Annotated in this window: 38 protein-coding genes and 2 tRNA genes (1 of these 40 only partly in view); 24 read left to right on the forward strand and 16 right to left on the reverse strand. The window is 57.9% G+C overall.

Features of this window, described 5'->3' with window-relative positions:
• From HMPREF1257_RS06380 to HMPREF1257_RS06390, 3 genes are all read left to right on the forward strand, one after another.
• Window positions 1-244: the 3' portion of a Rieske 2Fe-2S domain-containing protein gene (locus HMPREF1257_RS06380; RefSeq protein WP_023024565.1), read on the forward strand. Its footprint begins 122 nt before the window's first position; 244 of the gene's 366 nt are visible here — the last part of the coding sequence; its start codon lies beyond the left edge, outside the window; it ends in the stop codon at window positions 242-244.
• 130 nt (window positions 245-374) lie between these two features.
• The gene (locus HMPREF1257_RS06385; protein WP_023024567.1) at window positions 375-1,349 is read left to right on the forward strand and encodes a bile acid:sodium symporter family protein; all 975 of its coding nucleotides are present in this window, start codon (window positions 375-377) and stop codon (window positions 1,347-1,349) included.
• A 6-nt stretch (window positions 1,350-1,355) separates the two neighbouring features.
• Window positions 1,356-1,664 (forward strand): hypothetical protein, encoded by a 309-nt coding sequence (locus HMPREF1257_RS06390; RefSeq protein WP_023024569.1) that lies wholly within the window; start codon window positions 1,356-1,358, stop codon window positions 1,662-1,664.
• Between the two features lie 11 nt (window positions 1,665-1,675).
• Here HMPREF1257_RS06390 and HMPREF1257_RS06395 read toward each other — a convergent pair whose 3' ends face one another.
• Genes HMPREF1257_RS06395 through HMPREF1257_RS06410 form a run of 4 tightly spaced genes read right to left on the reverse strand, consistent with a single transcriptional unit; the run spans window position 1,676 to window position 4,812 of the window.
• Window positions 1,676-2,008: a branched-chain amino acid transporter permease gene (locus tag HMPREF1257_RS06395; protein WP_023024572.1), complete on the reverse strand. Its 333-nt coding sequence runs from the start codon at window positions 2,006-2,008 to the stop codon at window positions 1,676-1,678.
• A complete protein-coding gene (locus HMPREF1257_RS06400) occupies window positions 2,009-2,740 on the reverse strand; it encodes an AzlC family ABC transporter permease (protein ID WP_023024574.1) in 732 nt (243 codons plus the stop codon). It abuts the gene before it with no gap.
• Between the two features lie 39 nt (window positions 2,741-2,779).
• Window positions 2,780-3,376, reverse strand: coding sequence for a YqgE/AlgH family protein (locus tag HMPREF1257_RS06405; RefSeq protein ID WP_023024576.1), 597 nt, complete (start codon window positions 3,374-3,376; stop codon window positions 2,780-2,782).
• The gene (locus tag HMPREF1257_RS06410) at window positions 3,376-4,812 is read right to left on the reverse strand and encodes a CCA tRNA nucleotidyltransferase (protein WP_023024578.1); all 1,437 of its coding nucleotides are present in this window, start codon (window positions 4,810-4,812) and stop codon (window positions 3,376-3,378) included. Before HMPREF1257_RS06410 ends, HMPREF1257_RS06405 begins: the two co-directional genes overlap by 1 nt.
• 28 nt (window positions 4,813-4,840) lie before the next feature.
• Here HMPREF1257_RS06410 and HMPREF1257_RS06415 point away from each other — a divergent pair, with 28 nt between their 5' ends.
• From HMPREF1257_RS06415 to HMPREF1257_RS06465, 12 genes are all read left to right on the forward strand, one after another.
• Window positions 4,841-5,506, forward strand: coding sequence for an NUDIX hydrolase (locus HMPREF1257_RS06415; RefSeq protein WP_023024579.1), 666 nt, complete (start codon window positions 4,841-4,843; stop codon window positions 5,504-5,506).
• Between the two features lie 89 nt (window positions 5,507-5,595).
• Window positions 5,596-7,737 carry a hypothetical protein gene (locus HMPREF1257_RS06420; RefSeq protein WP_232208531.1) on the forward strand — a complete coding sequence of 714 codons (2,142 nt, stop codon included), beginning with the start codon at window positions 5,596-5,598 and terminating at the stop codon, window positions 7,735-7,737.
• A 20-nt stretch (window positions 7,738-7,757) separates the two neighbouring features.
• Complete coding sequence (gene murJ / locus HMPREF1257_RS06425; RefSeq protein ID WP_023024582.1) at window positions 7,758-11,195, forward strand: murein biosynthesis integral membrane protein MurJ; 3,438 nt, start codon at window positions 7,758-7,760, stop codon at window positions 11,193-11,195.
• Between the two features lie 111 nt (window positions 11,196-11,306).
• Entirely contained in the window at window positions 11,307-11,840 is a 534-nt protein-coding gene (locus tag HMPREF1257_RS06430; protein ID WP_023024584.1) for a YceI family protein, read from the forward strand.
• Window positions 11,841-12,373: 533 nt separating this feature from the next.
• Window positions 12,374-12,976, forward strand: coding sequence for a helix-turn-helix domain-containing protein (locus HMPREF1257_RS11620; RefSeq protein WP_051138391.1), 603 nt, complete (start codon window positions 12,374-12,376; stop codon window positions 12,974-12,976).
• 128 nt (window positions 12,977-13,104) lie between these two features.
• A complete protein-coding gene (locus HMPREF1257_RS11820; protein WP_198010501.1) occupies window positions 13,105-14,088 on the forward strand; it encodes an ATP-binding protein in 984 nt (327 codons plus the stop codon).
• 69 nt (window positions 14,089-14,157) lie between these two features.
• The gene (pepN, locus tag HMPREF1257_RS06440) at window positions 14,158-16,677 is read left to right on the forward strand and encodes an aminopeptidase N (protein WP_023024588.1); all 2,520 of its coding nucleotides are present in this window, start codon (window positions 14,158-14,160) and stop codon (window positions 16,675-16,677) included.
• A gap of 93 nt (window positions 16,678-16,770) precedes the next feature.
• A complete protein-coding gene (locus HMPREF1257_RS06445; protein ID WP_023024591.1) occupies window positions 16,771-17,319 on the forward strand; it encodes an RNA polymerase sigma factor in 549 nt (182 codons plus the stop codon).
• A gap of 132 nt (window positions 17,320-17,451) precedes the next feature.
• Entirely contained in the window at window positions 17,452-18,378 is a 927-nt protein-coding gene (gene trxB / locus HMPREF1257_RS06450; protein WP_005275966.1) for a thioredoxin-disulfide reductase, read from the forward strand.
• Window positions 18,379-18,385: 7 nt separating this feature from the next.
• A complete protein-coding gene (trxA, locus tag HMPREF1257_RS06455) occupies window positions 18,386-18,709 on the forward strand; it encodes a thioredoxin (protein ID WP_005280453.1) in 324 nt (107 codons plus the stop codon).
• An 82-nt stretch (window positions 18,710-18,791) separates the two neighbouring features.
• Window positions 18,792-19,973, forward strand: coding sequence for an N-acetylmuramoyl-L-alanine amidase (locus HMPREF1257_RS06460; protein ID WP_034659476.1), 1,182 nt, complete (start codon window positions 18,792-18,794; stop codon window positions 19,971-19,973).
• 141 nt (window positions 19,974-20,114) lie between these two features.
• Window positions 20,115-21,476 (forward strand): MFS transporter, encoded by a 1,362-nt coding sequence (locus HMPREF1257_RS06465; protein ID WP_023024594.1) that lies wholly within the window; start codon window positions 20,115-20,117, stop codon window positions 21,474-21,476.
• 75 nt (window positions 21,477-21,551) lie between these two features.
• Here HMPREF1257_RS06465 and HMPREF1257_RS06470 read toward each other — a convergent pair whose 3' ends face one another.
• From HMPREF1257_RS06470 to rpmH, 7 genes are read right to left on the reverse strand one after another with little or no spacing between them, the layout of a single operon-like run.
• Window positions 21,552-22,592, reverse strand: a complete 1,041-nt coding sequence (locus tag HMPREF1257_RS06470) for a ParB/RepB/Spo0J family partition protein (protein WP_023024595.1) — start codon at window positions 22,590-22,592, stop codon at window positions 21,552-21,554.
• A gap of 6 nt (window positions 22,593-22,598) precedes the next feature.
• Window positions 22,599-23,447 carry a ParA family protein gene (locus HMPREF1257_RS06475; protein ID WP_023024597.1) on the reverse strand — a complete coding sequence of 283 codons (849 nt, stop codon included), beginning with the start codon at window positions 23,445-23,447 and terminating at the stop codon, window positions 22,599-22,601.
• A 10-nt stretch (window positions 23,448-23,457) separates the two neighbouring features.
• Window positions 23,458-24,057 carry a 16S rRNA (guanine(527)-N(7))-methyltransferase RsmG gene (rsmG, locus tag HMPREF1257_RS06480; RefSeq protein WP_034659477.1) on the reverse strand — a complete coding sequence of 200 codons (600 nt, stop codon included), beginning with the start codon at window positions 24,055-24,057 and terminating at the stop codon, window positions 23,458-23,460.
• A gap of 33 nt (window positions 24,058-24,090) precedes the next feature.
• Window positions 24,091-25,074 (reverse strand): membrane protein insertase YidC, encoded by a 984-nt coding sequence (yidC, locus tag HMPREF1257_RS06485; protein ID WP_023024601.1) that lies wholly within the window; start codon window positions 25,072-25,074, stop codon window positions 24,091-24,093.
• Window positions 25,075-25,087: 13 nt separating this feature from the next.
• A complete protein-coding gene (gene yidD, locus HMPREF1257_RS11825; protein ID WP_172596733.1) occupies window positions 25,088-25,369 on the reverse strand; it encodes a membrane protein insertion efficiency factor YidD in 282 nt (93 codons plus the stop codon).
• Entirely contained in the window at window positions 25,357-25,737 is a 381-nt protein-coding gene (gene rnpA / locus HMPREF1257_RS06490) for a ribonuclease P protein component (protein WP_023024604.1), read from the reverse strand. The genes yidD and rnpA overlap by 13 nt, the downstream gene beginning before the upstream one ends.
• 3 nt (window positions 25,738-25,740) lie before the next feature.
• Window positions 25,741-25,884: a 50S ribosomal protein L34 gene (rpmH, locus tag HMPREF1257_RS11830; RefSeq protein ID WP_005275994.1), complete on the reverse strand. Its 144-nt coding sequence runs from the start codon at window positions 25,882-25,884 to the stop codon at window positions 25,741-25,743.
• Between the two features lie 672 nt (window positions 25,885-26,556).
• Between rpmH and dnaA the strand changes: the two genes are divergently transcribed.
• The 5 genes from dnaA (at window position 26,557) to gyrB (ending at window position 34,052) form a co-directional block, all read left to right on the forward strand.
• Window positions 26,557-28,257, forward strand: a complete 1,701-nt coding sequence (gene dnaA, locus HMPREF1257_RS06495) for a chromosomal replication initiator protein DnaA (protein WP_023024606.1) — start codon at window positions 26,557-26,559, stop codon at window positions 28,255-28,257.
• A gap of 619 nt (window positions 28,258-28,876) precedes the next feature.
• Window positions 28,877-30,058 carry a DNA polymerase III subunit beta gene (dnaN, locus tag HMPREF1257_RS06500; protein ID WP_023016404.1) on the forward strand — a complete coding sequence of 394 codons (1,182 nt, stop codon included), beginning with the start codon at window positions 28,877-28,879 and terminating at the stop codon, window positions 30,056-30,058.
• Complete coding sequence (gene recF / locus HMPREF1257_RS06505; RefSeq protein ID WP_023024609.1) at window positions 30,058-31,248, forward strand: DNA replication/repair protein RecF; 1,191 nt, start codon at window positions 30,058-30,060, stop codon at window positions 31,246-31,248. The genes dnaN and recF overlap by 1 nt, the downstream gene beginning before the upstream one ends.
• Window positions 31,245-31,814, forward strand: a complete 570-nt coding sequence (locus HMPREF1257_RS06510) for a DciA family protein (protein WP_023024611.1) — start codon at window positions 31,245-31,247, stop codon at window positions 31,812-31,814. Before recF ends, HMPREF1257_RS06510 begins: the two co-directional genes overlap by 4 nt.
• A 168-nt stretch (window positions 31,815-31,982) precedes the next feature.
• The gene (gene gyrB / locus HMPREF1257_RS06515; protein WP_023024613.1) at window positions 31,983-34,052 is read left to right on the forward strand and encodes a DNA topoisomerase (ATP-hydrolyzing) subunit B; all 2,070 of its coding nucleotides are present in this window, start codon (window positions 31,983-31,985) and stop codon (window positions 34,050-34,052) included.
• Window positions 34,053-34,145: 93 nt separating this feature from the next.
• On the opposite strand, the gene HMPREF1257_RS06520 is transcribed toward gyrB, so the two are convergent.
• From HMPREF1257_RS06520 to HMPREF1257_RS06535, 4 genes are read right to left on the reverse strand one after another with little or no spacing between them, the layout of a single operon-like run.
• Window positions 34,146-35,645, reverse strand: coding sequence for an MFS transporter (locus HMPREF1257_RS06520; RefSeq protein ID WP_023024615.1), 1,500 nt, complete (start codon window positions 35,643-35,645; stop codon window positions 34,146-34,148).
• A 60-nt stretch (window positions 35,646-35,705) separates the two neighbouring features.
• The gene (locus HMPREF1257_RS06525) at window positions 35,706-36,143 is read right to left on the reverse strand and encodes a hypothetical protein (protein WP_023024618.1); all 438 of its coding nucleotides are present in this window, start codon (window positions 36,141-36,143) and stop codon (window positions 35,706-35,708) included.
• Window positions 36,144-36,154: 11 nt separating this feature from the next.
• Window positions 36,155-36,412 (reverse strand): hypothetical protein, encoded by a 258-nt coding sequence (locus HMPREF1257_RS06530; RefSeq protein ID WP_023024620.1) that lies wholly within the window; start codon window positions 36,410-36,412, stop codon window positions 36,155-36,157.
• A complete protein-coding gene (locus HMPREF1257_RS06535) occupies window positions 36,409-36,630 on the reverse strand; it encodes a hypothetical protein (RefSeq protein ID WP_005276020.1) in 222 nt (73 codons plus the stop codon). The genes HMPREF1257_RS06530 and HMPREF1257_RS06535 overlap by 4 nt, the downstream gene beginning before the upstream one ends.
• Before the next feature lie 78 nt (window positions 36,631-36,708).
• Here HMPREF1257_RS06535 and gyrA point away from each other — a divergent pair, with 78 nt between their 5' ends.
• The 4 genes from gyrA to HMPREF1257_RS06555 all read left to right on the forward strand — a co-directional run bounded on the left by gyrA (window position 36,709) and on the right by HMPREF1257_RS06555 (window position 39,938).
• Window positions 36,709-39,264 carry a DNA gyrase subunit A gene (gene gyrA / locus HMPREF1257_RS06540; RefSeq protein WP_023024624.1) on the forward strand — a complete coding sequence of 852 codons (2,556 nt, stop codon included), beginning with the start codon at window positions 36,709-36,711 and terminating at the stop codon, window positions 39,262-39,264.
• Window positions 39,265-39,267: 3 nt separating this feature from the next.
• Window positions 39,268-39,606, forward strand: coding sequence for a DUF3566 domain-containing protein (locus HMPREF1257_RS06545; protein WP_023024626.1), 339 nt, complete (start codon window positions 39,268-39,270; stop codon window positions 39,604-39,606).
• 173 nt (window positions 39,607-39,779) lie between these two features.
• A tRNA-Ile gene (locus HMPREF1257_RS06550) sits at window positions 39,780-39,856 on the forward strand.
• A 9-nt stretch (window positions 39,857-39,865) separates the two neighbouring features.
• Window positions 39,866-39,938 (forward strand) — tRNA-Ala (locus tag HMPREF1257_RS06555).
• Window positions 39,939-40,074: 136 nt separating this feature from the next.
• Here HMPREF1257_RS06555 and HMPREF1257_RS06560 read toward each other — a convergent pair.
• Window positions 40,075-41,214 (reverse strand): IS1249 family transposase, encoded by a 1,140-nt coding sequence (locus tag HMPREF1257_RS06560; protein WP_051141819.1) that lies wholly within the window; start codon window positions 41,212-41,214, stop codon window positions 40,075-40,077.
• Window positions 41,215-41,251 lie beyond the last annotated feature (37 nt).

The following is a 41,251-nucleotide window of genomic DNA, read 5'->3' on the forward strand; positions in this document are numbered from 1 at the left end:
CTCCGGCATCATCGTCGACGGAGTAATCTTCACACAGCCGCAAGAGGGAGAGTTTAAGGCCTACTCCCAAACCTGTCCGCACCAACAAAACCCCATCACGGAGATCGACGGTATGACTGCCACCTGCACGGCGCATCATACGTCCTATAACCTGCAAGATGGTTCGGTCATCGAAGGCCCGGGTCGGGACCCGCTCAAAGAATTTGAGATAAGCCAAGAGGGCGCAAAGGTCACTACCGCGTAACTCCCGCGGACGCCGCACCCTCTACGCTCATGGTTTCACGTGAAACCACGCGGCTTAAGAGGAGCACACGGAAGAAAATTATCCGCACTACCTTTCGTGGAACCAAGCGCGACGGTTTACACTTTGGGTCATGCTGCACAGACTTAAAAAGCCGGATCCGCTCATCGTCCTCATCCTTACGGCCGTGGCAATCGCGATCATTGCACCGGCCCGCGGCACCTTCGCTGACGTCTTTGGCAGTCTGACGAATGTAGCGATCGCGCTGTTATTCTTCCTTTACGGCGCGCGGTTATCCACCCAAGAAGCCTTAAATGGGCTCAAGCACTGGCGGCTCCACCTCACCATTCTCGCGTTCACCTTCGTTATTTATCCCCTCATTGGCTTGACCCTACGGCCCCTCACTGGGTTCATTTCGGACGATATCTACATGGGAATACTATTCCTCACGCTGGTCCCGTCCACCGTGCAGTCCTCAGTGGCGTTTACCTCCATTGCGAAGGGGAACGTATCTGGGGCCATTGTCTCCGCCTCGACCTCCAACTTGGCCGGCGTCTTCATCACGCCAGTCCTAGTTATGCTGCTCATGGGTAGCGGTTCCGGACTGCATATCGATACCTCCGTCTTTGGGGAAATCTCCCTTTTGCTTCTCGCGCCCTTTGTGTTGGGCCAACTAACTAGACGCTGGATAGCGAACTTCGCCCAGAGCAAGGCTACAAAGGTGGTGGACCGCGGGTCCATTGCTATGGTGGTCTATTCGGCCTTCTCCAAGGGCGTGGTGGATGGAATCTGGTCCGCCATTTCTGTCTGGGAGATTGTCTTCCTCGTCGCTTTCGCCGCGGGATTCGTTATCTTCATGTTGTGGCTGACGCGATTTGTCTCCGGAAAACTTGGATTTTCTCGCGCCGATACTATTGCGATCCAATTCTGTGGCTCTAAGAAATCCTTGGCCACTGGCCTCCCCATGGCCTCAGTCATGTTTGCCTCAGGTCCGACATCGCTAGGTCTATTGATACTCCCGCTGATGATTTACCACCAGGTGCAGCTGATGATCTGCTCACTGTTGGCATCCCAGTACTCGCAGGAGAAGGAGGAGCAACTACACTAGGTTCCCATGGCTAATTACCTTTATGTGCGCACCGAACTATCCGTCCCGGGAGTGGGCTCAGCGGTCCACCTCGCAGAATTAGAAGAACACGATGCCCAGCGCTGCCGCATGCATCGCATGATCGCTTTGGATCCCGCGGACTCCATCGTCGGTGTAGCGACCCCAAATAGTTCCACGGGAAACGTGGACAAGCCGCAAGAAGTAGTTCCGCACCCCGATACCTACGATGAGTTCCCGGATATTAGCGCCCGCTATATGAACCAAGAACAGTTTGAGGCGCTGTGGACGGAGGCTACCACCAAGTTTGGGCTTTAGCTAAGCGCGGGCTAGAGCACCAAGTTCACTAGGATCATATAGAACGCGGTCCCGCAGAAGATGGATAATCCGGAATCCCGCTTCCACCTGTGCAGCCCAGCGGTGACCAACACACCCAGCAAGACTGGCCATAGGCCGCCGGTGCCATCCGCCTGTCCGGCAACGGCATAGACCACCAGGATCGTCATTACGCCCACGGGCATCATCAAGCCCAGCAGCGAAAAGAACTCGCTATCTTTCATCCACTTCTTTGCGGAGAAGGGAAGCTCCCGCAATAAAACGGTCACGATGCCAACGGGGATAAGGACCGCGGCAATCGCGCCTAAGCTGACTCCCGCCGGCATTTAGTCATCCTCCTTCACGGTCGTGGAGGCAAGCGGCTGCAGCCGCCAGGTGAGCGCGTTATCTACGCGAGGCGATAGATAGCGAATGATGAGCAACAGGAAATAGGCGCTCAGGGAGAGCATCAGCAGCTGCCCCGGGGTAATGAAAGCGGCGAGAATACCCAAGGCTGCAGCGGATAGCGGGAGGAACAGATCCTGATTATTGCGGAAGGAGTCCATCGCCAAGACGACGAAGAGGGCAACAAGCGCGAATTCCATTCCCTCGACGGAGGAGGGGATTACCTGGCCGGCGAGTGCACCAACGAGTCCGCCGCCCACCCACAGCATTTGGCAAAAGATTTGGATGCTCAGGATGCGGGTGCCGCTCAGCCGCTCCTCGCGCGGCAGTGCCGAGACGATGGCATACGTTTCATCCGTGAGGGCATAGGTGGAATAGGCCTTGCCCACGGGGGACTTAATCCGCTTGCGGGGAAACGTTAGCCCATAAAAGATATGGCGGAAATTCACCATAAAACCGGTAAGCAGCGAGGAAAGCGCGGAAACTCCGCCGGTAACCATGGAAATGGCGAGAAACTCCATAGAACCGGCGTAGATGACGATGGAAAATATGGGCGTCCACCACCAGCTAAAGCCGGATTGGACCATCAGGAGGCCAAAAGCCAAGCCCAATGGAATTAGCCCGAGAGCCGCCGCCCACGTGTCTTTAATGCCCTTGTGGATTTCCTCGCGCATACGGGTTAGTGTAACCGATCACTTTCCGCCGCCTAGGAATTAATTATCATCCACATTCACGGGATAGGTGGAATACAACGGCAAGGGCATAGGCTGGCGTTTCATGACATCGGCCCATAGATCGGCCGGGCCTGGGGCCACCACGTCCTGCGCTAGGGCGGGTGCTACGAACCATTCGCCGGCTTCGATTTCTTCCTCCAGTTGCCCGGGACCCCACTCGGCGTAACCGGCAAACATGCGCGTCCCGGTGACCAGCGGCTCGATATCTTCCGGGTTGGAGCGCAGATCCACGTGCGCTAGGCGCGGTGCGAGGCGGCTGAGTTGTTCTTCTTTATCTGGATCCACACCTTGCTTGGTCTGCGCCAAGCCCACGACGGATTGCTGGTTGAGCGGACCGCCGATATACAGCGCCTGCGGTTTAGCAACGACGGGCATCCATTCTGGAAGCACGTTAAAAATGGCCACTTCTGAGCGCTTAGTGAGGTCCACGCCAAAGGTCATCATGTCATTGTGCTCAACCAGCAGGATGACAGAACGGGCGAATTCTGGGGACAGCATCCCCGGTGCGGACACGAGTAATTGCCCAGGGGCGGGTTCGTTGCGCTCGAGGGCATTAAATAATCTATCGGCAAACATCACTGTTTAGACTCCCACCACTGACGCAACTTCGCAATAGCCTCTTCCCGCTCGAGGGGGCCGTACTCCAAGCGCATTTCCTTCAAGTAGGACCAAGCCTGACCCACTTCGGGCCCAGGGGAGAGGCCCAGGATTTCCATGATCTCGTTACCATCGAGGTCCGGGCGCACCCGCGCGAGGTCTTCCTTGCGGCCAATCTCCGCGATTCGCTCCTCCAATTGGTCATAGGTGCGCTGCAAGCGGCGCGCCTTCTTGGCATTGCGGGTAGTGCAATCGGCGCGCACCAGCTTGTGCAGGCGGGGAAGGAGGTCACCCGCGTCGTTCACATAGCGCCGCACGGCAGAATCGGTCCATTGATTTTCCCCAAAGCCATGGAAACGCATGTGCAGGTACACCAACTGGCCAATATCTTCCGTCGTGGCCTTGGGGTATTTCAGCTTCCGCAGCCGCTTCCGCGTGAGCTTGGCGCCCACCACCTCGTGGTGGTGGAAAGAAACCTTACCGTCGGTGTTATCGAAGGTATCGGGCTTGCCGATGTCATGCAGCAATGCGGCCCACCGCAATACCAAGTCGGGACCGTCCTCTTCTTGATCCATCGCCTGGCGCAGCACCTTCAACGAATGCGCGTAGACGTCCTTATGCTGCGCGTGCTCGTCCGTGGTCATGCGCAGGGCAGGGATCTCCGGGAAGATATAGTCCGCAATCCCGGTATTGACCAGTAGGTCGATGCCATCCCACGGCGCCTTGCCGCAGATGAGCTTATCCAGCTCCACTTGAACGCGCTCTACCGTAATCCGCTGGATCTCTGCCGCCATATCGCGCATGGCAGCAACCACGCGGTCTGCCACGTGAAACTCTAATTGGGACGCAAAGCGCGCGGCGCGCAGCATCCGCAGTGGATCATCGTGGAAGGAGATTTCCGGTTTATCGGGGGTGTCGAGCACCTTGTTGGCCACATCGTGGAGGCCGCCGAGGGGATCGTGGAACTCAAAGGTGGCATCGGCAAGCAGCTCAATAGCCATGGCATTGACCTTGAAGTCGCGCCGCACCAAATCGCCTTCCAGGCTATCGCCGTAGATGACCTCGGGGTTGCGGGACTGCCCATCATAGGAATCAGAGCGGAAGGTGGTGATTTCTATCTGTTGGCCCTTGTACACGGCGGATACGGTGCCATAGGCAATGCCGGTATCCCATACCGTTTCGGCCCACTCATCCAGGATTTCCTTGACCACCTCTGGGCGCGCTGGGGTGGTGAAGTCCAGATCATTGCCCAAGCGGCCGAGGAGGGCATCGCGCACCGAGCCGCCCACGAGGTAGAGGGCATGTCCGCGCGCGCTGAATTTCTCCACCAGCCCGCTCAATAAGCCACTGAGCGAGTTCACGGTAGACTCCGCGCGCGCAAGAACGCCGATTAACTGAGTGTCCTGAAAATTCACGGGTGAGAGTCTACTACGATTGGCAGGGATGACTAACCAAGAACAAGGCTCCGCGCAAGGCCCCTCCAAAGGAGGCGGCCGTAGCCGTAACCGGCGCCGGCGCCGGCGGCGGCCGGATAACCGCACGCGCCGCAACACCCAGCAGCGCAGGCAGCAACGCGGCGGCAATAATCACGGCACCTCCACCGTCATGGAGACCCGCGATGAGACATCTGCGGGCGGGCTCGTAATCTCCGGGCTGGCCGAGTGCGTCGACGGCAACGGTAAGGCGGACCTGTCCCGCGTCTACGTAGCGCTGATTGGGCGCTTAGACCGCCGCGGGCGTTTATTGTGGTCCATGCCCAAGGGGCACGTGGAAAATGACGAGGCCAAGGAGGTCACCGCAGAGCGCGAGGTATGGGAAGAAACCGGTATTTCTGGCGAGGTTTTCGCTGACCTCGGCGTGATCGATTATTGGTTCGTTTCTGATGGCGTCCGCATTCACAAGACGGTGCACCACCATCTGCTGCGCTTTGTGGACGGCATCATGAACGATGAGGATCCAGAGGTTACCGAGGTGTCCTGGGTTCCCGTTTCTGAACTCATCGAGCACTTGGCGTACGCGGACGAACGTAAGCTCGCGCGCATCGCGCACGATCTCCTCCCGGATCTCGCACGAAAGGAAGCCGACGCAGGGAAAGCGACCCCACGCTAATGCACAAGCGCCTCAGATCACTCGCCGCGGCTGGCGGTTGCGCGGTACTTGCCGGTTGGGGATTGTTCTTACCAAGCGCGGCGGCCCAAATGGACTCTGTCCCGGACGAGCAGAAGGATATCCAAGCCTGGTTGGGCGCGCGCGGGCCGGAGCGCGCCGATCTGGATCTTATCGATGCCCAGCCCTTTACCGTAGGCACTGACCTGCAGCTTCGCTTCCGCGTGCATAACCCCACCGATCAGCCCTTGGAAGATCTGCAGGTAACTAGCCGCCGCGGCGATAGCGTGGCCGATGCGGCAGAAGCGCGTACGGAAATGGCCACCGGCGATTTTCCTTATTATGGCTCGGGTATGACGACAGCACCGCTGCAGCCAGGGGAAACCCGGGAGATAAGCTTCACCGTGCCCAGTGGCTTAGATGCCGAGCGTACCTTGGCAATCAATGAACCCGGCGCCTATCCGCTGTTATTTACCCTGACCGGCACTCTCGAGGGCGATGCGGTCAGCTTGGCAGAGGAACGCTTTGTGGCCCAGTTCTCTGGAGACGGGCCGACAGATGCCGGACATACCGCGGCAGCGGAAGAAGCGGCACCAGAAGAAGAACACGACGAAGCCGAAGAACCCCAATCGCACGATCTCACGGTGGTCTATCCCATCAGCGCGAACTTAAACATCGTCCCCGGCGGGCTCGGGGGAGAAGAGCTCATCTTGTCCTCCGATGAGTTAGGGCACGAGCTGCACGAAGGCGGCCGCCTCGATAAGTTGGTTTCTACCTACGAGGATCATGACCTGCAGGGGGCCGGCTGTGTGGCCATCGACCCCGCGCTGCTCGATACCGTCAACCGCATGTCGCAAGGCTATACGGTCAATTCCACCCGCCCCGCCCAAGGCGATCGCCCCAAGCGCCTGCGCGATTCCTGGTCGCGGGGCAGTGACGATGACAAGGGGGAGCCAGGCGATGCGAAAAATGATGCCGAGCGGTGGCTGGAGCGCCTGCGCGAGTTGGATTGCTTCATCGCCATGCCCTGGGCCAATGCGAATGCCTCTGCGGTAGCAAGGGCTAATAATCCCGCCCTTGTCTTTGAGGGTTTGCAGCGCGGCAACCAAACCATCGAACGCGTCCTGGGCAAGGCCCCGGCCAGCAATATCTTGGCGGTAGGTTCCGGCTATATTGACCAAAAATTGCCGGTTCCATCCCTGGTTGCGGATAACTCGAACTGGTCCGGCGAGGCCGCGACTTTCGATTCCTCCCTTGGCGCCCTGCTATCCCAAACCGGCTCCAAGCCGCAGACGGTGGGCTATTCCAACCCGGAGCTGCGCTATGACTACGCCAAAGATTCTGCTCTGTCTCGCGCCATCACGGGCGAGGCGGCCCTCAGCCTCGCGGGCGGGGAAGATACCGTGGCCAAGCTTCCCAACTACTTAGACCCAAGCGCGGCCGAACATGCACTCGCCGCCGCGGAAGACTTGCTCGACTCCGGCCACTCCCGTCCCCGCGGGATCAGCGCGGTGGAATTGCAGCAGGGCGATCCGAACGCTCCCACCGGCAGCCCCTTTATCGATCCGGCGGTCTTTTCGGAACCCGAATTGGCCCGCGTTGAGCAACAGGCGCGCTATACCGATGAGCTGATGAATATCGTGGTCGATGACCCTGATATCACCATGACGCGCTCTGAATTCGTGCTGCCGCTGCGCCGCGATCTCCTCAATTCCTTATCGCTTAATAATCGCGATAGCTTGGCCACCCACGCGGCAGCGCGCCAGTCCTTTTCCCGCACTATGGAGATGCACTCTAATACGCTGCGGGATTTGCGCGATTCCGTTTCCCTCATCCCGCCGGGCAATGTTTATACCCGCGTATCTGAGTCATCGCCGCTGCTCATCGTGGCCGAAAATGGCCTGCCATTGCCGGTGGAGGCAAAGCTGCAATACGATGCCCCCGATGGCGCGCGGCTCAACACGCCCAAAAGCGTCCGTATTCCCGCTAAGGGCTCTATTACTGTATCCATGACCGCTGATATGCCGAAGGACGCGGATCGCACAGATATTGGGCTGTGGCTGGCCACACCTAAAGATCAGACCATTTCGCAGCCCATCACTATCTCCGTGCAGACACGTGCCGGTATCGTAACCTTATACGCTGCCGGCATAGCCGGCGCTCTCGCGCTGGTTTTGGCTACGCTCTTTCGGCTTGGCCGTCACCGACGCAAAAATCACAAGGCTGAAAAGTAAAAGTTGAAGTTGTATCCTCTATGACCGAAAAAGATGGCCGTCAGGCCCACCACGCGGAGAAGGCACCTGCGGGCGCGGTAGACCCCACGGATACCGCCCCAAATGCGGAAGAGAACCGTGTCCCGGTTACCGCCGGCGCGCGCAGCCGCATCGTGCGCGCCTCTCCACCCGCACCGGTACCGGAAAAGCGGCTCAAGCCCTCAGTGCAGAACACTACTGTTCCCCCTGAGGAAGATAAATCCGCGCTGACTGGCCGCAATGCGGAGATCGAGGCCTCTAATCAGGACGTGATCCGCGCGACGGGGACGATGGCCATTGCCACGCTGCTCTCACGCATCACCGGCTTCCTGCGGCAGATGCTGATCGGCGCCACCCTGGGTGCCACGGTGGGTACGGCCTTCAGTAGCGCCAACCAGATTCCCAACCTGGTCACCGAAATCGTGCTGGGCGCGGTGCTGACCTCACTGGTGGTTCCGGTCTTGGTGCGCGCGGAGAAGGAAGACTCGGACCGCGGCGAAACCTTCGTCCGAAGACTTTTTACCCTGGCGTTTTCGATCCTGGGCATCGTCACCATCCTCTCCGTTATCTTCGCGCCATTATTAACGAGGATGATGCTGCCTGAAGATTCCAAGGCCAATGCCGTGCAGGCAACATCATTGGCCTTCTTGCTCTTGCCGCAGATCCTGTTCTACGGCCTTTTTGCCCTCTTCCAGGCGGTCTTAAATACCAAGAATATCTTCGGCCCTGGCGCCTGGGCGCCGGTGGTCAATAACATCATTTCCATCAGCGTCCTCCTGGCGTATCGATTTTTGCCAGGTCGCCTCGACCCACACGAGCCTACGCCGGTGGCGGATCCACACATCATGCTGCTGGGTCTGGGCACCACCACTGCAGTGATCGTGCAGTGCTTGATCCTTGTGCCGTACCTGAAGAAGGCCGGCATCAACCTGCGCCCGAAGTGGGGCCTCGATGCCCGCATCAAGCAATTCGGCGGCATGGCGCTGGCCATTATTACCTATGTGGCCATCTCCCAGCTGGGTTACGTGGTCACCTCCCGCGTGGCCGCGTATGCCGATGCCGGTGCGCCGCTGGTGTACCAGAACGCGTGGCTGATGCTGCAGGTGCCCTATGGCGTTATCGGCGTGACCTTGTTGACCGCCATCATGCCGCGGCTTTCGCGCAATGCCGCCGATGGCGATGTCGATGCCGTCGTGCGTGACCTTACCTTGGGTACCAAGCTGACCTTCATCGCGCTAATCCCCATCGTCATTTTCATGACAGGCTTCGGCGTGCCCATCGCCCGCGCGCTGTTCCAATACGGCGCCTATGGCGCAGATAGCGCAGAGCAGCTCGGCCTCACCATCAGTTTTTCCGCCTTTACTTTGATCCCCTATGCGCTGGTGCTGCTGCACCTGCGCGTTTTCTACGCCAGGGAAGAGGCGTGGACGCCCACCTTCATCATTGCCGGCATCACGCTGACCAAGGTTGTGCTGACCTTGCTGGCGCCGCTGATGACGAGCAACCCGGACCGAGTGGTCATCCTCCTCGGTACCGCCAACGGCTTCGGTTTTGTCTCCGGTGCGGTCATCGGCGGCTTCCTGCTCAAGCGCAAGCTGGGCAGCCTGGGCGGCAAGGCCGTAACCCAGACGGTCCTCTGGTCCGCCGGCGCCGGCGCGGTGGGTCTGGTTGCCTCGTGGGCGCTGTACTGGATCGCGCAGTTGGTCTTGCCGGAGCAACTGCCTTCGATCGTCTCGCTGGTCAAGGTCGTCGTGCTGGGCATCGTCTTTGTGATTATCACCGGGATCGTCCTGTCCAAGTCCTCCCTGCCCGAGGTGCAGAACCTGGCACGCGCCCTCCAGCGCATCCCGGGAATGTCCCGGTTCATCACGGTGGACAGTTCCAAGGCCATCGAGGTCGAGGAACCAGACCTGCAGGAAATCCAGCCGGTCTATACGCAGGATTCCTTCAATGCCACCTTGGTGCCGCCACCAATGTCCGCCGGTATCGTCCGCGGCCCGCGCTTGGTCCCCGGCGCCCCTGTCTCGGACGGTCGCTTCCGCCTCCTGCAGGATCACGGCGCTGTATCCGGCGCTCGGTTCTGGCAGGCCCGCGAGCAATCCACCGGCCGCCTCGTGGCGCTGACGTTCGTCGATACCAATACCCAGGCGCCCATCGCGCCATCGACGCCTACGGTCTCTGCCCGCCGCTCCGCCGAAATCTCCCGCAATACGCGGCGTTTGGCCGAGCTCAACCTGGAGACCATGGCGGATAATATCGAGATTTTGTCCTACCGCACCGGCTGCCTGGTGGTGGCGGATTGGTTTGAGGGTACCTCCCTCAAGCAGGTGGCAGAGGCAGATAACCTCGACCCCAATTCCGTCGCCCGCGCTACAGCGCCGCTGTTTGCCGATGCCGCCACGGCCCACGACGCCGGCCTGATCCTCGGCGTCGAGCACCGCGACCGCTTCCGCGTATCCACCTCCGGCATCGTCAAGGTTGCCTTCCCCGCTGTGCTGGATGGGACGTCTGCGGAAAGCGACCGCGAGGCCCTCAGCTCCGCGCTGAGCATGCTGGTTGAATCCACCGAACCATCGCCAAAGAAGCTGCGCGATATTTCCGATGACGCCAACCTCACCGCCGATGAGGCCGCAGAACGCCTCGAAGCAGCACGACTGGCCTTTGATGCCGCGGATGCAGAGACCCGCGAAGAAAAGCTGGAAGAGCTGCAGGAAGCAGAGGGGTTGACCTCGGCGGGCATCGCCAAGCGCCTGCGCGAATTCGCCCCAGAAGAGCAGGAAGAAAAGACGGAGGCCCTCCCCGTGGTCGTTGAAGATGAACCCTCGCAGGAAGAGGATCCGAAGCAAGAACCCGGCTTTGGCGGCCGCGGTTACTCGGGCTCCGGCGTCGTGGTCATCGGCATTTTCGCCACCATCTTTGTCGTGGGCATGGCAGCGCTCACGACGTGGATCATGTCCCTGCTCAGCGATGTGGAAAAGACCGGTTCCGTTACCGAAACCGTGCAGGGCTCCACGGTGATCCCGGATACCCCGCCGGTGCACCTCAAGGAATCGTCCGCTATCACGGTGCCAGACGGCGAGGATAATGAGCAGCTTACCGATGGCAAGACGATCACCACCTGGTCCACGAAGGAAACCGGTTCAGGCGCCTTACTCACCCTGGATAACCCGGCCCATCTTTCCGTCATGACCGTGACCCACACCAGGTCCAATGGCGCGCACTATGAAATCTATGGCGTCAACAAAGACGATTTCGATCCGGAGCACCCACAGCTGAGCTCTCTTCCCAAATTGGCGGAGGGCAAGTTCAAGCACGCAAACGAAGACTTGGAGCTGAAAGAAACGCCGCAGCAATTCGATGCCGCGCTCATAGTCATCACAGAACTGCCTAAGTCAAAAGAGGTTACACTGGGGGAGGTCCAGCTTGTAGGCCATCCTTAAGACCGAGGTCAACGAGTTGGAAAAAGAAATTTTACTTCAAGGCTTGACTAAATTGCCCAGTCAGGTATCGTGGTTGGTGTTACATCAACAACAACGTTAGGAGAATCAATTATGTCCCTCGCAGCAGGTACCTACACCATCGACAAAGAGCACACCGTCATCGGCTTCGTTACCAAGCACGCCATGGTCACCAAGGTGCGCGGCAACTTCGGTGAATTCGAAGGCACCATCAACGTCGCCGAGAACATCGCCGACTCCACCGCAGAGGCCACCATCAAGGCTGACTCCATCTCCACCGGTAACGAGGACCGCGATGGCCACGTAAAGAACGAAGACTTCTTCAACGTGGAGGAGTACCCAGAGCTTTCCTTTACCACCACCAACGTCAACGTAGACGAGGACGGCAACGGCACCGTCACCGGTGACCTCACCATCAAGGGCACCACCAAGTCCGTCGACCTCAAGGTTGAAGAGGTCGCTACCGCTGAGGACCCGTTCGGCAACTTCCGCCTGGGCTTCGAGGCACAGACCAAGATCAACCGCAAAGACTTCGGCATCGACTTCAACGCTCCGCTCAAGACCGGCGGCGTCCTCGTTTCTGAAGACATCAAGATCGAGCTCGAGGTTTCTGCCATCAAGCAGTAATCGCACTTCTTTGAAAACCTTGGGCTCTCACTGCCCCTGGTTACCAACAACTAAAGCCCGCGCCGCGTACCCACTCGGCCGCGGGCTTTAGTCGTATTCCCCAGGCAAATCTTTCAGGTTTGGTGCCTTGTCTGGGCAATTACTCGGCCAGCACAAAACAACTCCACAACAACTTCAAACAACTTGAATTTATACCTTGAGCTGCAGGTATGAAGAAGCGACCGAATTATATTAGTTGAGAGTTGTGTATAGTTATTTCAAACAACTTCTGGGTTCCGCGAAGCCCCCAAGTATTCGCGAGTTAGCACCCCCGCCGGAAGTAGCAGTTTGCCCAAAATATCGAAGTTAGGCTGGGTTTTTAAAGAAATTCCTAGGTCCCTCGTTTACGACCCTGGAATCGCCGCGCGATTTTAAGGTAAACAACTTCAAACAACTTGCTACTCTTCTGACCAGCACATCTGTTGTAATCGAATAATTAAGCTTCGAGGAGTTGTGCACAAGTTGTTTGAAACAACTTGTGCTAGCATTCATTTATGTCTGAGGCAGAATTGCAGGCCGTTTACGCAGCTCTCAAAGCTATCGAGGAAGGTGCTACCGCCGATAGCCAAGAGAGTCAGGTTTTGGACTTCAAAGAAGATCCCGCAACACATCCACAGAATCGAAACCCAGATGCTTCACTTACTGAATTCCTCATTGATGAAACCATATGCTTTTCCAACGCGAACGACGGGGTTTGCCATATCGTCTTGGGCGTTTCAGATAAAAGGGCAGGTGCCGCAGCTTTTACCGGAACCTCACGCAGCATCGAATGGATTGAGCAGAAAATATTTAATGGTACTCAACCTGGAATCAGAGTAGAAGGAACTGAACTTAACTATTGCGGTCAGCGGCTTATTTGTCTGCGAATTCCCAAGGGGTTGACACTTTACCAACGCCCGAAAGGGCAGGCCAGCATTGCAGAGGCACCTCGTGCGTGCCACTTTCTGAAGAAGAGCGGCGCTCCATCGCCTTTCAGCGCGCAAATCCGGACTTTTCTGCAGCTGAGTCCCGATATTCTTTCGAAGATTTGGATGCTACAGCCATCGATCAAGCGCGCCGGCTCCTCAAAAAAGCACGATCGGCTTCAGGTTCCTTAGATCGAGTACCCCACACGACCAATGAACTACTTTCCGAGCTCGGTCTTCTCACCCGCGATGGTCAGTTAACCTACGCCGCAAAAATCCTGTTCATTACTCCAGCCAACAGTCGAACTACCATCAGACACTTGGCCCGTGAGGTACCTGGAGGAGATCCCCAGGCCACGGAAATATCTGCACCTTTGATCACCGCCTACCTGAGGCTAAAAGAGCTCGTAGCAACCGCAGCACGAACAGAAGTTGCACGCGTGACCTTCCCAAATGGGCAAGAGATTTCTATCCCAGCCTTTCCTGAGACCGCAGTGGACGAGGTCATTTCTAACGCTCTCGCACACAGGGATTGGGATGCTAGTAGTGCAGTAGTCATTGACCAATCACCGACAGCGCTTACTGTGTGGTCACCAGGACCGTTGCCAGTGGGAGTCACAGAAAAGCGAATCTTAACTACTCAATCGATTCCCCGCAATCCGCGACTCATGGCTGCCTTAAGAATGCTGGACCTTGCAGAGGAATCTTCACGGGGTTTCGACCGCATGTGGGCAGCGATGTTAGCTAGTGGACGCCATACCCCGGCTTTGCATACAGCGGAGAATTTTGTCGAAGTAAGCCTATCTTCTGGTGAGGTAGACAAGGACTTTGTCTATGCGTTAGCTAAATTAAACGACCATTACCCGGACAAGGCGTTCGAAAGTATCAATGGGTTACTTATCGCACGCCAACTCATGGATCACAAGATTTTGCTCAACCGATCCACAGCCGCTCTAATGCAGGTCACCGAGCAAGAAGCCCAAGATATTCTCCAGTGGTATTCGTCTATTGGATACCTGGAAAGGCTTCGGAACGCCGGGGAATGGATCCTGTCTGGTGACGCGAGGAAACTCATGGGATTGAATAAACAAGGAGCAATTTCATCGGCCTCAGTGCAAGATTGGATTTTGGCACAGCTTGAAGCAGGCGAAGTACTCTCCGCACGGGAGACGGCCGAGGAACTAGGTGTCGACAGAAAGATGATAACTGATATCCTGCGCCATTTGAAAAAAATGGGACAAGCCACGATCGATCCATCGGGCCCACAAAGAGGCAGTAATACTCGGTGGATTGTCGCCGGTTGAAATGCTCCTCGCAGATTCAGGAGCACATCTTCCTGAGCCCAGCTTCTGCGGTAACTATAGTTTCTAACTATGACGACACAACGCGATAAAACCCAACACGAGCTGCTCCAGGAGCGCGCTGCAGCAGTAGACCTGCGGGCATACCACCTGCACCTGGATTTATCTCAGGTGAAGGAAAGCCCGACGTTCGGCGCGACGAGCCGCATAGAGCTCACCACCACCGAGTCCGAGCTTTTCCTGGACTACCTGGGAGAATCGGTAGAACAGGTTACGGTTAACGGTCAGGCGCGGGACGTCGACTTTGATGGCACCCTTATCAGCCTCCACGAGCTACCGGTGGGGGAGGAGCTAACCATTGAGGTCACTGGCGCCTCGCGCTACTCGCGTACGGGCCAGGGTTTGCACCGCATGCACGACCAGGCCGATGACGCGACCTATCTGTACTCGCACCTCGAGCCTTCCGATGCCCGCCGCATCTTCCCTTGCTTTGAGCAGCCCGACCTCAAGGCGCCGTTCCACGTCGCCATGACCGCGCCGAAGGACTGGCAGATCCTCTCCAATCAGCCGGAGATCGAGCGCGAGGAGCACGGGGACAATGCTACGGTTCGCTTCGCACCCACCCCGCCGCTTTCTACATACCTCACCTCTTTTGCCGCTGGGCCATATAAGTATCAGGAACGCATCTGGACCTCGCCGGATGGCGATCACTCCGCGCAGCTGCGCGCCTTTGCCCGCGCCTCCATGTTTGAATACTTGGACGAGGAGATTCTGGAACTTACCGCGCAGGGCATGGACTATTTCCACGAGAACTTCGGCTTTGCCTACCCTTGGGGCAAGTACGATTCCATCTTCGTGCCGGAATATAACCTCGGCGCCATGGAGAACCCGGGCCTGGTGACCTTTACGGAAAGCTATATCTTCCGCTCTAAAGCCACCCGCAGCCAGAAGGCCGCTCGCGCAAATACCATTCTGCACGAGATGTCCCACATGTGGTTCGGCGATCTTGTCACCCCGCAGTGGTGGGACGATCTCTGGCTCAAGGAGTCCTTTGCCGAGTTCATGGGCGCCGATACCTCCGTGCACGCCACCGCCTACGAAGAGGCCTGGGTCAACTTCGCCGGCCAGCGCAAAAACTGGGCTTACCTGCAGGATCAGCTTCCCACCACACACCCCATCAAGGCCGAAATCCCAGACGTCGATGCCGCGCGCCAGAACTTCGATGGCATTACCTATGCCAAGGGCGCGGCGGTGCTCAAGCAGCTCGTGCACTACGTGGGCCGCGATAACTTTTATGCGGGGGCGCGGGATTATTTCCAGGAGCATGCGTTTGCCGCGGCCACCTTCGATGACCTGCTCACGGCCCTGAAAAAGCACACTGACCGCGACCTCGATTCCTGGTCAAAGGCATGGCTGCGCACCTGGGGTCCGGATACCCTCACCCCGGAACTGCACACGGAGGGTGAGAAGATCACCGAGCTCGCGGTGAGCGCCGAAGCCGAGGATACGACCCGCCCGCACCGCCTGAGCGTGGCGCTTTTTGATGCCCACCTGAACAAGTACCGCGAGTTCGACATCGACCTTCCCGCCGGCGGCCACCGCACCATCGTGGATGAGGCGGCAGGGGAGAAGGCCCCGACATTGCTGCTGCTTAACGATGCCGACCACACCTACACCAAGGTCCGCTTCGACGATGCTTCGCTTGCCACCATCAGCGATCACCTGTCCGAGGTCCAGGATGGACTCAGCCGCGCGGTCATCTGGACCTCGCTGTGGAACCTCACCAGGGATGGGGAGTGGAATGCGGAGGAGTACGTGGGCGTCGTCGCCAAGCACGCACCCGCAGAGACCAATGCCACGCTGCTGACCACCGTCTACGGCAATGCGCACTTTGCCATCCAGCACTATGTGGCCGAAGACCGCCGCGAACAGGTGCGCGCCGAATTCGCCGATGCGCTGTGGGAACAGCTCAGCGCCGCGGATCCAGGCTCCGATGCGCAGCTCATACTAGCCCGCACCGCCATTGCCGCGCTGGCCGCAACGCCGGAGGCCTCCGGCACCGATCGCCTGCGTGACCTGCTTGCTGGCACGGTCGAGGGCCTGCGCCTCGATCCGCAGATCCGCTGGTCCATCCTGCGCGCCCTGGCCGCCCGCGACGCCGTCAAACTGGATGAGCTGGAGGCAGAAAAGCAGCGCGATAATACGCTGACCGGCGCCGCCGAGTTCTTAGGCGCTAGCCACGCCTTCCCCACGCCGGAGACCAAGCGGGCCGCCTTCGATAGCGCGCTAACGCCAGGGGAGTACTCCAATGCGGAAGTCGATGCCCTGCTGGCCGGCTTCAACGCCCCGCGCTCGGCGGAGTTGCAAGAAGAATTCGCCGAGGAGTTCTTCCGCCGCGTCGAAGACATCTGGGATAACCACCCCATCGAGATCGCCAACCGGCTGATCCGCGGCCTCTACCCGGAATCTTCCATGGCGGAGTCCGCTACCACGGATCTCCTGCACAAGGATTTGCCGGGTGCGCTGCGCCGCGTGCTTCTGGAGTGCCGCGACCACCTGCGCCGCACCCTGCGCGTGCGCGCCCAACAGTAGGCGGTCAATAGACTGTACCGCTGCCGGCTCGCGCCGGAGTTCTCCCCGGGTCACAATTGCTTTAACACTTGTTGATCCGGGGGGAATCTACAGATGCCATTAAGTCCTGACCACAGCGACGAAGAATTAGTTGATGCTTTTATCGAGGGGGATAATAAGGCCTTTTCCGCCATCGTGGAACGCCACCGCAAGCGGCTGACCACTGTGGCGCGGCGTTATACAAGGAATGAATACGATGCGCAGGATGTCGTGCAAGAAGCCTTCCTGCGCGCTAGCTGCAATCTCCATAGCTACCGGCGGGAATCGGCCCTAAGCACGTGGCTGCACCGCCTGGTGAAAAACACCGGCTACGACTATTTAAACCACCGGGCTAATAGGGAAAACGCCTCGCTCGATAGCGATGATTTTGCCGATGATCGCAATCCGCTGCTGGCACACAACCCATCCGAAAATCTGGCGGAACAACTCGTCGTCCGCGAGGCCATGGAGCTTTTAAGGCAAGATCAGCGCGAAGCACTCATGCTTACCGATGTCGCCGGGTTCCGCGTCAACGAAGTCGCCACCGCCCAGGGCGTAAAGCCTGGCACCGTTAAATCTCGCCGGGCACGCGCGCGGGAGGTACTGCGTGAAGCCATCGGTTAACTACATCTCGATATCGCATCATTCTTGCATCAATTTCGCAGCCGCTAGCCTTTGCAATATGAACGTTTCGCAATCTGGCGGGTAGACTCTTGACGTTACGCAAAATGACACTGTGATTTTAGGGAGTTAGCAATGACCGTCCACGATGTTGCCATCGTAGGTTCCGGACCTGCCGGTTATACCGCCGCGCTTTATGCCGCTCGTGCTGAACTCAGCCCCATTGTATTCGAGGGATTTGAATACGGTGGCGAATTAATGAACACCACCGAGGTAGAGAACTACCCGGGCTTCCAAAAGGGCATCATGGGCCCAGAGCTCATGGAAGAAATGCGCGCACAGTCAATCCGCTTTGGTGCGGATCTGCGCATGGAAGTCGTCGACTCCGTTGAATTGGAGGGCGATATTAAAAAGCTCCACGTGGGCGATGAGGTTTTTGAAGCCCGCACGGTAATCCTCGCCACTGGCGCCGCACCGCGTCACCTTGGCATTCCCGGTGAGGAAGAGCTCTCCGGCCGCGGTGTTTCTACCTGCGCTACGTGCGATGGCTTCTTCTTTAAGGGCCACAATATCGCCGTCATCGGCGGCGGCGATTCCGCTATGGAGGAAGCTACCTTCCTGACCAAGTTCGCGGAGTCTGTCACCATTGTCAACCGCTCCGAAAACTTCCGCGCCTCCAAGATCATGCTGGACCGCGCCCAGGAAAACGAGCAGATTAAATGGGAGACCAATAAGGTTGTCGAGCGCGTGCTTGAGGATGACGGCAAGGTCGGCGGCCTAGAGCTCAAGGACGTTGAGACTGGGGAAACCTCCACCTTGGACGTGACCGCCATGTTCGTTGCCATTGGCCACGATCCGCGTTCGTCCTTCCTAAACGGCCAGGTGAAGCTCAATGATAATGGTTACGTTGAGGTTGACCAGCCCTCTACTAAGACCTCTCTGCCTGGCGTTTTCGCTTGCGGTGACTTGGTAGATGACCATTATCAGCAGGCCATCACCGCTGCAGGTTCTGGCTGCCGCGCTGCCATGGATGCGGAACAATTCTTGGCTGCAAACCGTTAGATTCAGTATGAGTAACGTCAAAAAGGTAACCACTGAAACATTCCGTTCTGATGTCATCGAGGCGGATAAACCCGTCGTCGTGGACTTCTGGGCGGAATGGTGCGGGCCATGCAAGAAGCTGTCTCCGATCTTGGAAGAGGTCGCAGATGAGCTCGACGGTGAAGTCACCATTGCCCAGGTCAACGTCGATGAAGAACGAAACCTAGGCGCCATGTTCCAAATCATGTCCATTCCAAATGTATTGATTTTCAACAATGGCGAAAAGGTCGACGAGTTTGTGGGCCTGCGTTCTAAAGATGACATCGTGGCGCAAGTGAAAAAGCAGCTATAGCTGTTACTCTTGTTACTAAAGTTACCGAGTAGGAAATCTGCCATGCGGTCTAAAGTCCTAGGCCGTGGAAGGGGTGAAAGGCGTGAATCGCGTTCTTCGGGTTGGTGATTCAAGTGTGCGCGTAGCTGAAGCTCGCGCCACCTTGGCTCGCCTTGGCCTCTTATCAGATTTCACGGGCGAACTCTCTGCCTGGAAAAAGCAGAAGTACTCCGAGACTGATAAGACCTTTGATGCCGATCTCGCTGAAGTGCTCAAGGCATTCCAGCAATCGCGCGGCATCCTCCCAACGGGAGAGATCGACGATCTGACCCTGCGCGAATTGCGCCAAGCCTCTTATACCCTGGGCAGCCGCGTTTTGAGCTATGAACCCACCAATCCATTGGTGGGCGATGACATTTCGCAATTGCAGCAACAACTGCAAGAGCTCGGTTTCTATCAAGATCGCGTCGATGGTCATTTTGGCCGCAATACCCACGCTGCCTTAACCGAATACCAGCACAATTGCGGGCTGCAGGAAGACGGCGTGTGTGGACCGGCTACCATTCGCGCGCTCAGCTTGCTCGGCCGCCGCATCACCGGCGGTTCGGCGCACAATATTTTAGAGCGCGAGCGTGTGCGCAATGCCGGGCCAAAGTTGGCGGGCAAGCGCGTGGTCATTGACCCTGCACTAAGTGGCCGGGACTCCGGCTTCACGGTCAAGGGCCGTTTTGGTGATATTTCTGAGCAAGAAATCCTTTGGGATCTCACCCAACGCATCGAAGGCCGCATGATCGCCGCCGGCATGGAAACAATTATTTCGCGCCCCCGCACCGACGATGCGGACGTGCAATCCCGTGCCGAGCTGGCCAATGCCTTCGATGCCGATATGGTCATCTCTTTGGCGTGCGATTCTTATCCCAATGAGAAGGCCCACGGCGTTGCCACGTTCTACTTTGGTTCCGAATCCGGAAACTCCTCACTCATTGGTGAAACCCTTTCCGGCTTCATCCAACGTGAAATCGTGGCCCGCACCGATCTGCAGGACTGTTCTAACCACGGCCGCACCTGGGATCTTTTGCGCCTGACGCAGATGCCGGTTGTTCAGATCTTTTTGGGTTACCTCACCAATCCTGAGGACGTCAAAATCCTGACCAACCCGAAGCGCCGTGACGATATTGCAGAAGCAATCGTCATCGCCGTCAAGCGCATGTACCTCATGGAGCAAGACACCGCCATTACCGGTACCTACAAATTCTCCGAGCTTCTCCAAGCGGAGCAGGCTTAACCTGCACAGGCTGGAGCGCACCGAGCGGGCTTAATCACTGGCCGCCGCGCACGATTAACTGCGTTATCTTGTACCAATAGAATTCATTCGATTAGTATCAGTCCAAGCTATTGATATCTACCAATTGAATGGATTCCTATAATGGGCAGCTCAACCTCCGCCCCTATTTCTAGAAAAGAAACGCGCCGCGTAGTAGCTGCCACCACAATCGGAACTGCGATTGAATGGTACGATTACTTTCTCTATGCTGCCGTCGCCGGCTTGGTATTTAACCAAGTGATGTTCGGCCCCTTAGAAGGTGGGGTAGCCAGCATCGTTTCCTTCGCCTCCGTGGGCCTATCCTTCCTTTTTCGCCCCCTTGGCGCTTTCCTGGCCGGACATTTTGGTGACCGCCTTGGTCGCCGCCTTGTCCTCATGGTCACCCTTTTTGCCATGGGTGGGGCCACCACGCTAATCGGCCTCCTGCCTACCTACGATACGGCGGGAGTATGGGCTCCGATCCTGTTGATTTTCCTCCGCATCGTTCAGGGCATCTCTGCCGGGGGAGAGTGGGGTTCCGCGGTGCTGCTTGCAGTTGAACACGCGCCCAACCATAAGCGTGGCCTCTTCGGCGCTGGGCCACAAATCGGAGTCCCCATCGGCCTGCTGATGTCCTCTGGCGTGCTATCCATCATGAATGTCATCGCGCCAGGGGATGCCTTCCTTGAATGGGGTTGGCGCGTCCCATTCTTGCTTTCCTTCGTCCTAGTGATCATCGGCTACGCCATCCGCATCGGCGTCGATGAGTCACCGGTCTTTCAAGAGATCTCAGATAATAAGAAGCGCGAGGCGGCAAACCCCATTGGTATCTTGTTCAAGCGGTATTTCCCGCTTGTCCTCGTCGCGGCCCTAGTTTTTGCAGGTAACGGCACCGTGGGATATATGACCACCGGTGGTTATATTCAGAATTACGCCACAAACCCCGAGGGCCCGGTCTCGCTCGCGCGTGGCGATGTCCTCAATGCCGTCACGCTGTCCGCCTTCACGTGGCTCATCTTTACGCTTTTCGCTGGCTGGTTATCGGATTATATCGGACGCCGCACGACGTATCTCGTCGGATTTGTCATTCAAGCAATCGGCGCAGCGGCCCTTTTCCCGCTGGTTAATACGGCGTCCCTGGGATTACTTTATGTCGCCCTCATCTTCCTGACGATCGGGCTCGGCTTAACCTACGGTGCGCAATCTGCCATGTATACCGAGCTTTTCCCAGCATCCATTCGCGCTTCGGGCGTATCGATTACCTATGCCATCGGTTCCGTTCTCGGCGGTGCCTTCGCCCCGATGATCGCGGCTGCGTTGGTAGAAGCAACGGGCACGACCTTTGCGGTATCCGTATATCTTGTCTCCGCAAGCATCGTCGGATTTATTGCGGCCCTGCTCCTGCGCGAGCGCAAGGGCATTCCGCTTGGCGCCGAACACGAGGAAGAACAAGCCAAGGGCCACTTCATCTTTTCTAAAAAATAGTGCCCTCGCTCTAAAGAGGAGGGCACTAACTTTGGGAATTCGGCAGGCACCTGGGGAACCTGCCACAGGAGCAGGTTATTTATCCCGCTCCATCAGCGCCATGATGCGCTCGAAATCCTCCTGGTCGCCGAATTCTACGACCATCTTGCCCTTGCGCTTACCCATGGTCACGGTGACCTTAGTATCGAAACGATCTGAGAGGCGCTCGGCCGAGTCGGTGAAAAATTGCGGCTGTGGTACCTGGGACTTCTTCTTATTCTCCGCGGGTTTCCCGTCGCGCTTATAAAGCGTCACGGCTTCCTCGGTAGCGCGCACGGACAGGCCCTCTGAAATAACCCGGTCCGCGATGTAGTCCATCGCTTCCTTATCGTCAAGGCCCAAGATAGCGCGGGCGTGACCGGCCGAGAGGGTGCCTGCGGCGACTCGCTTCTGCACGTCCACCGGCAACCGCAGCAGGCGGAGCATATTGGTCACCTGCGGGCGCGAGCGGCCAATGCGGTCCGCTAATTCGTTCTGGGTTACTCCGAACTCTTCCAAGAGCTGCTGATAAGCGTGTGCCTCTTCCAAAGGGTTGAGTTGGACGCGGTGGATGTTTTCCAGCAGGGCATCGCGCAGCAGGTTGTCATCTTTGGTGTCGCGCACGATGGCAGGGATGGTGGCCAAGCCAGCCTTGGAGGAGGCGCGCCAACGACGCTCACCCATGATGAGCTCGAATCCGCCCTCCTCGGAGGGGCGGACCACGACCGGCTGCAGGAGGCCGAACTCGCGGATGGAGTGAACCAGCTCGCTGAGCTCATCTTCGTCAAAAACGGTGCGCGGCTGCTTGGGGTTGGGGACGATTTCCCCCACGGAAATCTCGCGGTAGGTCGCGCCGATTGCTGCCGGTGTAGCTTGCCGCTTCTTGGAGGCCTTGGAGCTGGAACCCTGTTGAATGGTGGGAGCGCCCTTTACGCGCTTCTCGCCGCGCGCCTTGCGCTCACTATTTCCCGTAGAATTTCCCAGGATAATATCTGCGGCGGAATCACCCAGCCGTGGTTTGCGGGTAGGTGCATCGGGGCCGGACGGGATGAGAGCGGCTAGGCCTTTGCCTAGGCCACCTTGCTTTTGTTCTGCCATGAAATCCTATCCTTCCAATTCCGCATAAATTTCGGGGCTCACGCCAATCGCTCCCGTGGTGGGATGCGGGCGATAATCACCGCGCCTATTGAGCTCGCGAGCCGCGGCGAGGTACGCCCGTGCGCCGGTGGACGAAGGGGCGTAATCAATCACCGTGGTCCCGTAACCAGGCGCCTCTGAGACGCGCACTGAACGCGGGATGACGTTGCCCATGACAACGGCGCCAAATTGCTCGCGGACGTTATCGGCCACATCTTCGGCCAAACGTGTACGTGCATCATACATGGTAAGGAGCACCGCAGAGATATGCAGATCTTCATTGAGGTGCTCGCGAATCATGGTGATATTGCCCAGTAACTGGCCCACGCCCTCCAGTGCGTAGTACTCACACTGGATAGGGATGATGACTTCTTCCGCACACGTCATGGCATTGATCGTCAGCAAACCCAGAGATGGCGGGCAATCAATAAAGACGTATTCAAAGCCGTGTTCTTCTAGGAACCCGTTATGGAGGGCATCGTAAAGCCGAAACTCGCGGCGCACGAGAGACACCATCTCAATTTCCGCACCGGCAAGATCGATGGTCGCGGGGATGCAATAAAGGTTGGAGTTATGCGGGGAAGCCTGCATGGCCTTTTCCGCAGTGCAATCGCCCAAGAGCAATTCATAGCTGGAATCGGTTCCTGAGCTATGTTCCGCGCCCATGGCGGTCGATGCGTTTCCCTGGGGGTCAAGGTCAATGACCAATACCTTCTTGCCTTCAGTAGCAAGGGCTGCGGCCAAGTTGGCGGCGGAGGTGGTTTTACCTACGCCGCCCTTCTGGTTAGCAATAGTGATAAGGCGCGGATTAGTCATGCCGTCTACTTTAGTTCACGCGCGGGACACGGATAATCGTGGTTCCGTGAACGGTCGTGACCTCGGCTTTTCCGCCGCCGGCCTTCTTAATATCCGCGGCATCGCGCTCCAGCTCTTCGTGTACAGAAGAGCCCTTCAGCGCGATCATTTCCCCGCCTTTGCGCACTAGGGGAAGAGACCACTTTGCCAGCTTTCCCAGGGGAGCAACTGCACGGGAGGTCACGACGTCCGCGCCGGCCACTGCCTTTTTAATAGGTCCTTCTTCGGCGCGCCCGCGCAACACGGTGACGTTATCTAATCCCAGCTTTTCGGTTACCTCGTTGAGGTAGTTATAGCGCTTCAAAAGCGGCTCAATGAGCGTGATGTGCAGATCGGGACGAGCGATGGCCAGCGGGATGCCGGGCAATCCGGCACCAGAGCCGACATCGATAACCGTGGCGCCTTCCGGAATGACTTGTTCAATAACTGCGCAGTTTAAGATGTGGCGCTCCCACAGCCGCGGTACCTCGCGCGGGCCGATAAAACCACGAGTGGACCCGTCTGTAGCGAGCGAATCGTGGTATTCCTGCGCGAGCGGCAGGCGGGAGCCAAATACTGCAGACGGGTCCATCTCGGACACTATGAGAATCTCCTCAGTAGCTGTTTAGTTGTCGTTCTTCCGCTGTTTCTTGGTGCGGTTGTCTTTCTTGCGAGCGCCAGGCTTTGGAGCGGTAGTGCGCTTAGCCTCAATCTTAGCGGCCTCTTCCTCTTCTTCTTCGCGGTCCATCTTGCCGTAGATGATGCGGGTCTGGAAGAAGGTCCACACGGTGTTGGACAGCATGTAGAACAACAAACCGATGGGCCAGATGAAGCCGGAGAAGATCAGCATTGCGGGCATGACCCACAGCATCATCTTGGACATCATGGCCATCTGCTGCTGCATCATTTCCGCATTCTGGCCCTGCGGGGCGGAAGTTTTGCCCTGGGCGCGGCGCTTTTCTTGGCGGTTCAGGCTCATGCGCGCGTTAAAGTGCATCAGCACCACAATGACGGCAATCATCGGCACAATGATGAACGCCGCCTGGGTGGTAGTGGTAACGCCTTCCACCAGGGGCGAGTTCAGGCGGAGGTTAGTAACCAGCGGAACGCCAAAGATCTTGGCATCCAAGAACTGCTGGACGAGCTCCGGTTTAAAGATGTAGTTCGCGGTATTGGCGTTGGCCTCAATGGACATCGGTTCGCCGCTGGGGTGTCCAATGCCGCCGGCTACAGCAACCGTGCGGTCGAACGAGCGCAGCACGTGGAAAAGACCAATGAACATTGGAATCTGCACCAAGACCGGAAGGCAGCCGGCCATCGGGCGAACGCCAGATTCCTTATAAACCTTCTGCATTTCCTGCGCGGCTCGAGCCTGATCGTTGCCGTACTTCGCGCGGATTTCCTGCACCTTGGGCTGGATTTCCTGCATCTTGCGTGAAGATCGAATCTGGCTCACGGTGGGCTTGACCATGAGCGCCTTCAGCGTCCAGGTCAGCAGCACGATGGCCAAAATCCACGTAATGCCCCATGCGGGATCCATTACGAGGGATAGCAGCCAGTGCCAGAACCATAAAACGGCCGAAATTGGCCAGTAAATGAAATTAAGCACGAGTGTTTAATCCTCAGTTGTTGTTGGTGACCGGTACCGGGACTGGATCGAATCCGCCCGGATGCCAGGGCCCACATTTGCACACCCTAGCCATTGCCATCGCCGTACCTTTAAGCGCGCCATGTCTGGACAACGCCTCTAAAGCATAAGCACTGCATGTCGGTTCGAACCGACAGGTTGATACCATCTTAAGGCCCGAGACATGTTTTTGGTAGAAACGAACCGCTTTAACCAACGGTGCGGCCAGTCCGGAGGCTGCAGGAATTTCTTCCCCACGGGTATTTAAATATCCCATTGCTTGCGCAGCGCCTTAGTAATATCTTTTTCTAATTGCTCACTGGTGGCGGTCGCGCTTGCAGGTAGCGCACGAATCACAACATCCACGCCCGCTGGGAGCTTGGGGATGAGCGTCATGCACACATGGCGAAGCCGCCGGGAGGTGCGGTGGCGTACCACTGCATTCCCGACGGCTTTAGAAACAATGAGGCCGAATCGCGGCCCGGTGGCCGCGATCTCGGCCGGATTGCCCATGGTGCCAGTGGAATTCGCACCCATAGTATCGCGCGCATACACGACGACGGTGCGAGTACCCTGCCGGCGACTGCCCTTCATCGTCCGCCGAAATTGCGGCGGTGATGTGAGCTTGTGGTGGGCTGGCAGCATGACTTATGCGGACAGCTTTGCGCGGCCCTTCTTGCGGCGAGCGGCCACAATTGCACGACCGGAGCGGGTGCTCATGCGAGTACGGAAACCGTGCTTACGTGCACGGCGACGGTTGTTCGGCTGGAACGTGCGCTTACCCTTTGCCACGTCAATTCTCCTTGAAGTTGTACGTGGACATACTGCCGCCGCAAAACGGCAGCACATCCACTGATGAATGGATTCCATGAACCTGACGCGTCACTGTTATCCGAACGTTCGGCGAGCTCTGGTAGCCCAGCCAATGCGAAGTGACGCTGTCCTGTTCACGCGCAACTCTCTGTTGCAATAGACCATGCCAGATTACGTGATTTAAACCGCTGGAAACAAATCGACACTCGGGTACACCCGAAATTACATAAGTGTTTTTTCCTGCAGCTAGAAGGCCAGTTTTGGCGCTCATCCTGCGGCTAATCCAGCGCGTCGCGATGGTCCATAGCCGCTTGCATTTTAAGTATAAATCTTCCGTTAGACACACCCGCCTTCGCGGCGGTAGAACTAAGTAATCGAATTCCACAGCTAGCAAACCGTTGTGGATAACTCTAAATAACCACTTGAGAGTTTTAGTATTTCCGCAGTACAACGCTATAAAGTGGTCTATCACAAGTTATCCACAGCCATGCACTAAGCTGTGAATAACTATTTCTTCCACACCTGTGGATAACTCTGTGGAGATCGAGGTGACTCGATAAAAACCACTGTGAAAACCGCGGTGGAATCCACCGTGGAATTTGTTATTTACTGTCCACCCGTCCCCGAGAGAATTATTGAAGGTAGCCCGTTGTGACTGAACCACAAGCGAACCTAGAAGCTGTCTGGCGCGCGATCGTCGATGATCTGCTCGCGCAATCCGAGCAGCCCAACTCTGAGGTCCCGAGCTTTTCGCATACGCAACGCCTCTACCTGCAGTTGGTTCGCCCGATCATGATGGTGGAAGGCTACACGCTGGTCGCAGCGGAAAATGTCAACGCCAAAGAAGTTGTAGAAAATGAGCTCGGCGGATACATCTCCAAGGCCCTTACCCGCCACCTTGGCCGCCCGTGTTCCTTCGCCGTCACCTTGGCTACCCCGCAGGAGCCGCAACCCCCGGCTAACCCGTCGAATTCGCAACCGGCACCGGGAGGGGCATCGCCAAGCGGGCAGGCTCCTTCTTCCCAGCCCGACCCGCAGGCACAGCACATGCCGCCGGCACAGACTGATACTTCTTCCGCGCAAAATTACGTCTCCCGCCCCCAACAAACGGATGCGGCGGCAGCCCGCGGAAACAACAACCCCACCGCAGGTCAGGCCCCGCCTAATTGGCGCTCCAGCCATGCCCCGGCAAGCCTGGATGAATTGGCGGAGCACTACACCAGCCAGCAGGACTATAACCGCCAGCAACCAGAGTTCGGCGGATCTGCGAATGCCGCGCGCATTCCGCGAGAGGCCCCAGCGCACGATCCCAACCGGGAGACCTCGCTAAACCCGAAGCACACTTTTGAAAGCTTCGTCATCGGCTCTTCGAATCGTTTTGCCAATGGCGCGGCGGTGGCGGTGGCGGAAAATCCCGCCCGCGCCTACAACCCGCTCTTTATCTGGGGTGGTTCTGGTCTAGGAAAAACGCACCTTTTGCATGCCGCGGGCAACTACGCACAGGTGCTGCACCCAGGGCTGCGCGTGAAATACGTGTCCTCGGAAGAATTTACGAATGACTATATTAATTCCTTGCGCGATGACCGCCAGGAATCCTTCAAGCGGCGCTACCGCAACCTCGATATTTTGATGGTGGATGACATCCAGTTCTTAGAGGGCAAGGAATCCACGCAGGAGGAGTTCTTCCACACCTTCAATGCGCTACACCAGGCCAATAAACAAATCATTTTGTCCTCGGACCGCCCGCCAAAACAGCTCACCACGCTGGAGGATCGCCTGCGCACCCGCTTTGAGGGCGGGTTGATTACGGATATTCAACCGCCCGATCTGGAAACCCGCATTGCCATTTTGATGAAGAAGGCCGCCGCCGATGGCACTGAGGTGGATCGCTCCGTCCTGGAGCTCATCGCTTCGCGCTTCGAGTCTTCCATTCGCGAGCTTGAGGGCGCGCTCATTCGCGTATCCGCCTACTCGTCCCTGGTCAATGAGCCGATCAACGTGGAAATGGCAGAAATTGCGTTGCGCGATCTCGCGCCGGATTCTGCTGACCGGCAAATTACGGCAGCCTCCATCATGGAGGTCACCGCGGAATACTTCGATATTGATGTGGAAACCCTGCGCGGTGCCGGCAAGAAGCGCGCGGTGGCCCATGCCCGCCAGTTGGCGATGTACCTCTGCCGCGAATTGACTGAGCTATCGCTGCCCAAGATTGGCGAGCAATTCGGCGGCAAGGACCACACCACGGTGATCTATGCCGATCGCAAGATCCGCAAAGAGATGACGGAAAAGCGCAATACCTACGACGAGATCCAGTCCCTGACCCAGCGCATCAAGAATCGCGGTCGCGCCTAGATCAAACGAACCACCCAGTGGCGCCTTCCTTAAATAACAGGAAGGCGCCATTTTTGTAAGCAGGCGGTGCGCTTGCCGATGCCCTCCACCTTCCACCGCCGCCTACCAGCGCCTATGTCCCTGCAAAGACCGCATAAACAGCTATCCACAGAGTTATCCACACCTGTGTAATTTCATGGATGTAATTTGTAGATTTTGCTCACAGTTTTAAATTCCACAGGCCCTATCCAGCACAGACGCCCCTGTGATCAGTGCTGTGTGCAGATCCGTGGAAAACTAGTACAGGCTGTGGATAAAACGATGACCCGCCAATTTATCCACACTACGGGCCAGTTGATCACAGCAAGATCACAAGAATTGGCACACCCCGGATCGCTGCGCTGAACTTGTCATTTACCCCGTTGATCACAGATCCCACAGCGCTTATTACTACTACTAAATTATTTCTCTGATCTTGTAAGTAGAAAGGGGATGTGTGGAATTGTGCCCGGGGCCGAGCACGCGGCGCTGGCTCGGACGGGCGGAGGGAAAATTACAAGGTTCACCGGATGCGGTAAGTTGGAAGCCAGCTTTTGAAAGTTACACATTCCTACCCCGCCAAAGAGGAGCTCTTCGCACCATGGATGAAGCCGTGTCATTTCGCGTTGCCAAAGATGACCTTGCCAACGCCGTAGCGTGGGTTGCCCGCAGCCTGCCTTCCAAGGTCACCCAGCCAGTGCTGCGCGCGATGCTTATCACCGCTGATGACAACGGCTTAGAGTTCACCGGCTTTGATTACGAGGTTTCTACCAAGGTGCGCATCGCCGGCATGGTGGATGAGCCCGGCCAGATCGCCGTTGCCGGTAAGTTGCTTTCCGATATCGTGGCTACCTTGCCCAATAAGGAAGTTGAGATCTCTCAGGTAGATTCCAAGGCTTTGGTTACTTGTGGGTCCTCCCGCTTCGAGCTACCGCTCATCCCGCTCGATGATTACCCGCAATTGCCAGTCCTGCCTGAGGTCACCGGCACGATCCAACCGCAGCTCTTCGCAGAGGCCATCCAGCAGGTGGCATCCGCAGCCGGCAAGGATGACACCTTGCCCATGCTTACTGGCGTGCACATGGATATCCACGGCAAAGATATTGAGATGACGGCTACGGACCGCTTCCGCTTGGCCATGCGCACCCTGGAGTGGGAGCCGGCCGCTGAGGATGTAGAAGCAAAGCTCCTGGTCCCGGCAAAGACCTTGCAAGATACCGGCCGCAGCCTGGATCCGCATTTGAATATTCCCATCGAGATCGCGGTGGGTTCCGGCGATAATATCGGCGCCGATGGCCTATTTGGCCTGCACGCGGATAACCGAGAAACCACTACGCGCATGCTGGATGCGGATTTCCCAAACGTCCAGCCCTTGCTACCGAAGTCGCACACGAATATTGCCTCGGTTGAGGTGGCGCCGCTGCAAGAGGCCATTCGCCGCGTTTCCCTGCTGACGGACCGCAATGCGCAGATCCGCATGGAATTTGCCGATGGCCAGGTCACCCTGTCCGCCGGCGCCGATGCTGGTAATGCCACCGAGACGCTGCCGTGCGCGTTCCATGGCCGCGATGAATTCCTCATCGCCTTCAACCCGGGCTATTTGAAGGACGGCCTAGCGGTCATCAACACCGATCGCGTGGTCTTCGGGTTTACGGAGCCTTCCCGCCCCGCCATCATGATCCCGGAGCCAGAGGAACTGCCGGAAGCGGATGAGGATGGCAATTTCCCCACGCCGCAGACCAACTTCACCTACCTCTTAATGCCGGTTCGCCTGCCAGGTTAATGTTTATACGGGATCTCGATGTTCGGGATTTTCGCTCATGGCCCGAACTAAAGCTTGAGCTGGGCCCAGGGATTACTCTGTTTGTGGGCCGCAATGGCTTTGGCAAGACCAATATCGTGGAAGCCGTGGGCTATACCGCCCACCTGTCTTCCCACCGCGTCTCCCATGATTCGCCGCTGGTGCGCCAGGGCGCGCAGAGCGCGCGGGTGTCCCTTACTGCCGTGAACCAGGGGCGCGAATTAACCACCCACCTGCTGATAAAACCCCACGCCGCCAACCAGGCGCAGATTAACCGCACGAGGCTGCGCAGCCCGCGCGAGTTGCTCGGCGTGGTGAAAACGGTGCTGTTTTCCCCTGAGGATTTGGCCTTGGTGCGCGGTGAGCCCGCGGGGCGCCGCGCGTATCTCGATAGCATCATCGCCTCGCGCACCCCGCGCCTAGCTGGGGTTAAGGCGGATTATGACAAGGTATTAAAGCAGCGCAATGCGTTGTTGAAGTCGGCATCGGTAAGCTTGCGGCGCGGCTATGGCGATAGCGATGGCGCCTCGGCGCTATCGACGCTGGATACGTGGGATGCCCAGCTCGCGCGCTTAGGCGCACAGGTCATTGCGGCGCGCTTGGCGCTTGTCGATGCCCTCTTGGACCACATTCCCGCCGCCTATGCCGGCCTCGCACCGGAGTCGCGGCCTGCGCACGTGGAGTATAAATCCACCATTGATACCTCTGACCGCGAGGTGCTGGAGGCGGTCATGCTGACCGAGCTGGCTAATGCGCGGCAGCGCGAGATCGAGCGCGGAATCTCTTTGGTGGGCCCGCACCGCGATGACCTCGTGCTCCACCTGGGGGATCAGCCAGCCAAGGGTTTTGCCAGCCACGGCGAAACCTGGTCTTATGCCATCGCCCTGCGCTTGGCTGAGTTTGAGCTACTGCGCGAGGAGGGGGGATCCGATCCGGTCCTCATCTTGGATGATGTCTTTGCCGAGCTCGATGCCAAGCGCCGCACTCAGCTGGTTCACCTGGCCGCCACGGCAGAACAGGTGCTAATTACCGCCGCGGTGGATGAGGACTTACCGGATAACCTGGAGCCCATCGTGCGTTACCGGGTAGGAGTGGAAGATACGGACCAGGGGCGCATTTCCACCCTGCACACGGAAGAAACCGCGGGAGAGGATAGCGAGGAAGAGGCATGAGTGAGGAAGAAGGGGAAACCGGCACGCAGCGCACGGATCCCGTCACCCAATACTTCCGCTTGGTGCGCTCTACCTCGAAGAACCCGCCGAAGCTTACGCGCCCGGTGCCGAAGATGCCGGTGCCCTCCTTGGAGGATGCCCAACAGCAGAACTATCGCGGCTACCAGGTAGGCAGGCCTACCGGCGCCGATGGCAGGAGGCCGCGGCGAAAGATCGACGTGCCGAGCCTGGGCGCACAGATTAAAAAGGAGATTTCCCACCGCGGCTGGGAGCATGAATTAGCGCACGGCTGGGTGATGGGAAATTGGGAAAACCTGGTGGGCGAGCGCATCGCCGCCCATACGCAGCCGCAAAAAATCAAGGACAAGATCGTCTACATTTCCTGCGATAACTCCACCTGGGCCACGGAATTGCGCTACCTGCAGCGGGAAATCCTGCGCAAAATTGCGGACCGGCTCGGCCCCGATGTCATCGCTGAACTGCGGATCCATGGCCCGCGGCAGCAGCGCAATTACGAGGGGCGGCAGTGGGTGAAACCGCAGGGATCGCAAGATACCTACGGCTGATAAGTGGCTGATAGGCGCAGGTTAGCTCTGCCCTTTAAAAGATAAATAACCACAGAGCGCGCCACATAGCTACCTCTGGCCGGTGTGGGGTGTCATTCAGTAGGGGGTATGCGTGTAGAATAGTGAAAGTCTTAGAATTAGCTATAGCCAAAAGGAGAGCACGAATCCGTGGCTGAAGAACACGCATATGATGCTGGATCAATTACGATCCTGGAAGGTCTAGAGGCCGTCCGCAAGCGCCCCGGTATGTACATCGGTTCTACCGGATCGCGCGGTTTGCACCACCTTATCTGGGAGATCGTCGATAACTCCGTCGATGAGGCCATGGCAGGCTTCGCGGACAAGGTCACCGTCAAGCTTTTGGAAGACGGCGGCGTCGAGGTCATCGATAATGGCCGCGGTATCCCGGTGGAGATGCACGCCTCCGGTGCGCCGACCGTCCAGGTGGTCATGACGCAGCTGCACGCCGGCGGTAAATTCGACTCCGATTCCTATGCCGTTTCCGGCGGTTTGCACGGCGTCGGCATTTCCGTGGTCAACGCCTTGTCCACCCGCGTGGAGGCGGAGATCAAGCGTGAGGGCAAGCACTGGTACCAAAACTTCCAGAACGCCATCCCGGATGACCTTGTAGAAGGCGGCAACGCCCGCGGTACCGGTACCAAGATTCGCTTCTGGGCGGATCCGGAGATCTTTGAAACCACCGAGTTCGACTACGACACCATTGCGCGCCGCCTGCAGGAGATGGCCTTCCTGAACAAGGGCCTGACCATCGAGCTTATTGATGAACGCGTGACCGAAGAGCAGATCGAGCTCGAGGAAATCGCGGATGCGGAATCCGGTGAGGCGAGCGCGGATGAGACCTCCTTTGATGATGTCCCCGATGCCGGCGATACCTTCAACGAGGAATCCGACTCCAAGAACGTCACCAAGGCCGATAAGAAGCGCCGCAAGAAGATCACCTTCCACTACCCGGAGGGCCTGACGGACTACGTAAAATTCCTCAATAAGTCCAAAAACGCTATTCACCCCACCATCGTGTCCTTCGAGGCAAAGGCCGAGGACCACGAGGTCGAGGTGGCCTTGCAGTGGAATCAGGGCTATAAGCAGTCCGTGCACACCTTTGCCAATACCATCAATACCCACGAGGGCGGCACGCACGAAGAGGGCTTCCGCGCAGCTTTGACCTCCTTGATGAACCGCTATGCCAAGGAGCACAAGCTCATTAAGGACAAGGACGGCAACCTTTCCGGCGATGACTGCCGCGAAGGCTTGGCCGCCGTCATTTCGGTCAAGGTGGGCGACCCGCAGTTCGAGGGCCAGACAAAGACCAAGCTGGGCAACTCCGAGATCAAGGGCTTTGTGCAGCGCTCGGTCAACGAGTACGTCAACGACTGGTTTGATGCCAACCCGGCAGAGGCAAAGGCCATTATCAATAAGGCCGTCTCCTCGGCGCATGCCCGCATGGCAGCGCGCAAGGCGCGCGAGATGGTGCGCCGCAAGTCCGCTACCGATCTGGGCGGATTGCCCGGCAAGCTCGCGGATTGCCGCTCTAAGGATCCGCGGAGTTCGGAGCTTTATATCGTGGAGGGTGACTCTGCGGGCGGTTCCGCGAAGGCCGGCCGTGACTCCATGTTCCAGGCCATCTTGCCCCTGCGCGGCAAGATCCTGAACGTGGAAAAGGCCCGCATGGATAAGGTCCTAAAGAACGCCGAGGTCCAGGCCATCATCACCGCGTTGGGTACCGGTATCCACGAGGAATTCGATATCAAGAAGCTGCGGTACGACAAGATCGTGCTGATGGCGGATGCCGATGTGGACGGCCAGCACATCGCCACGCTGCTGTTGACTCTGCTCTTCCGCTTTATGCCGCAGCTGGTTGAGGATGGCCACGTGTACCTAGCTAACCCGCCGCTCTACAAGCTGAAGTGGTCCAAGGGTACGCCTGGTTACGCCTTCTCTGATGACGAGCGCGATAAGCTGCTGGCGGAAGGCCTGGAGCAAAACCGCAAGATCAACAAGGATGACGGCATCCAGCGCTACAAGGGCTTGGGCGAGATGAACGCCTCCGAGCTCTGGGAGACCACCCTGGATCCCTCCACGCGCCTGTTGCGCCGCGTGGACCTGGAAGACGCACAGCGCGCCGATGAGTTGTTCTCCATCCTCATGGGTGATGACGTGGCCGCCCGCCGCTCCTTCATTACCCGCCGCGCGAAGGATGTCCGCTTCCTGGATATCTAAATCGCTGGCCTAGCCCTGTGTGTGCAGTGGCTAGAGCAATAGAGCCCACCGTGAATAATTCCACGGTGGGCTCTAGCTATGGGGTGAGGAAATTTAGCTGCGGGAAGAGTGCTGATCAGCAAACCCAAAGCTCAAGGACACCAGACAGACGGCGATGATGACGCCGAAGCCGGTCATGATGGATACGGGCCAATCTCCGGAGGTGCTTTGGAGCATGGCAAAGACGATGGCGGTAATGACGGCCAGGCCAATGGCGGTGCCGATGCGCTGGCCGGTTTGCAGGACCGCGCCGGAGGAACCGGCGTAGTTGTCTGGTACCTGCGCCAAGGTCAGGGTTTGGTTAGGCGAGACCACGGCACCCTGGCCAAGCCCGATAAATGCCAAGGAGAGGATGAGCCACCATTCGCTTATTCCCCAGTGCGTGGTGCCCCAGACGAGTGCCACCGTGGCGATGAGGCCAAAGATCGTGGTCAGCATGCCGATGATGACCACCATGCGCCCGTAGCGCGAAATCTTGCGGCCCGCGATGGTAGCGGTAATGGAGTTGAGAAGCGCGGATGGAATGCCCACCGAGCCGGCCGCCAGGGCGGAGTAGCCCAGGCCATTTTGGAAGTACAACGCAACGAGCACCCAGATGCTGGTAATGCCCATAAACCACAACGTGGCGATGATGGTGCCATTGCGGAAGCTCGAGGTGGCAAAGATATTGAGATCCACCATCGGCGGGTGGCCGGTGGCCTTGTGGTGGCGCTCCCACAGCACCCACACGCCAATAAGCACGGCACCCGCCAGAAGCAGCCACCACACGGCAGGGGAACCAGTGGAGTCCATGAAGGGAAAGAGGATGCACCAGACCGCGGCACCAAGGATGAGCGCGCCGATGGGATCCAGGGTGGCCAGCGCCTTGAAGATGCCCAGCTTATTGCCCGCGGCATCGCGGACGCGTGAAAACAGCGGGCGTGGGAACCACATGAGGCCCAAGATGATGGCCAGCAGGCCGATCGGGGCATTGACCAGCATGGTCAGCCGCCATCCGTGGTCAGGGCCGCCGATCTTGATGAGGAAGCCGCCTAAGACCGGGCCGATGGCCACGGCGATTCCCACGGTGGCACCAAAGTATCCAAAGGCGCGGCCGCGCTCTTCCCCGCGGAAGTATTGCTGAATCATTCCCACGCCTTGGGGGTTCAGCAACCCTGCGCCAACGCCCTGGACAAAGCGCGCGATATTCAGAGAATGCGCATTCGGCGCGAAACCCGCCACGGCGGCGCTAATGGTGTAGACGGCGATGCCGAGCAGGAAGATGCCCCCGCGCCCCACGAGATCGCCGGCGCGCCCTGCGGCGACGAGGATCACGCCGAAGGTAAGCGCATAACCAGACAGCACCCATTGCACATCCGAATCCGTGGCACCAAGCCCAGACTGAATCGACGGCAGCGCCACGTTCACGATGGACACGCTAATTAGTGACATGAACACCGTGACCAGCACAATAATAAGAACCCGCCAGCGGGCGGGGTCTTGGCCGGCGGGGTAGTCGGTGCGGTTTGCTTCTGATGTCGACGATTTATGATGCGGGGAATAAGTCACTTCCACACTTATACTCCGCAGGCCAGATAACCTTCAACCGCAGGAAAACCGGTGGAAATTATTTATTTACATGTGCTTTTGTACTACGCGGCCGAATGCAGGAACTTCTGGGTTTAAGATTTTGGTGGCCTTGCCGTGCAGGGAATTATAGGGCTTGCGCAGTGCGGCGGAGTTTACCTTTTCCACGTGCTTATCTGCGATATTCATAATCTCATCGCTGACCTCTTCCTGGTGCGGTTCAAGGAAGGCGCCGAAATCCTCCTTCCCGCTTTCCACAAAGTCCTGCCACCGTTGATCCAGGGCATCGAGGACATCCGGCAGGATCCGCTCCAGCGCCTTGGGGACGACATTGGCATCGGCCTTTTTGGCGGCGGCCAATCCGCCTTTAATGGCCATGCCGGAAATGCCGGATTGGGAGGCGGCGACTTTTTCAACGAGATCCCCGCACTCGGCGATGAACTCGGTGCGGGTGGATCCATGCATCAAGGTCGAAAGGTGAGACATGGTGCCATACTTTACGCGAATTTAGTGGCCATATAGACGCGGGCGCAGTACTGCGCGAAGGTCTGGTTTCCAGCATTTAACGCTGGCACCTTTTCTAAAACCTCCGCCATGGCTTGAGCTGCCTGCTGCTCATCGCCGTGAATGGCTATGCCCTCCAAGCGCGCGGTGCTGGCAGCCGCGGCGGCCACCAAGGCGGAGTAATTGATGATGCGGAGCTTAAAGCGGGCACAAAACTCTTGGGCCACTAGGTACAGCTGTTCGGGGCTCATGACTGGGTCTTCCGCGCCCTGCGGATTTCTGCTTCTAGGTCCGCGCGGCCGGGGAGGAGATCGCGGGCGGTGGCTTGCACGTGGGCATCGGCAAGCGTGCGCGAGGCCGCCGCCACGATGGCACGCACCACCGCCTCGTGCTTGGAGGTCCCTTGCGCGGAGGCCAAGAGGGTAAGGGCGTGATCTTGTTCTGCGGTGAGCCGCAATGTCATTGCCATGCCTCAGTGATACCACAGTGATACCACCGGTGCGGCAAATAAGGCCGATAAAGCCCGGAGAAGGTAGAATTTGGCCTTATGAGTGACAATAACGACGATCTTTTTGATCGGATTTTTCCCATTGACATTAATGAGGAGATGGAGTCGAGCTATATCGACTACGCCATGTCCGTCATTGTGGGCCGCGCGCTGCCTGAGGTGCGCGATGGCCTAAAGCCGGTGCACCGCCGCATTCTCTACGCTATGTTCGATTCGGGTTACCGCCCCGAGCGCGGCTACGTGAAGTCCGCCCGCCCGGTCTCTGACACCATGGGTCAATTCCACCCGCACGGTGACTCGGCCATCTATGACACCTTGGTGCGCTTGGCGCAGTCCTGGAATATGCGCTACCCGCTTGTCGATGGCCAGGGTAACTTCGGTTCCCGCGGTAACGACGGCCCCGCCGCAATGCGTTATACCGAGTGCAAGCTCACCCCGTTGGCCATGGAAATGGTCCGCGATATCCGCGAAAATACCGTGGACTTCTCGCCCAACTACGATGGCAAGACCAGCGAGCCGGACGTCCTGCCGTCCCGCGTGCCTAACCTTTTGATGAATGGTTCCGGCGGAATTGCCGTGGGCATGGCCACCAATATCCCGCCGCATAACCTCAATGAGTTGGCCTCGGCCATCTACTGGCTGCTGGAGAACCCAGACGCAGACGAGGATGCGGCGCTCGCGGCCTGCATGGAACGCGTGAAGGGCCCGGATTTCCCCACCGCCGGCCTCATCGTGGGCGATCAGGGCATCAAGGATGCATATACCACCGGCCGCGGTTCCATCCGCATGCGCGGTGTGACCTCCATCGAGGAATCCGGTTCCCGGCAGACCATCGTCATCACGGAGCTGCCGTTCCAGGTCAACCCCGATAACCTCATCTCCAATATCGCGGAGTCCGTAGCCAACGGCAAGATCGCCGGTATTTCCAAGATCGAAGATGAGTCCTCTGACCGCGTGGGCATGCGCATTGTTGTGACGCTGAAGCGCGATGCTGTCGCCCGCGTGGTGCTCAATAACCTGTACAAGCACTCCCAGCTGCAGACCTCCTTCGGCGCTAATATGCTTTCCATCGTCGATGGCGTGCCGCGCACCCTGCGCCTGGATCAGATGCTGAGCAATTATGTTGCGCACCAGATTGAGGTCATCGTTCGCCGCACCCAGTACCGCCTGGATGAAGCCGAAAAGCGCGCGCACATCTTGCGCGGCTTGGTCAAGGCGCTGGATATGTTGGATGAGGTCATCGCCCTGATCCGCCGTTCGCCCACCGTTGATGAGGCGCGCGAGGGCTTGAAGGAGCTTCTCGATGTCGACGATATCCAGGCCGATGCCATCCTGGCGATGCAGCTGCGCCGCCTGGCTGCCCTGGAGCGCCAAAAGATCGTCGATGAATTGGCAGAAATCGAAGAAGAGATCGCAGACCTCAAGCACATCCTCGCCCACGAGGAGCGCCAGCGCCAGATCGTCCACGATGAGCTGGAGGCGATCGTCGAAAAGTACGGCGACGAGCGCCGCACCGAGATCCTGCCTGCCTCCGGCGAGGTCACCGATGAAGACCTCATTGCCCGCGAAAACGTCGTGGTTACCATTACCGCCACCGGTTATGCCAAGCGCACCAAGGTCGATACCTATAAGTCACAAAAGCGCGGCGGCAAGGGCGTGCGCGGTGCGGAGCTCAAGCAAGATGACATTGTGAAGAACTTCTTCGTCTGCTCCACGCACGACTGGATCCTGTTCTTTACCAACTTTGGCCGCGTCTACCGCCTGAAGGCCTACGAGCTACCAGAGAGCGGCCGCGCCGCCCGCGGTCAGCACGTGGCCAACCTGCTGGAATTCCAGCCGGAGGAAAAGATCGCCCAGGTCATTCAGATCCAGTCCTACGAGGATGCGCCATACCTGGTTCTGGCCACCCAGCAGGGCCGCGTGAAGAAGTCGCGCCTGACCGATTACGAGTCCGCTCGTTCCGCAGGGCTTATCGCCATCAACCTCAATGAGGGCGATGCGCTCATCGGTGCCCAGCTCGTTTCTGAGGGCGATGACATCCTGCTGACCTCTGAGCAGGGCCAAGCAATCCGCTTTACTGCCGATGACGACCAGCTACGCCCCATGGGACGTGCTACTGCCGGTGTGAAGGGCATGCGCTTCCGCGGCGATGACCAGCTGCTGGCGATGTCCGTCGTTCACGATGGCGAGTTCCTGCTCGTTGCTACCTCCGGTGGCTACGGTAAGCGCACCGCCATTGAGGAATACACCCCGCAGGGCCGCGGTGGCTTGGGCGTGATGACCTTCAAGTACACCCCGAAGCGCGGCAAGCTCATTGGCGCCATTTCCATTGACAAAGACGATGAAATCTTCGCCATTACCTCCGCCGGTGGGGTCATTCGCACCGAAGTAAACCAGATTCGTCCTTCCTCGCGCGCCACGATGGGCGTGCGCTTGGTTGACCTTGCCGATGATGTCGAATTGCTTGCCATCGACCGCAATGTTGAAGAAGATGGTGAGGAAGACGCGCAGGCTGTGGCCAAGGGCGAAAAGACCGTCGATGAGGTGCAGCAAGAGCACCACAAGACTAGCGATGCCTCCAAGGACGAGGAGTAGGACATGGAACGACGAGATGTAACCATCCACCACATTTCGCCCATCTCGGCGTTTCGCGTTGGTCTGGCCCTGTCACTCGTCGGACTCATCGCGTGGTTATTGGCCGTGTGCCTGCTGTACATAGGCCTGCACCAGGTGGGTATATGGGAGTCAGTCAATAGCCTCGTTGGTGGCGTAGGCGGCGGCTTTGAGGTCACCTTTGGCGTGGTGATCGCAGCCAGTGCGCTGATTGGCGTTATTTTCGCCGTCTTGTTCACCTTGCTCGCACCGCTGATGGCCGTAATCTATAACGCCATCGTGGATGTCCTCGGGGGGCTAAAGGTTAGCTTGGATGATATTTAGCCCACTGTGAGTAGGAGACAATGCCGGCAGCAAACGTTGCCGGCATTTTCTGGTTTTAAGCGCGAAGTAGGGTACTCATTAGGCCAACGAAGAGTGCCTTTGAAAACCTCTTTGAGCTGCCGATTTGTGTTCTTTCCGGGGTAGTATGTAAAGTTACATCTCGTTCCGCTAAAGGGCCTATAGCTCAGTCGGTTAGAGCGCATCGCTGATAACGATGAGGTCGCTGGTTCGATTCCAGCTAGGCCCACCACGGAACAATGGGGCATTAGCTCAATTGGTAGAGCATCTGCTTTGCAAGCAGAAGGTCAGGAGTTCGATTCTCCTATGCTCCACAGTATTAGTCCGGCTTCGTTAAGGGAGCCGGACTTTTTCGTGTGTCCAGGTCGGTGCCATTAGGTAGGGAGCCTTTCTGGGGTTAAGTAGCAAAATGTGTGTCTGGTGGGCGTGTCGTCGGTTGGGCGCCTTTTGTCATTTCATGGGTCCTTTTCTGATTCCTATGGAGTGTGAGTATTCGGTTGGGATAGCGTTGTCGTAGAAGGCTGGTCGGCCTGTTTCCGGGTCGGCTGTGTTGTGGTCTTCTGGGGTAAGGCCTTGGACTTTGGCGAGTTGGTCTTGCCCGAAATTGCACTGCCTGGCGATCTCTAATGGGTCGTCAGGCAGTTGTGTTTGTGAATACAGGTACCATTCCAGCATTTTGCGTTGTCGTTCTCCTGTTCTTCCACGGTGAGCATCAGCGATGCGTTTGAGCGGGGCGTTAACTCCGCCTTCGAGGCTGTTTGTCGTTGCTACCCAACGCTGTGGCATAAGAGCATGTGGTGGTGGCTTAAGGTAGGTAAATAGATGTTGTTTCTGCGAAAGGTTTCGCAGTGATTTATAGGCTTGGCGAACGCGTAAATGGGTCCATTCCCACTTACGGTTGGACCTGCGGCGGTGTGTAGGGGTCAGGGTTTTCTCGGAAAGGAAGTGTTTATAGACCTGGCCGAAGTCATGCAGGTTCTTCGTCCATTCCCGTGCTTGGTCTAGGGTGCTGATTTTGGTTAATTGCAGTGCTAGGCCATAGATGGCTTTGCCGGCATCGGTGCGTGGCCGGCTGGTGGTGTATCGGCGGATTACGCGTTGGGCATGGACTAGGCAGCGCTGGATTGGTGTGTGTGGCCAGCATGTTGCGATGGCTGATTGGGCGCCGAGTCCGCCATCAAGTACGACGCATAACGGTGGCGCTATGTTTTTAAGTAATTGAATATAGGCGTCGGTGGATTCCTTTTTAGCCCAGTGCCAGGCAATGACGTGGTCATGGCTTGCTGCGACAAGCAGGCAGCCTGCCGCGGTGTAGGTGCCGTCGATGAAGATTTGGTCGTAGATTCGGTGAGGGTCCGGGGTATTAGGGATATCGATAAGCCAAAAGGGTTCAAACCGGCGGTTGAGAGTCCACCGGCTTATTCCTTGTTGCTGAGCGAGCTGGTTCAATGACGTTGTAGATACCGCGTAGCGGTAGAAGGCGCGGAAGTCCCGGGACTGGGTATGGTCAGTTCGTTGGCGCGTTAGGGAGCTTCCGCAGTGAGAGTGTCTAATGGTTTGTGTGTGGGAACCTAACCCGCATAAGGAGATGAACCAGAATGACTACTATGGCGAGACGAGATCCGGC

It is taken from the genome of Corynebacterium sp. KPL1814 (genome assembly GCF_000478175.1).
In the GTDB taxonomy this organism is placed as follows: domain Bacteria; phylum Actinomycetota; class Actinomycetes; order Mycobacteriales; family Mycobacteriaceae; genus Corynebacterium.

Excerpts from the sequence above, each read along its gene's own strand:
- gyrA (WP_023024624.1), top strand. The coding sequence starts at position 36,709 with ATGAGTGACAATAACGACGATCTTTTTGATCGGATTTTTCCCATTGAC.
- HMPREF1257_RS06430 (WP_023024584.1), top strand. The coding sequence starts at position 11,307 with ATGTCCCTCGCAGCAGGTACCTACACCATCGACAAAGAGCACACCGTC.
- rnpA (WP_023024604.1), bottom strand. The coding sequence starts at position 25,737 with ATGCTGCCAGCCCACCACAAGCTCACATCACCGCCGCAATTTCGGCGG.
- trxB (WP_005275966.1), top strand. The coding sequence starts at position 17,452 with ATGACCGTCCACGATGTTGCCATCGTAGGTTCCGGACCTGCCGGTTAT.
- dnaN (WP_023016404.1), top strand. The coding sequence starts at position 28,877 with ATGGATGAAGCCGTGTCATTTCGCGTTGCCAAAGATGACCTTGCCAAC.
- HMPREF1257_RS06400 (WP_023024574.1), bottom strand. The coding sequence starts at position 2,740 with ATGCGCGAGGAAATCCACAAGGGCATTAAAGACACGTGGGCGGCGGCT.
- HMPREF1257_RS06465 (WP_023024594.1), top strand. The coding sequence starts at position 20,115 with ATGGGCAGCTCAACCTCCGCCCCTATTTCTAGAAAAGAAACGCGCCGC.
- HMPREF1257_RS06545 (WP_023024626.1), top strand. The coding sequence starts at position 39,268 with ATGGAACGACGAGATGTAACCATCCACCACATTTCGCCCATCTCGGCG.
- pepN (WP_023024588.1), top strand. The coding sequence starts at position 14,158 with ATGACGACACAACGCGATAAAACCCAACACGAGCTGCTCCAGGAGCGC.
- HMPREF1257_RS06510 (WP_023024611.1), top strand. The coding sequence starts at position 31,245 with ATGAGTGAGGAAGAAGGGGAAACCGGCACGCAGCGCACGGATCCCGTC.
- HMPREF1257_RS06420 (WP_232208531.1), top strand. The coding sequence starts at position 5,596 with ATGGACTCTGTCCCGGACGAGCAGAAGGATATCCAAGCCTGGTTGGGC.
- HMPREF1257_RS06535 (WP_005276020.1), bottom strand. The coding sequence starts at position 36,630 with ATGGCAATGACATTGCGGCTCACCGCAGAACAAGATCACGCCCTTACC.
- HMPREF1257_RS06445 (WP_023024591.1), top strand. The coding sequence starts at position 16,771 with ATGCCATTAAGTCCTGACCACAGCGACGAAGAATTAGTTGATGCTTTT.
- trxA (WP_005280453.1), top strand. The coding sequence starts at position 18,386 with ATGAGTAACGTCAAAAAGGTAACCACTGAAACATTCCGTTCTGATGTC.
- HMPREF1257_RS06385 (WP_023024567.1), top strand. The coding sequence starts at position 375 with ATGCTGCACAGACTTAAAAAGCCGGATCCGCTCATCGTCCTCATCCTT.
- HMPREF1257_RS06470 (WP_023024595.1), bottom strand. The coding sequence starts at position 22,592 with ATGGCAGAACAAAAGCAAGGTGGCCTAGGCAAAGGCCTAGCCGCTCTC.
- HMPREF1257_RS06405 (WP_023024576.1), bottom strand. The coding sequence starts at position 3,376 with ATGTTTGCCGATAGATTATTTAATGCCCTCGAGCGCAACGAACCCGCC.
- HMPREF1257_RS06475 (WP_023024597.1), bottom strand. The coding sequence starts at position 23,447 with ATGACTAATCCGCGCCTTATCACTATTGCTAACCAGAAGGGCGGCGTA.
- HMPREF1257_RS06390 (WP_023024569.1), top strand. The coding sequence starts at position 1,356 with ATGGCTAATTACCTTTATGTGCGCACCGAACTATCCGTCCCGGGAGTG.
- HMPREF1257_RS06415 (WP_023024579.1), top strand. The coding sequence starts at position 4,841 with ATGACTAACCAAGAACAAGGCTCCGCGCAAGGCCCCTCCAAAGGAGGC.
- yidD (WP_172596733.1), bottom strand. The coding sequence starts at position 25,369 with ATGGGATATTTAAATACCCGTGGGGAAGAAATTCCTGCAGCCTCCGGA.
- recF (WP_023024609.1), top strand. The coding sequence starts at position 30,058 with ATGTTTATACGGGATCTCGATGTTCGGGATTTTCGCTCATGGCCCGAA.
- murJ (WP_023024582.1), top strand. The coding sequence starts at position 7,758 with ATGACCGAAAAAGATGGCCGTCAGGCCCACCACGCGGAGAAGGCACCT.
- HMPREF1257_RS06525 (WP_023024618.1), bottom strand. The coding sequence starts at position 36,143 with ATGTCTCACCTTTCGACCTTGATGCATGGATCCACCCGCACCGAGTTC.
- HMPREF1257_RS06530 (WP_023024620.1), bottom strand. The coding sequence starts at position 36,412 with ATGAGCCCCGAACAGCTGTACCTAGTGGCCCAAGAGTTTTGTGCCCGC.
- HMPREF1257_RS06395 (WP_023024572.1), bottom strand. The coding sequence starts at position 2,008 with ATGCCGGCGGGAGTCAGCTTAGGCGCGATTGCCGCGGTCCTTATCCCC.
- HMPREF1257_RS11620 (WP_051138391.1), top strand. The coding sequence starts at position 12,374 with ATGTCTGAGGCAGAATTGCAGGCCGTTTACGCAGCTCTCAAAGCTATC.
- rsmG (WP_034659477.1), bottom strand. The coding sequence starts at position 24,057 with ATGGACCCGTCTGCAGTATTTGGCTCCCGCCTGCCGCTCGCGCAGGAA.